58 protein-coding genes and 1 tRNA gene (2 of these 59 cut by a window edge) are annotated in these 55602 nt (G+C 61.8%); 31 read left to right on the top strand and 28 right to left on the bottom strand.

The window, feature by feature from the left end:
• The 5 genes in view from phnK to phnG are tightly spaced (at most 4 nt apart) and all read right to left on the bottom strand, a layout consistent with a single transcriptional unit that may run on beyond the window.
• Nucleotides 1-70 carry the beginning of a phosphonate C-P lyase system protein PhnK gene (gene phnK / locus HFO71_RS20190; protein ID WP_221988371.1) on the bottom strand. The gene continues 707 nt to the left of window position 1, outside the view, so only the first 70 of its 777 coding nucleotides appear in the window; the start codon lies at nt 68-70; its stop codon lies off the left edge, out of view.
• A complete protein-coding gene (locus HFO71_RS20185; protein ID WP_210066709.1) occupies nt 67-942 on the bottom strand; it encodes an alpha-D-ribose 1-methylphosphonate 5-phosphate C-P-lyase PhnJ in 876 nt (291 codons plus the stop codon). The genes phnK and HFO71_RS20185 overlap by 4 nt, the downstream gene beginning before the upstream one ends.
• Nucleotides 939-2045, bottom strand: a complete 1107-nt coding sequence (locus HFO71_RS20180) for a carbon-phosphorus lyase complex subunit (RefSeq protein ID WP_221988369.1) — start codon at nt 2043-2045, stop codon at nt 939-941. Before HFO71_RS20180 ends, HFO71_RS20185 begins: the two co-directional genes overlap by 4 nt.
• A 4-nt stretch (nt 2046-2049) precedes the next feature.
• Complete coding sequence (phnH, locus tag HFO71_RS20175; protein WP_221988367.1) at nt 2050-2658, bottom strand: phosphonate C-P lyase system protein PhnH; 609 nt, start codon at nt 2656-2658, stop codon at nt 2050-2052.
• Nucleotides 2658-3134, bottom strand: coding sequence for a phosphonate C-P lyase system protein PhnG (gene phnG / locus HFO71_RS20170; protein ID WP_221988365.1), 477 nt, complete (start codon nt 3132-3134; stop codon nt 2658-2660). Before phnG ends, phnH begins: the two co-directional genes overlap by 1 nt.
• A gap of 223 nt (nt 3135-3357) precedes the next feature.
• On the opposite strand from phnG, the gene phnF reads away from it, so the two are divergent.
• Nucleotides 3358-4095 carry a phosphonate metabolism transcriptional regulator PhnF gene (gene phnF, locus HFO71_RS20165; protein ID WP_132611028.1) on the top strand — a complete coding sequence of 246 codons (738 nt, stop codon included), beginning with the start codon at nt 3358-3360 and terminating at the stop codon, nt 4093-4095.
• A gap of 39 nt (nt 4096-4134) precedes the next feature.
• Here the strand turns inward: phnF and HFO71_RS20160 are convergent, their stop codons facing one another.
• The 6 genes from HFO71_RS20160 to mepA form a co-directional block, all read right to left on the bottom strand.
• Nucleotides 4135-4770, bottom strand: coding sequence for a 2,3-bisphosphoglycerate-dependent phosphoglycerate mutase (locus HFO71_RS20160; RefSeq protein ID WP_168330634.1), 636 nt, complete (start codon nt 4768-4770; stop codon nt 4135-4137).
• 21 nt (nt 4771-4791) lie between these two features.
• Nucleotides 4792-5616, bottom strand: a complete 825-nt coding sequence (dapB, locus tag HFO71_RS20155) for a 4-hydroxy-tetrahydrodipicolinate reductase (RefSeq protein WP_221988363.1) — start codon at nt 5614-5616, stop codon at nt 4792-4794.
• A 15-nt stretch (nt 5617-5631) separates the two neighbouring features.
• The gene (locus HFO71_RS20150) at nt 5632-7419 is read right to left on the bottom strand and encodes an ABC transporter ATP-binding protein (protein WP_017962779.1); all 1788 of its coding nucleotides are present in this window, start codon (nt 7417-7419) and stop codon (nt 5632-5634) included.
• A gap of 147 nt (nt 7420-7566) precedes the next feature.
• A complete protein-coding gene (locus tag HFO71_RS20145; protein ID WP_221988361.1) occupies nt 7567-8592 on the bottom strand; it encodes a glucokinase in 1026 nt (341 codons plus the stop codon).
• A gap of 17 nt (nt 8593-8609) precedes the next feature.
• Nucleotides 8610-8990: a methylglyoxal synthase gene (locus HFO71_RS20140; RefSeq protein WP_131640044.1), complete on the bottom strand. Its 381-nt coding sequence runs from the start codon at nt 8988-8990 to the stop codon at nt 8610-8612.
• Nucleotides 8991-9076: 86 nt separating this feature from the next.
• Entirely contained in the window at nt 9077-10150 is a 1074-nt protein-coding gene (gene mepA / locus HFO71_RS20135) for a penicillin-insensitive murein endopeptidase (protein WP_221988359.1), read from the bottom strand.
• Nucleotides 10151-10412: 262 nt separating this feature from the next.
• Here mepA and HFO71_RS20130 point away from each other — a divergent pair, with 262 nt between their 5' ends.
• From HFO71_RS20130 to pncB, 7 genes are all read left to right on the top strand, one after another.
• On the top strand, nt 10413-12245 hold the full coding sequence (locus HFO71_RS20130; RefSeq protein ID WP_221988358.1) for an extracellular solute-binding protein: 1833 nt from the start codon (nt 10413-10415) through the stop codon (nt 12243-12245).
• A gap of 150 nt (nt 12246-12395) precedes the next feature.
• Complete coding sequence (locus HFO71_RS20125) at nt 12396-13484, top strand: microcin C ABC transporter permease YejB (protein ID WP_017962784.1); 1089 nt, start codon at nt 12396-12398, stop codon at nt 13482-13484.
• On the top strand, nt 13484-14632 hold the full coding sequence (locus HFO71_RS20120) for an ABC transporter permease (protein WP_221988356.1): 1149 nt from the start codon (nt 13484-13486) through the stop codon (nt 14630-14632). The genes HFO71_RS20125 and HFO71_RS20120 overlap by 1 nt, the downstream gene beginning before the upstream one ends.
• The gene (locus HFO71_RS20115) at nt 14629-16266 is read left to right on the top strand and encodes an ABC transporter ATP-binding protein (protein ID WP_027669147.1); all 1638 of its coding nucleotides are present in this window, start codon (nt 14629-14631) and stop codon (nt 16264-16266) included. Before HFO71_RS20120 ends, HFO71_RS20115 begins: the two co-directional genes overlap by 4 nt.
• Nucleotides 16267-16275: 9 nt before the next feature.
• Nucleotides 16276-17235 carry a 2-hydroxyacid dehydrogenase gene (locus HFO71_RS20110; RefSeq protein ID WP_221988354.1) on the top strand — a complete coding sequence of 320 codons (960 nt, stop codon included), beginning with the start codon at nt 16276-16278 and terminating at the stop codon, nt 17233-17235.
• An 88-nt stretch (nt 17236-17323) separates the two neighbouring features.
• A complete protein-coding gene (locus HFO71_RS20105) occupies nt 17324-17671 on the top strand; it encodes a hypothetical protein (RefSeq protein ID WP_170269400.1) in 348 nt (115 codons plus the stop codon).
• A 187-nt stretch (nt 17672-17858) separates the two neighbouring features.
• Nucleotides 17859-19163, top strand: coding sequence for a nicotinate phosphoribosyltransferase (gene pncB, locus HFO71_RS20100; RefSeq protein ID WP_003544452.1), 1305 nt, complete (start codon nt 17859-17861; stop codon nt 19161-19163).
• Here the strand turns inward: pncB and HFO71_RS20095 are convergent.
• The 3 genes from HFO71_RS20095 to HFO71_RS20085 form a co-directional block, all read right to left on the bottom strand.
• Nucleotides 19145-19384, bottom strand: coding sequence for a CrpP-related protein (locus HFO71_RS20095; protein ID WP_131640038.1), 240 nt, complete (start codon nt 19382-19384; stop codon nt 19145-19147). The genes pncB and HFO71_RS20095 overlap by 19 nt on opposite strands.
• A gap of 431 nt (nt 19385-19815) precedes the next feature.
• On the bottom strand, nt 19816-20025 hold the full coding sequence (locus tag HFO71_RS20090; protein ID WP_221988352.1) for a KTSC domain-containing protein: 210 nt from the start codon (nt 20023-20025) through the stop codon (nt 19816-19818).
• A 243-nt stretch (nt 20026-20268) separates the two neighbouring features.
• The gene (locus tag HFO71_RS20085; RefSeq protein WP_131640036.1) at nt 20269-20820 is read right to left on the bottom strand and encodes an RBBP9/YdeN family alpha/beta hydrolase; all 552 of its coding nucleotides are present in this window, start codon (nt 20818-20820) and stop codon (nt 20269-20271) included.
• A gap of 109 nt (nt 20821-20929) precedes the next feature.
• Here HFO71_RS20085 and HFO71_RS20080 point away from each other — a divergent pair, with 109 nt between their 5' ends.
• Nucleotides 20930-21406, top strand: a complete 477-nt coding sequence (locus HFO71_RS20080) for an Lrp/AsnC family transcriptional regulator (protein ID WP_221956289.1) — start codon at nt 20930-20932, stop codon at nt 21404-21406.
• 101 nt (nt 21407-21507) lie between these two features.
• Here the strand turns inward: HFO71_RS20080 and HFO71_RS20075 are convergent.
• Nucleotides 21508-21597: transfer RNA gene (locus tag HFO71_RS20075), tRNA-Ser, on the bottom strand.
• Between the two features lie 229 nt (nt 21598-21826).
• Between HFO71_RS20075 and HFO71_RS20070 the strand changes: the two genes are divergently transcribed.
• The 9 genes from HFO71_RS20070 (at nt 21827) to deoA (ending at nt 30531) form a co-directional block, all read left to right on the top strand.
• Complete coding sequence (locus HFO71_RS20070; RefSeq protein ID WP_003544459.1) at nt 21827-22144, top strand: hypothetical protein; 318 nt, start codon at nt 21827-21829, stop codon at nt 22142-22144.
• Between the two features lie 318 nt (nt 22145-22462).
• Entirely contained in the window at nt 22463-23455 is a 993-nt protein-coding gene (locus HFO71_RS20065; RefSeq protein ID WP_017962791.1) for a BMP family lipoprotein, read from the top strand.
• Between the two features lie 88 nt (nt 23456-23543).
• Nucleotides 23544-25055, top strand: coding sequence for an ABC transporter ATP-binding protein (locus tag HFO71_RS20060; RefSeq protein ID WP_029873711.1), 1512 nt, complete (start codon nt 23544-23546; stop codon nt 25053-25055).
• A 7-nt stretch (nt 25056-25062) separates the two neighbouring features.
• On the top strand, nt 25063-26166 hold the full coding sequence (locus tag HFO71_RS20055; RefSeq protein WP_025396688.1) for an ABC transporter permease: 1104 nt from the start codon (nt 25063-25065) through the stop codon (nt 26164-26166).
• 10 nt (nt 26167-26176) lie between these two features.
• Nucleotides 26177-27148, top strand: a complete 972-nt coding sequence (locus HFO71_RS20050; RefSeq protein ID WP_077977193.1) for an ABC transporter permease — start codon at nt 26177-26179, stop codon at nt 27146-27148.
• Nucleotide 27149: 1 nt separating this feature from the next.
• Complete coding sequence (locus HFO71_RS20045; RefSeq protein WP_131662158.1) at nt 27150-27539, top strand: cytidine deaminase; 390 nt, start codon at nt 27150-27152, stop codon at nt 27537-27539.
• Entirely contained in the window at nt 27536-28336 is an 801-nt protein-coding gene (locus tag HFO71_RS20040; protein ID WP_131662159.1) for a purine-nucleoside phosphorylase, read from the top strand. Before HFO71_RS20045 ends, HFO71_RS20040 begins: the two co-directional genes overlap by 4 nt.
• A gap of 109 nt (nt 28337-28445) precedes the next feature.
• On the top strand, nt 28446-29222 hold the full coding sequence (gene deoC / locus HFO71_RS20035) for a deoxyribose-phosphate aldolase (RefSeq protein WP_025396691.1): 777 nt from the start codon (nt 28446-28448) through the stop codon (nt 29220-29222).
• 1 nt (nt 29223) lies between these two features.
• Entirely contained in the window at nt 29224-30531 is a 1308-nt protein-coding gene (gene deoA, locus HFO71_RS20030; protein WP_221988350.1) for a thymidine phosphorylase, read from the top strand.
• A 6-nt stretch (nt 30532-30537) separates the two neighbouring features.
• Here deoA and HFO71_RS20025 read toward each other — a convergent pair whose 3' ends face one another.
• The 7 genes from HFO71_RS20025 to HFO71_RS19995 form a co-directional block, all read right to left on the bottom strand.
• Entirely contained in the window at nt 30538-31107 is a 570-nt protein-coding gene (locus tag HFO71_RS20025) for a TIGR02281 family clan AA aspartic protease (protein WP_221988348.1), read from the bottom strand.
• Nucleotides 31108-31232: 125 nt separating this feature from the next.
• Nucleotides 31233-31862, bottom strand: a complete 630-nt coding sequence (gene upp / locus HFO71_RS20020) for a uracil phosphoribosyltransferase (protein WP_003544477.1) — start codon at nt 31860-31862, stop codon at nt 31233-31235.
• A 105-nt stretch (nt 31863-31967) separates the two neighbouring features.
• Entirely contained in the window at nt 31968-32936 is a 969-nt protein-coding gene (locus HFO71_RS20015) for an adenosine deaminase (RefSeq protein ID WP_221988346.1), read from the bottom strand.
• A complete protein-coding gene (locus tag HFO71_RS20010) occupies nt 32933-34153 on the bottom strand; it encodes a phosphopentomutase (protein ID WP_221988345.1) in 1221 nt (406 codons plus the stop codon). The genes HFO71_RS20015 and HFO71_RS20010 overlap by 4 nt, the downstream gene beginning before the upstream one ends.
• A gap of 209 nt (nt 34154-34362) precedes the next feature.
• On the bottom strand, nt 34363-34944 hold the full coding sequence (locus HFO71_RS20005) for a TadE/TadG family type IV pilus assembly protein (RefSeq protein ID WP_221988390.1): 582 nt from the start codon (nt 34942-34944) through the stop codon (nt 34363-34365).
• Nucleotides 34944-35579, bottom strand: a complete 636-nt coding sequence (locus HFO71_RS20000) for a TadE/TadG family type IV pilus assembly protein (protein WP_221988344.1) — start codon at nt 35577-35579, stop codon at nt 34944-34946. The genes HFO71_RS20005 and HFO71_RS20000 overlap by 1 nt, the downstream gene beginning before the upstream one ends.
• A gap of 115 nt (nt 35580-35694) precedes the next feature.
• Entirely contained in the window at nt 35695-36099 is a 405-nt protein-coding gene (locus HFO71_RS19995) for a pilus assembly protein N-terminal domain-containing protein (RefSeq protein WP_064653455.1), read from the bottom strand.
• Nucleotides 36100-36494: 395 nt separating this feature from the next.
• Between HFO71_RS19995 and HFO71_RS19990 the strand changes: the two genes are divergently transcribed.
• The 10 genes from HFO71_RS19990 (at nt 36495) to HFO71_RS19945 (ending at nt 46285) form a co-directional block, all read left to right on the top strand.
• Nucleotides 36495-36710: a Flp family type IVb pilin gene (locus HFO71_RS19990; RefSeq protein WP_221988343.1), complete on the top strand. Its 216-nt coding sequence runs from the start codon at nt 36495-36497 to the stop codon at nt 36708-36710.
• Between the two features lie 125 nt (nt 36711-36835).
• Nucleotides 36836-37348: an A24 family peptidase gene (locus HFO71_RS19985; RefSeq protein ID WP_221988342.1), complete on the top strand. Its 513-nt coding sequence runs from the start codon at nt 36836-36838 to the stop codon at nt 37346-37348.
• A gap of 110 nt (nt 37349-37458) precedes the next feature.
• Nucleotides 37459-38274, top strand: a complete 816-nt coding sequence (cpaB, locus tag HFO71_RS19980; RefSeq protein WP_221988341.1) for a Flp pilus assembly protein CpaB — start codon at nt 37459-37461, stop codon at nt 38272-38274.
• Nucleotides 38275-38285: 11 nt separating this feature from the next.
• Nucleotides 38286-39785, top strand: a complete 1500-nt coding sequence (locus HFO71_RS19975; RefSeq protein WP_221988340.1) for a type II and III secretion system protein family protein — start codon at nt 38286-38288, stop codon at nt 39783-39785.
• The gene (locus tag HFO71_RS19970) at nt 39782-40537 is read left to right on the top strand and encodes a CpaD family pilus assembly protein (RefSeq protein WP_221988339.1); all 756 of its coding nucleotides are present in this window, start codon (nt 39782-39784) and stop codon (nt 40535-40537) included. Before HFO71_RS19975 ends, HFO71_RS19970 begins: the two co-directional genes overlap by 4 nt.
• Nucleotides 40538-40551: 14 nt before the next feature.
• A complete protein-coding gene (locus HFO71_RS19965; protein WP_221988338.1) occupies nt 40552-41829 on the top strand; it encodes a CpaE/TadZ family protein in 1278 nt (425 codons plus the stop codon).
• A gap of 132 nt (nt 41830-41961) precedes the next feature.
• On the top strand, nt 41962-43437 hold the full coding sequence (locus tag HFO71_RS19960) for a TadA family conjugal transfer-associated ATPase (protein ID WP_168349433.1): 1476 nt from the start codon (nt 41962-41964) through the stop codon (nt 43435-43437).
• Between the two features lie 5 nt (nt 43438-43442).
• On the top strand, nt 43443-44450 hold the full coding sequence (locus HFO71_RS19955) for a type II secretion system F family protein (protein WP_221988337.1): 1008 nt from the start codon (nt 43443-43445) through the stop codon (nt 44448-44450).
• A 14-nt stretch (nt 44451-44464) separates the two neighbouring features.
• Entirely contained in the window at nt 44465-45451 is a 987-nt protein-coding gene (locus tag HFO71_RS19950) for a type II secretion system F family protein (RefSeq protein ID WP_221988336.1), read from the top strand.
• Between the two features lie 201 nt (nt 45452-45652).
• Complete coding sequence (locus HFO71_RS19945) at nt 45653-46285, top strand: LysE family translocator (protein ID WP_221988335.1); 633 nt, start codon at nt 45653-45655, stop codon at nt 46283-46285.
• A 47-nt stretch (nt 46286-46332) separates the two neighbouring features.
• Here the strand turns inward: HFO71_RS19945 and HFO71_RS19940 are convergent, their stop codons facing one another.
• Complete coding sequence (locus HFO71_RS19940; protein ID WP_221988334.1) at nt 46333-47169, bottom strand: tetratricopeptide repeat protein; 837 nt, start codon at nt 47167-47169, stop codon at nt 46333-46335.
• Nucleotides 47170-47313: 144 nt separating this feature from the next.
• Here HFO71_RS19940 and HFO71_RS19935 point away from each other — a divergent pair, with 144 nt between their 5' ends.
• From HFO71_RS19935 to HFO71_RS19925, 3 genes are all read left to right on the top strand, one after another.
• A complete protein-coding gene (locus tag HFO71_RS19935; RefSeq protein ID WP_221988333.1) occupies nt 47314-48705 on the top strand; it encodes a leucyl aminopeptidase family protein in 1392 nt (463 codons plus the stop codon).
• A gap of 141 nt (nt 48706-48846) precedes the next feature.
• Nucleotides 48847-49197 (top strand): MarR family transcriptional regulator, encoded by a 351-nt coding sequence (locus tag HFO71_RS19930; RefSeq protein WP_020052424.1) that lies wholly within the window; start codon nt 48847-48849, stop codon nt 49195-49197.
• 11 nt (nt 49198-49208) lie between these two features.
• Nucleotides 49209-50066 carry a C40 family peptidase gene (locus tag HFO71_RS19925; protein ID WP_170269403.1) on the top strand — a complete coding sequence of 286 codons (858 nt, stop codon included), beginning with the start codon at nt 49209-49211 and terminating at the stop codon, nt 50064-50066.
• On the opposite strand, the gene HFO71_RS19920 is transcribed toward HFO71_RS19925, so the two are convergent.
• The 5 genes from HFO71_RS19920 to HFO71_RS19900 all read right to left on the bottom strand — a co-directional run.
• Complete coding sequence (locus HFO71_RS19920) at nt 50063-51457, bottom strand: amidase (RefSeq protein WP_131662177.1); 1395 nt, start codon at nt 51455-51457, stop codon at nt 50063-50065. The two genes, HFO71_RS19925 and HFO71_RS19920, sit on opposite strands and share 4 nt — an antisense overlap.
• A 36-nt stretch (nt 51458-51493) precedes the next feature.
• The gene (locus tag HFO71_RS19915; protein WP_221988332.1) at nt 51494-52357 is read right to left on the bottom strand and encodes an ABC transporter permease; all 864 of its coding nucleotides are present in this window, start codon (nt 52355-52357) and stop codon (nt 51494-51496) included.
• Nucleotides 52358-52360: 3 nt separating this feature from the next.
• Entirely contained in the window at nt 52361-53308 is a 948-nt protein-coding gene (locus tag HFO71_RS19910) for an ABC transporter permease (protein WP_131662179.1), read from the bottom strand.
• Nucleotides 53309-53417: 109 nt separating this feature from the next.
• Entirely contained in the window at nt 53418-54947 is a 1530-nt protein-coding gene (locus HFO71_RS19905; protein ID WP_206108869.1) for an ABC transporter substrate-binding protein, read from the bottom strand.
• Between the two features lie 151 nt (nt 54948-55098).
• On the bottom strand, nt 55099-55602 hold the 3' portion of the coding sequence (locus HFO71_RS19900; protein ID WP_168337772.1) for a LysR family transcriptional regulator. 417 nt of this gene lie beyond the right edge of the window; the window shows 504 of its 921 coding nt (coding positions 418-921); its start codon lies beyond the right edge, outside the window; it ends in the stop codon at nt 55099-55101.

Genomic DNA, 55602 nt, shown 5'->3' with positions numbered 1-55602 from the left:
CGCGGCAGCCGATGCGGTTGCCGTAGAATTTCGAAACGTCATGGACTTTGAGAAGCGGGGTCTCGCTCATTCTGCAGCCTCCCGGGCCAGCATCTCGCCGGCATGTCCGTGTGCGCGGCGGTCTTCGCAATGATCGGTGTCGGAGCAGACGAACATGCGCCCGCCCTTGTCGTCGAGAACGACTTCGTCGAGATAGACATCCTCGGCGCCGCAAAGGGCGCAGGGCTTGTCGAAGCGCTGGATATCGAAGGGATAGTCCTCGAAATCCAGGCTGACGACGTCGGTATAGGGCGGAACCGCATAAATGCGCTTCTCGCGTCCGGCGCCGAAGAGCTGCAGCGCGTCCGACATATGCATCTTCGGATTGTCGAATTTCGGCGTCGGCGACGGGTCCATGACATAGCGGCCGTGGACCTTCACCGGATAGGCGTAAGTCCGCGAGATACGGCCGTTATGGGCGATGTCCTCGTAGAGCTTCACATGCATGAGGCCGTATTCTTCGAGCGCATGCATCTTGCGCGTTTCGGTCTCGCGCGGCTCGAGGAAGCGCAGCGGCTCGGGGATCGGCACCTGGTAGACGAGCACCTGTCCCACCCTAAGCTTTTCCTCGGGAATGCGGTGGCGCGTCTGGATGATCGTCGCATCCTTGGTATGCGTCGTCACCGCGACATTGGCGACCTTCTGGAAGAAGGCGCGGATGGAAACGGCGTTGGTCGTGTCGTCGGCGCCCTGGTCGATGACCTTCAGCACGTCATCCGGTCCGATGATCGAGGCCGTCACCTGCACGCCGCCGGTGCCCCAGCCATAGGGCATCGGCATTTCGCGCGAGGCGAAGGGCACCTGGTAACCCGGAATGGCGATCGCCTTCAGGATGGCGCGGCGGATCATCCGCTTGGTCTGTTCGTCGAGATAGGCGAAGTTGTAGCTGGCCAGATCGGTCATTCGGCGGCTTCCTTCATGTCTTCGCCACCGTTGCGGGCGGCTTCGAATTCGCGGCGCATGCGGCGGACGAGATCGAGTTCGGCCTGGAAGTCCACATAATGCGGAAGCTTCAGGTGCTCGACGAAGCCCGTCGCCTGGACGTTGTCGGAGTGCGAGATGACGAATTCCTCGTCCTGTGCCGGCGCGGTAATATCCTCGCCGAGCTCTTCGGCGCGAAGCGCCCGGTCGACCAGCGACATCGCCATCGCCTTGCGCTCACTCTGGCCGAAGACGAGGCCGTAGCCGCGGGTAAATTGCGGCGGCGCCTTGGCCGAACCCTTGAACTGGTTGACCATCTGGCATTCGGTGATCTGGATGGTGCCGAGCGAGACGGCAAAACCGAGTTCCGGCACGTCGAATTCCACCTCGACGTCGCCGATGCGGATTTCACCGGTGAAGGGGTGATTGCGGCCATAGCCGCGCTGGGTAGAATAACCGAGCGCCAGCAGGAAGCCCTCGTCGCCGCGGGCAAGCGCCTGCAGGCGGAGATCCCGGGTCATCGGGAATTCCATCGGCTCGCGGGTCAGGTCGCCGATCTTATGATCTTCCGGCATGTCGCCGTCAGCCTCGATCAGGCCTTCTTCGCCGAGGATTTCGGAGACGCGCATGACGCGGCCGGTCTCGGCGGCGCGCTGAGCGGGCGTCTCGACCGCCTCGTCCGAAAGCAGCGAGGGATCGAGCAGGCGGTGGGTATAGTCGAAGGTGGGCCCAAGAAGCTGGCCGCCCGGCAGATCCTTGTAGGTCGCCGAGATGCGGCGTTCGATCGTCATGTCAGCCGTGTCGAGCGGCTTTGAATAGCCGAAACGCGGCAGCGTCGTGCGGTAGGCGCGCAGCAGGAAAATCGCCTCGATCATGTCGCCGCGCGATTGGCGGATGGCAAGGGCTGCGAGCGTGCGGTCGAAAAGCGAGGCTTCGGCCATAACGCGGTCGACGGCGAGTGCCAGCTGCGCCACGATCTGTTCGATGCCGATCGCCGGCAGCGAACGGTCGCCGCGGCGGCGGTCGGCGAGCAGGCGATGGGCATTGGCGATGGCGGCCTCGCCACCCTTGACGGCAACATACATCAGCTCAGATCTCCGTTGCTGTGATCTTGGTGGTGCGCGGCAGGCAGAGGAAACGCTTGCCCGCCGTCAGCACGATGTCGACGCCGCGCGGAAAGAGTGCGCGGTTCTCGGTCCAGAGCCGCATGAAGGTCTCCGGCAGGCCGATTGGCGCGATCTCCGTCACGCTCTGGATGCCCGGACCCATCAGCGCCAGCCGGCGGCCACCCTCGAGTTCGGCGAGCTCGATGATGAGGGTCGTCGAGCGGTCGGGATATTCCTGCGTGCCGGATGCAAAGAGGCCGAAGGAGGAAAGCGCGGTGCCGGCCTCGGTGAAGGCAAAGCGCGCTTCGGCCTTTTCGGTGGTCAACGGCGCGCCGGTATGGAAGCCGAGCCACTCCGGCACGGCGGATCTCGCCAGTCCCTGGGAAAGCCAGACGGGCGTGTCGTGGTCGCAAAGCGTCAACGCGATCGTACCGGCGGCGATGCCGAGCGGGACCGGCGGAGCGACATCCGGCTGAACGGTCTGGATCGTGCCGGGGCGGGCCATGCCGTCCATCAGCATCTTGAAGCCGCTCTGGGCATGGAAGACCGGCTCGGCAAAACCGCCGGTCAGAGCTTCTGTCTTCAGGCCCATCAGTTATCTCCCCGCACCATGGTGAAGAAATCGACGCGGGTTGCCGCCGTCTCGTCCGCCTTGCGGCGTTCGGCTTCGGCGATCCGCTCAGTGATCGGTAAAAGCAGGGCCTGTTCGACGAAACCCTTCGTCGCTTCCTCCTGCCAGAGCGCGTCGAAGATCGCCGCAAGCCTGGCTTTTTCACGGTCGGTGCCGAGCGCCTGGGCATGGCCGACCACGCCCGAGTCGAGCCGCACCGTCGCCCGCGTCACGGTCACTTCTCCGAGATTGAAGGGAGCGCCGCCGCCGCCGATGCGTCCGCGCACCATCACCAGCCCGGTTTCCGGTCCGCGCACCGGATGGGCAACGGGCTTTTCCGGCAATGCATCAAAGACCGCCAAGAGTTCGCCGCGTTCCGCCAGCGCCAGCAGATCGGCGGCGCGTTTGCGCCCGGATGCCGTCTGTGACGCAGCGTCTGTCCTGTCCGCTGATATCATCGCCGCCTCCCCTAAAATGTCTATTGATATAGACAACCATACAAGATACACTTAGCTCTAAATCGATGTCGTGACAAGCGTGTGACATTCTACAGCGCCGCGCGTCTTCAGACGCGCAAAGGACGCTGTAGCACTCGGAATTCCTGCATAATTCGCTCCATAAATCGAAGTCGATTGATGGAGCGAATTATGCAGAAGGAATTAAATGGACGGCAGGGGCGGAATGGCGGGATTGAAGCAGGTGCAAAGGCAAACCGGCGTGGCGCTCTGGCGCCAGATCGCCGATCGGATTCGCGAGGCGATCAGCACCGGAGCCTATGACGAAACGGGCATGGTGCCGCCGGAAACGGTCCTGGCGCTGCAATTCGGCGTCAACCGACATACGGTGCGCAGTGCGCTGGCGGCACTGGCGCAGGAAGGGATCGTCCGTGCGGTTCAAGGTCGCGGCACGCTGATCGAGCGCAAGGAGCGGCTGAATTTCCCAATCACCAGGCGCACGCGCTTTACCGCCGGCATTGGCGATCAGGCGCGTGAGATGCGCGGCCTTCTGCTCGATGAGGCGAAGGAGGAGGCGAGTGCCGAGATCGCCGGCTGGCTGGGCCTGAAGCAGGGAGAACAGGTGATCCGGCTGGAAACATTGCGCCATGCCGACAGGCGGCCGGTTTCAAAGGCGACGAGCTGGTTTCCCGCCGAACGTTTTGCCGGGATTGGCGAAGCCTACCGCAGACACGAATCGATCACCAAGGCTTTCGCCGAACTCGGCCTACCGGATTATGTCCGCGCGACCACCGAAGTGACCGCCGCCCATGCGAGTGCGGCCGATATGGCCGACCTCGAACTCACCCCCGGCGCAATCCTGCTGATCGCCAAGGCGATGAATACCGATCTTGAGGGTGTGCCGGTGCAATATTCGATCAGCCGCTTCGCGGCCGACCGGGTACAGTTCACCATCGAGAACTGAGCGCCTTTCCCCGCCGAAGCGGGGAAAGATCAGCTGAGATCAATGTGCGCCCGACATGTCGCCGAGCACTTCCTTGGACGCGACGGTGGAATCCGCCTTCAGCGTGTAGACCATCGGCACGCCGGTCGCGAGGTTGAGGGCGAGCACACCTTCTTTGCTCAGCTTGTCGAGCACCATGACAAGCGAGCGCAGCGAATTGCCGTGCGCGGCAACCAGCACCTTCTCGCCCCTGAGCACGCGCGGCAGGATCTCCGTGAGGTAGTAGGGCCAGACCCGGGCGCCGGTGTCACGCAGGCTTTCACCGCCGGGAGGCGGCACGTCATAGGAGCGGCGCCAGATATGCACCTGTTCCTCGCCCCATTTGGCGCGCGCGTCGTCCTTGTTGAGACCGGAGAGATCGCCGTAGTCGCGCTCGTTCAGCGCCTGGTCGCGGATCGTCAGGAGATCGGGCTGGCCGACCTTGTCGAGGATGAGCTTCAGCGTGTGCTGCGCACGCACCAGCACCGAGGTATAGGCGACGTCGAATTTGATCCCGTATTCGGCGAGCGCCGCACCGCCCGTATTGGCTTCCTGGATGCCGAGTTCCGTCAGATCGGGATCCTTCCAGCCGGTGAAGAGATTCTTCAGGTTCCAGTCACTCTGGCCGTGGCGAACGAGGACGAGGGTACCGCTCATGAATATGCCTCCGTAGTATCGTTATGAGGAAGAAAGCCCGAGCACGTCGAGCATGGAATAGAGACCCGGCTTCTTGTCGCGCGCCCAAAGGGCCGCCTTGATGGCGCCGCGCGCAAAGATCGAGCGGTCGGCCGCACTGTGCGACAGGGTGACGATTTCGCCTTCTCCGGCAAAAAGCACGGAATGTTCGCCGATGACGGAGCCGCCGCGCAGCGTCGCAAAGCCGATCGTGCCCGCCTCGCGGGCGCCCGTATAGCCGTCACGCACCCGGACCGATTGCGAGGCAAGATCGATGCCGCGCCCTTTTGCTGCGGCCTCGCCGAGGAGAAGGGCTGTGCCGGAAGGCGCGTCCACCTTGTGCTTGTGGTGCATTTCCAGGATCTCGATATCCCAGTCGATAGGATCAAGCGCACGCGCTGCCTGTTCCGCGAGCACGCCGAGCAGATTGACCCCGAGGCTCATATTGCCCGACTTGACGATGCGCGCATGGCGGGCCGCCGCGGCGATCCTGGCATTGTCATCGTCCGAACAGCCGGTCGTGCCGACGACATGGACGATGCGCGCCTGTGCGGCAAGGCCTGAAAATTCCACCGTTGCGGCAGGCGAGGTGAAGTCGAGCACGCCTTCGGCATCGAGAAAAGCGTTGAGCGGATCGTCGCCGATAACGACACCGGTCGGGCCGAGACCGGCGATCTCGCCGGCATCCTTGCCGACGAAGGGCGAGCCAGCGCGCTCGACCGCGGCATGCAGCGTGACAGCTTCGATGGAATGGATGAGCCGGATCAGCGTCTGCCCCATGCGTCCGGCTGCGCCAACCACCACCAGTTTCATCGCAGCATCGCTCATCTCAGTCTCACCAGGTCAGTTTGAATCGGAGGCTGAAGGCCTCTGCAGGTTGTTGAGGCGAGCGTAAAGACCGTCGCTGACCTTCGCAAGCGTCTCGTGATTGCCTTCCTCGACGACACGGCCCTGCTGCATGACGACGATCTTGTCGGCGCGCACCACGGTCGAAAGCCGGTGGGCGATGACGACGACGGTGCGTCCGCTCATCGCTTCGTCAAGCGCTTTCTGCACGGCCGCCTCGGATTCGGTGTCGAGGGCCGAGGTCGCCTCGTCGAGAAGCAGGATCGGCGCATTGCGCACCAGGGCGCGGGCAATCGACAGCCGCTGGCGCTGGCCGCCCGAAAGCGTCACGCCGTTTTCGCCGACCGGCGTCTCGTAACCCTGCGGCTGTGCCGAGATGAAGTCATGCGCATAGGCAAGCCGGGCGGCCTCCTCCACCTCGGCATCGGTCGCTTCCGGCCGGCCATAGCGTATATTGTCGCGGATCGTGCCCTCGAACAGATAGGGCTGCTGCGAGACATAGGCGAGCTGCTGACGCAGCGACTTCTTGGTGATGTGGGCGATGTCCTGTCCGTCGATCAGGATTTCGCCCTCGCGCGGATCGTAGAAGCGCGGAATGAGGCTGATGACGGTGGACTTGCCGGCGCCGGAGGGACCGACCAGCGCTGTGGTCGCGCCGCCCTCGGCGGTGAAGCTGACGCCGCTGAGCACGCTCTCATTGCCGTAGGCGAAGGAAACATTGCGGAATTCGATCCTTGCCTGCGTCACCGTCAGCGGCCGGGCATCCGGCAGGTCCCGTTGGCGCGGTTCCATGTCGAGCAGTTCATAGATCATCCGCGCATTGACGACGGCACGCTCCATCTGAACCTGCAGGCGGGCAAGCCGGCGGGCCGGGTCATAGGCAAGCAGCAGCGCCGTGACGAAGGAGAAGAAGGCGCCCGGCGGCACATTGAAGTAGATCGAGCGGTAGGCGGCATAGGCAAGCACGCTGGCGACGGCAAAACCTGCGAAGCTTTCCGTCAGCGGAGAGGTGCGTTCGGAAAGCCGGGCAATCCGGTTCGCCCGGCTTTCGGCGCCCTTGATGAGCTTGTTGACCTTGCGTTCCAGTTCTTCTTCCATCGTGAAGGCTTTCACGATGGCGATGCCCTGGATCGTCTCCTGCATGGCGCCGAGAACATGGCTGTTCAGATGCACGGCCTCGCGGGTCGCCGAGCGCAGCCGCTTGGAAACATAGCGCAATGCATAAAGCAGCGGCGGCGCCATGATGAACACGGCAAGGCTGAGCAGCGGATCCTGGATGATCATCACGGCGAGCAGCGAAACGAAGGTCAGCAGGTCGCGCACCGTCGAGGTGATCGTCAGGTTGAGCACGTCGCGGATGCCGCTGACATTCTGACTCACCTGCGCGGCGATATGGGCCGAGCGCGCCTCGCTGAAGAAGCCGACCGAAAGCGTCATCAGATGCGCATAGAGCCGGCGCTGGTAACGGGCGACGATATCGTTGCCGACCCTGGAAAGCGCCACCGCCTGGCCATAGCTCGCAAAACCGCGCAGCACGAAGGCGATGAAGATTGAAAGACAGATGATCCAGACGACGTCGGCGCGCCGATTGGCGAAGGCCTCGTCGATGATTGCCCGCATGATCCAGGCGGTAAACGCCGTCGAAAGCGCCACCACGATGAGGCAGGCGATCGCAAAGACATAGCCCCACAGATGGTCGCGGCCGTTTTCAGCGATGATGCGCTTCAGGATGCCGGTTACGGTATCGCTGCTGACGCTCTGCGTTCTGCTTTCCGCCGCTTCCAAATAGGGTTTCCTGTCTCGGGCCAAGCGCCCCGCGAGGGCGACACGCACTTTTGCCGGGGTCTATAAAGAGTTGGGACCGGTTTGGCTAGAGCGCCGCGCGTCCGGATGGGACGCGCCAAGAACGCTCTATTGCCTTGCATGCCGAGCTTAGCGCCGCCAGCGGCGGCCTTCCGTCGAGACGCCGAAATTCGCCGGCATGCGCGCATAGGAGGAAAGCCCGGCAAGCGCCGCCAGCGGGTGCGTCACCACATAGGTCGGGATGGTGCGAAGCAGCGCCGTATGCGGCGCCTTGTCCTCGAAGGCGATGCGGAATTCCGGTCTCTTCAGTGCCGGGATGATTTTCTGCGAAATGCCGCCTGAGAGATAGACGCCGCCGCGCGCCATGAACACCATCGCCATGTCGCCCGCCACGCGGCCGAGATAGGTGGCAAACAGCGAGACGGTCTCTACCGCCGCCTTGTCGCTGCCGGCAAGCGCGTGCGAGGTAATATCGGCTGGATCCTTCATCGTCGGCTCGACGCCGTCGACCACGCAGATGGCATGATAGAGGTTGACGAGGCCGCGGCCGCAGAGAATCTGTTCGGCCGAAACGCGGCCTTCGATCGTCTCGATATGCGGGAAGATTTCATAGTCGCGCTTGCTGCGCGGCCCGAGATCGACATGGCCGCCTTCGCCGGGAACCGGGATCCAGCTGTGCTGGGCATGCACGAGCCCGCCGACGCCGAGGCCGGTGCCCGGTCCGAGCACGACGCGGGAGGCGATCATGTCGCCGGTGGCGTCGCCGATGCATTCGCGGTTTTCATCCGAAAGCGCGGCGATTGCCAGCGCCTGCGCCTCGAAATCGTTGACGACGAGCACATCCTCCATGCCGAGGCCCTCGATCATCGTCTTCGGCCGCACCACCCAGTCGCAATTGGTCAGCGGGATCTCGTCGTCGTTGATCGGGCCGGCGACGGCGAGGATCGCCGAGCGCGGCTGCACGACAGTCTTGTCGAGCACGCCTTGCTGGATCGCTTCGTCTATCGTGGCGAAATCCGCCGTGCGCACGTTCGGAAACTGCTTCGGCTCGGCATAGGCATCGGCCAGGATGGAGAAGCGGGCATTCGTGCCGCCGATATCGCCGATCAGGATCGGGAAAGGCAGCGGAGCGGTGCTGTTGTTCGGTTTTGGCATGGCCGGTTCCGTGCTGATCAGGCTTCGAGTGTGGGAAGAAGTTTTACAGCGGTCGCGTGGTTGAGCGCCATCGGAATATCATAGACGATCGCCAGCCGCATCAGCGCCTTCACGTCGACATCGTGCGGCATCGGCGTCAAAGGGTCGACGAAAAATATCAGGGCGTCGACCTCGCCGGTCGAAATCAGCGCGCCGATCTGCTGGTCGCCGCCGAGCGGGCCGCTTTTCAGCCTGACGACGTCAAGATCGGGAGCGGCGTCGAGCACCCGCCCGCCGGTCGTGCCGGTGGCGACGATCTTCCAGCGCGAGAGAAGATCCTGGTTGGCGCGGGCGAACGCCGCCATGTCGTCCTTCTTCTGGTCATGCGCGATCAGCGCAAGGCATTTTCCGCCGGCCATGAAGTGAATCTCCGCCCCAACAATTCAATCGATTTGACCGCTGTATACCAAGAATTTGCGATTTGAAAGACAGAGCATCCGCCCCTTCATTGGATCGCCGGCTTGTCGTTCGGAACAGGGCCGACATCCGGCAACGCGCCATCGGTGCCGTCAGCCGACGCGGCTGCCGGAGCGGCGGCGAGCGCGCTTGCGGCGGAGGCTCCGCCATAGGTGGCGGCCTGCATCGAAGCGACGGAAGCGGCGTTGAGCGCGGCGGCGCAAGCGTTGGGCAGATCGGTGACCATCATCTCACGCGGCGGCTTGGGCGGCTTGGCGCCGGGCTTGGGCGGTTTCGGCGCCCAAGGCGCCGGCGTGAACCAATAAGCGAGCGACTTATCGCAGCCGTCGCCGGCGGGGACAGGAGCTTGCGGCGTGCAACCGGCAGCGCCCGGCGGGCATTTGATGCGGATGTGGAAATGCGAGTCATGGCCGTATATCGGCCGGAGTTTACCAAGGTTGGTGCGGTCGCCGGCCCAGGTGTCGCACATCTTCTTCTTGATCGCCGGATTGACGAAGATACGCTCCACCTCGGGATAGCTTGCCGCCAGCATCAGCAGCCGCGCGTGCGATTGCGTCCACACCTTGGGGTCGACGGTCAGGAACTTGCCCTTCTGCAGCATGGTGGTGAAGGGCAGATCCTGGCGCTCCTCGGCCGTCATGCGGCGCGTGGGCATCGGCGTAAACCAGATGTCGGCGTCGAGGCCAATCTGGTGCGAGGAATGGCCGTTGAGCATCGGCCCGCCGCGTGGTTGCGCGATATCGCCGACAAGGATGCCCGGCCAGCCGGCATATTTGACCCCATCCTGCGAAAACCGCTCCAAGAGCGCGATCATGGCCGGATTGCCCCAGCGGCGATTGCGCGAAAGCCGCATCGCCTGCCAGGTCGGCCCGTCGGTCGGCAGCGCCACCGCACCCGTCATGCAGCCCTTTGCGTAAAAGCCGATCGGCTGTGCCGGCCCCTGCGTCGGCAGGCCGACGGCGCCGAACTGCCCCTTGGCGCTGCCCGGGCTCGGCGTCTTCTGTTCAGCGCCGACGTCGCCAACGGCAAGGCCTGCGCCGATCGCGCCGGCGAGCGCCAGTGTGCCTAATGTCCTGAAAGCCTGGGCGAAGCCGAAAGCCATGCTGTTCCCTTAATTCGATGTCGAAGTGATTTGCACTCGAATCTATCCTGAAAAGCGATTTTGGTGAATCGATGATTTGCCGGACGGGCGCAGGAGGGGGCGGTGACGGAATGCCGCAGCGCCTCAGGCATTGACAGGAGCTGATCTTTGACAGGAGCTGGCGGCTCAAAATATCGCGAGCCCGGCAAAAACCAGACTCTCTCCTGTTTTTCGCCCCTATTTCTCGTATTGTCGTATCCATCAATATTCAGGGGAAATGGGAATGGCGGCTTTGTGGTCGAAAATCGGTCTGTTTCTATCGCTTGCGGGTGCTCTGGCGCCGCGGACGGCATTGGCTGAGGGCCAGCCGTTTCAGATCGGAAGCTCGGTCATCAGCGAGATGAAGTACAAGCCGGGCTTTACTCATTTCGACTATGTGAACCCTAATGCCCCGAAGGGTGGAGACCTGCGCCTCTCCGCGAGCGGGGCCTTCGACACCTTCAACCCGGTACTTGCCAAAGGCCAGGTGGGAGTAGGCCTGACGCTCGTATACGACACCTTGATGAAGGCGGCAGATGACGAGCTGCTTGTCTCCTACGGCTTGCTCGCCGAAGGGCTGTCCTTCCCCGCAGATGTCTCGAGCACGACCTTCCGCCTGCGTAAGGAGGCAAAATGGGCAGATGGTCAGCCGGTCACGCCCGAGGATGTCATCTTCAGCCTGGATAAGACCAAGGAATTAAATCCCCTCACGGCGAACTATTACCGCCACGTGGTGAAAGCCGAAAAGACCGGCGATCGCGACGTCACCTTCACCTTCGACGAGAAGAACAACCGAGAGCTCCCGAATATTCTCGGTCAGTTGGTGGTCGTGCCGAAACATTGGTGGGAGGGGCAGGGACCAGACGGCAAGCCACGCGATATCTCAAAGACGACGCTGGAGCCCGTGATGGGTTCGGGACCTTACAAGATTGCTTCCTTCTCCCCCGGCGCGACGATCCGCTACGAATTGCGCGATGACTATTGGGGCAAGGACCTCAATGTGAATGTCGGCCAGAACAATTTCCGCAATGTCATCTACACCTATTTTGGTGATCGGGACGTCGAGTTCGAAGCCTTTCGCGCCGGCAATAGCGACTACTGGCAGGAAACCACGGCTGCCCGCTGGGCGACGGGATATGATTTCCCCGCGGTGAAGGAAGGACGTGTCAAGAAAGAGGAGGTTGCAAACCCGCTGCGCGCCACCGCCATCATGCAGGCTCTCGTGCCCAACATGCGACGTGACCTCTTCAAGGACACCAAGGTCCGCGAGGCGCTGAACTATGGACTGGATTTTGAGGAGCTGAACCGAACGGTTGCCTTTAACAGTTACAAACGCATCGACAGTTATTTCTGGAATACCGAACTCGCCTCGTCCGGCCTTCCACAAGGTAGAGAACTGGAAATTCTGCAGGGCATGAAGGATAAGGTTCCGGCAGAAATCTTCACCACGCCCTATGCCAATCCCGTCGGCGGCGACCCGCAGAAAAGCCGCGACAATCTCCGCAAGGCGATTGCGCTTCTGAAGGAAGCGGGGTGGGAGCTCAAGGACAATCGCATGGTCAATACCAAGACTGGCCAGCCAATGAGTTTCGAGATCCTGTTGTCGAGCCCCATGCTGGAGCGCTGGGCGGTGCCCTATGCCAGCAATCTCAAGAAAATCGGCATAGATGCGCGCGTGCGGACGGTTGACGCCTCGCAGGCCGTCAATCGCGAACGCAGCTTCGATTACGACATGATCTGGAATGTCTGGGCGCAGACGATGAACCCTGGCAACGAACAGTCCGACTATTGGGGCTCCGGTTCGGTCAATCAGCAGGGGTCTCAAAATTTCGCAGGCATCGCCAATCCGGCTGTCGATGAGCTCATCCGCATGATCATCTTCGCGCCGAACCGCGATGAACAGGTCGCGGCGATCAAGGCGATGGACAGGGTACTGCTTGCAAACCATTACGTCATCCCGCTGTTCTACCGCGGTACCCAGAACATCGTCTATTGGAATACGATCACTCATCCTGCCGAATTCCCGGCCTATAGCCTGGGCTTCCCGGATGCGTGGTGGTCGACCTCGGCGAAATGAGCAGGCTTGCATTGAAGGCGGCCTCGGCTCCAAATGGGGCAAGCGAATCACGACAAGCCGGTACGGCCGGCAAGGGAAGGCTGGCGGATTGAGCAGCATCGGACTGGACAGCAGGCAGACAAGAAGAAGATTTCCGGAGGCTGAAGGCTGATGGGCGCCTATGTCATTCGCCGCCTGCTTCTGATGATCCCGACCATCGTCGGCATCATGGCGATTTCCTTCATCGTCATTCAATTCGCACCGGGTGGCCCGGTCGAGCAGGTGATCGCCCAATTGACCGGCCAGGCCGATGGCGCCGATCAGCGCCTGTCCGGGGGCGGTGACCTGATGGGTGACGGAGGAGGGGACGAAGGCTCCAGATATCGCGGCGCCCAGGGGCTCGATCCGGAACTGATCGCCAAGCTCGAAAAACAGTTCGGCTTCGACAAGCCGCCGCTGACGCGTTTCGGCGAGATGATGTGGAATTACATCCGCTTCGATTTCGGCGAGAGTTTCTTCCGCAACACCTCCGTGCTCGACCTCATCAAGGAGAAGCTGCCGGTGTCGATCTCGCTCGGCATCTGGATCCTGATCTTCTCCTATGCGATCTCCATCCCGCTCGGCATTCGCAAGGCGGTCAAGGACGGATCGACCTTCGACGTCTGGACCTCGGGTGTCATCGTCGTCGGCTACGCAGTGCCGAGCTTCCTCTTTGGCATTCTGCTGATCGTGCTTTTCGCCGGCGGCTCCTTCTACGACTGGTTTCCGCTGCGCGGCCTGGTTTCCGACAATTTCGATCAGCTCGCCTGGTGGCAGAAGCCACTCGATTATTTCTGGCACCTCACCCTGCCGCTGATCTCGCTTTCGCTTGCAGCCTTCGCGACGACAACCTTGCTGACCAAGAATTCCTTCATCGAGGAAATCAAGAAGCAGTATGTCGTCACCGCCCGCGCCAAGGGTCTGAATGAGCGGCAGGTGCTTTACGGCCATATTTTCCGCAATGCCATGCTGATCATCATCGCCGGCTTCCCCGGTGCCTTCATCTCCGCCTTCTTCACCGGATCGCTGCTGATCGAAAATATCTTCTCGCTCGATGGCCTCGGCCGTCTCGGCTATCTCTCTGTGGTCAACCGGGATTATCCGATCGTCTTCGCCACACTCTACATCTTCTCGCTGCTCGGTCTGTTCGTCAGCTTGATTTCGGACCTGATCTACACCTGGATCGATCCGCGCATCGATTTCGAGCGGAGGGATGTCTGATGGACGCCGCCGCAAATCCTGTCACTGCAACCCCCGTCAAGCCGCCGCGCAAGGGGCTGCTGTCGCCGACCAACATCCGTCGCTGGAAGAATTTCCGGGCGAACGGCCGCGGCTACTGGTCGCTGTGGCTGTTCCTGCTGCTGTTCGGGCTAAGCCTGTTTGCAGAATTCCTTGCCAACGACCGCCCTGTCATCGCCTCCTACAAGGGCGAAATCCTGTTTCCCGTGCTGATCGACTATCCCGAGGAGAAGTTCGGCGGCTTCCTCGCAGAAACCGACTACCGCTCCTCCGTCATTGCCGACGAGATCAACGCCAATGGCTGGATGATCTGGCCGCCGATCCGTTATTCCTACCGCTCGGTCAATTCGAACATTCCGCATTCGGCGCCCACCGCCCCGTTCTGGCTGATGACGAAGGAGGAGCGCTGCGCCGGCTATCCGCAAGGGATGAACGATCCCGTCTGCACCCTCGGCAATCTCAACTGGCTCGGCACCGATGACCAGGCTCGAGACGTGCTCGCCCGCGTCATCTATGGTTTCCGCATATCGGTGCTCTTTGGCCTGGCGCTCACCATCTGCTCGGCGATCATCGGCGTCACGGCAGGTGCGGTGCAGGGCTATTTCGGCGGCTGGACCGACCTCCTGCTGCAGCGTCTCATCGAAATCTGGTCGTCGATGCCGGTGCTTTACATCCTGCTGATCATCGCCGCCATTCTGCCGCCAGGCTTCTTCGTGCTGCTCGGCATCATGCTGCTCTTTTCCTGGGTCGGTTTCGTCGGCATCGTGCGCGCCGAATTCCTGCGCGCCCGCAATTTCGAATATGTCCGCGCCGCCCGCGCGCTCGGCGTCAACAACCGCACCATCATGTGGCGGCACATGCTGCCGAACGCCATGGTCGCGACGCTGACCTTCCTGCCCTTCATCCTGTCCGGCTCGATCACGACGCTGACCTCGCTCGATTTCCTCGGCTTCGGCATGCCGCCAGGCTCCCCCTCGCTCGGTGAGATGATCGCTCAGGGCAAGACCAATCTGCAGGCGCCGTGGCTCGGGCTGACGGCCTTCTTCACCATGTCGATCATGCTTTCCCTGCTGATTTTCATCGGCGAAGCCGTGCGCGATGCCTTCGATCCGAGGAAGACGTTTCAATGAGTGACATGACAGAACCGTTGCTTTCCGTCCGCGATCTCTCTGTTGCCTTTCATCAGGGCGGCGAAACCTCGCTTGCCGTTGATCACATTTCTTTCGATATCGCCAAAGGCGAGGTCGTTGCGCTCGTCGGCGAATCCGGCTCCGGCAAATCGGTCTCGGCCAATTCGATCCTGCGGCTTTTGCCCTATCCCTCCGCAAGCCATCCCTCCGGCGAAATCCTCTTCAAGGGCAAGGACCTTCTGAAGGCGTCGGAGCGGGCGCTGCGGGAAGTGCGCGGCAACGACATCACCATGATCTTCCAGGAGCCGATGACCTCGCTCAATCCGCTTCATACGATCGAGAAGCAGATCGCCGAGATCCTAGCCCTGCACCAGGGCCTTACCGGCCAGCCGGCGCGTGAGCGCGTGCTGGAATTGCTGAACCAGGTCGGCATCCGCGAACCGGAAAAGCGGTTGAAGGCCTATCCGCACGAACTGTCAGGTGGCCAGCGCCAGCGCGTCATGATCGCCATGGCGCTCGCCAACCGGCCAGAATTACTGATCGCCGACGAGCCCACCACGGCGCTTGACGTCACCGTGCAGGCGCAGATCCTCGAATTGCTCCGGCAGTTGAAGGCCGTCCACGGCATGTCGCTGCTGTTCATCACCCATGATCTCGGCATCGTCCGCAAATTCGCCGATCGGGTCTGCGTCATGACCAAGGGCAAGATCGTCGAAACCGGGACGGTCGCGGAGGTCTTCGCCAATCCCAAGCACGACTATACCCGCCACCTTCTCGCTTCCGAACCGCGCGGCGAGCCGCCGCTTGCCGATCCGTCGAAACCATTGGTGATGGAAGGTTCGGATATCCGCGTCTGGTTCCCGATCAAAGCGGGGCTGATGCGCCGCGTTGTCGATCACGTGAAGGCCGTCGATGGCATCGATCTTTCGCTGCGCGCCGGCCAGACCCTCGGCGTCGTCGGCGAATCCGGTTCCGGCAAGACCACGCTCGGCCTGGCGCTCACACGGCTGATCTCCTCGCAAGGGCGAATTGCCTTTGTCGGCAAGGATATAGCCGGCTATTCATTCAGCGAGATGCGGCCGCTGCGCAACCAGCTGCAGGTCGTCTTTCAGGATCCCTATGGATCGCTCAGCCCCCGCATGTCGGTCGGCGATATCGTCGCCGAAGGGCTGAAGGTGCATGAGCGCTCGCTGACATCAGAAGAACGCGATCAGCGCGTCTGCTGGGCGCTGGAGGAGGTGGGTCTCGATCCCCTGACCCGCTGGCGTTACCCGCACGAATTCTCCGGCGGCCAGCGCCAGCGCATCGCCATTGCCCGGGCCATGGTGCTGAAGCCACGCTTCGTCATGCTTGACGAGCCGACCTCCGCGCTCGACATGAGCGTGCAGGCCCAGGTGGTCGATCTCCTGCGCGATCTGCAGAAGAAGCACGATCTCGCCTATCTCTTCATCAGCCACGACCTGAAGGTAGTGAAGGCGCTCGCCAACGACGTCATCGTCATGCGTTTCGGCAAGGTAGTGGAGCAGGGACCGTCGGCGGAAATCTTCCGCGCGCCGAAGGATGATTACACAAGGGCGCTGATGGCCGCCGCTTTCAACATCGAGGCGGTGCCGACACCCGCCGTACAGCAATAAAAGAAGATCATGCCCGCAACTCCTCCCGTTCTCGTCGATATCAAGTTCAACCCCGAAGGCGTCGCCCGCGTGCTGAAGACTGCCTTTGCCGACCGCGGCAGCATCAATCTCGCCGATCCGGCCAATCGGACACGCGATCTCCGCGCGGTCGAATACGCGCTTCTCTGGAAACCGGATGCCGACCTTTTCGCGCGGGCGCCGAACCTCAAGGCGATCTTCTCGGGAGGCGCTGGCGTCGACCATATCATCGGCTTGGACGGCCTGCCTGAGATCCCGATTGTGCGCTTCGTCGACCGCAGCCTGACGACCCGCATGAGCGAGTGGGTGGTCATGCAATGCCTGATGCATCTGCGCGGGCAATACGCCCATGACAGCCACCAGCGACAGCGTGAATGGGCCAAACTGATCGCGCCGGAGGCGGCAGAAGTGACGGTCGGCGTCATGGGTCTCGGCATTCTCGGGCAAGATGCGGTCGCCAAGCTGAGAGTGATGGGTTTCAACGTCATCGGCTGGTCGCGCAGCCGTAAGCAGATCGCCGGCGCCGAAACCTTCGATGCCAGCGAGTTGGATAATTTCCTCGCAAGGACCGACATCCTCGTCGGCCTGCTGCCGCTGACGCCTGAAACATCAGGCTTTTATGACGCCGGGCTGTTTGCGAGGCTGCGCCGCAACTGCGCGCTTGGGAAGCCGGTCTTCATCAATGCCGGCCGCGGTAAAAGCCAGGTCGAGGCCGATATCGTGTCCGCCATCCGTGACGGCACCCTCGGCGGCGCTTCCCTCGATGTCTTTGAGGCGGAGCCGCTTGCATCAGACAACCCGTTGTGGGAATTGCAGAACGTCTTCATCACGCCGCACGACGCGGCCGTCTCTGAAGAAAACGCGCTGTTCCGTCATGTCGAGACGCAGATCGCCCGCTTCGAGCGCGGCGAGCCGCTGCAATTCGTGGTCGACCGCGCCGCCGGCTATTGAGGTTTCGGAACCTTCCAGACAGCCACCCGTTTCCTTAGCGGAAATTCTTCGCGGCCGGATCGGCCCGTCAAGACAGCGGAAGGAGACGATGATGGCCCATCAGACGGAAACACGCTGGGAAAAGTCGGACGGCAAGCTTCACAAGGAAGAGCAGATCCCGCCGGTGAAGGCAAGGCAGGGACGCATGGGTTATCGCATCCTGACGGTGCTGATCGTCGCGTTGGTGCTTGCTTTCGTGGTTTGGATCCCGGTCGAAATCTGGGGTAATCGCGAGGCAGACGAAGTGGCACCGCAACAGCCGGGTCAGCAGCTTCAGTCGCAGCAGCCTGCTCCGGCTCCCGCGCCGACGCCACAGAACGGTACTGCCGTTCCAACTGAAACGCCGAACACCACGCCGGCCGCTCCGAATGTGGCGCCTGCAACTCCGGCCCAATAATCGTGAGCAAAACCATGTTCACGTCCCGTCGCGACACTGCGGCGGGACGTTCATTGTTTTGTCTGGACTTTAGTCGCCGATTTTTCGATAAGAAGGCGCACGAGCCGGTTTTGTGCGCCGGCTGGGAACTTGGCAGTACCCGGGAATTTGGCAGCACCTGACCGGAGTGGACAGGGGCGGGAGTTTGATGGCCAGGACCGATATCGCAAGACGCGTCTACAATCATGCCTGGAAACTCGATCCGATCATCCGCAGCCTGATCGATACCGACTTCTACAAGCTTTTGATGCTGCAGATGATCTGGAAGCTTTATCCAGACGTGAATGCTTCGTTCACCCTCATCAACCGCACCAAACGGGTGCGTCTGGCCGAGGAGCTCGACGAAGGCGAGCTGCGCGAACAGCTCGATCATGCCCGCACGCTGAGGCTTTCCAAGAAGGAAATGATCTGGCTTGCAGGTAACAGCTTCTATGGTCGCGCGCAGATCTTCGAACCGGAATTCCTTGCCTGGCTTTCCAATTTCCAGCTTCCCGAATACGAGCTGTCGAAGAAGGACGGCCAGTATGTGCTGGATTTCCACGGATCGTGGAAGGAAACCACCATGTGGGAAATCCCGGCGCTCGCCATCGTCAACGAGCTGCGCTCGCGCTCGGCGATGAAGGCGCTCGGTCCATTCACCCTCGATGTGCTCTATGCTCGCGCCAAGGCGAAGATGTGGTCGAAGGTCGAACGGCTGAAGGAATTGCCGGGCCTGCGTATCTCCGATTTCGGCACTCGCCGCCGCCACAGTTTCCTCTGGCAGCGCTGGTGCGTCGAGGCGCTGAAGGAAGGCATCGGCCCGGCCTTTGCCGGTACCAGCAACGTATTGCTGGCTATGGATTCCGATCTCGAGGCCGTCGGCACCAATGCGCACGAGCTGCCGATGGTGGCTGCCGCCCTGGCCGAAACCGACGAGCAGTTGCGCAACGCGCCTTACAAGATCCTGCGCGACTGGAACAAGCTCTATGGCGGCAACCTTCTGATCGTCCTGCCGGATGCCTTCGGTACCGCTGCTTTCCTGCGCGACGCACCGGAATGGGTCGCCGACTGGACCGGCTTCCGCCCGGACAGTGCCCCGCCGATCGAAGGCGGCGAGAAGATTATCGACTGGTGGAAGAAGATGGGCCGCGATCCGCGCCAGAAGCTGCTGATCTTCTCCGACGGTCTCGATGTCGACGCCATCATCGATACCTACCGGCATTTCGAAGGCCGCGTGCGCATGAGCTTCGGCTGGGGCACGAACCTGACGAACGATTTTTCCGGCTGCGCGCCGATCGAGATCTCCGGCCTCAACCCGATCTCCGTCGTCTGCAAGGTCAGCGACGCCAACGGCCGTCCGGCGGTGAAGCTCTCCGACAACCCGCAGAAGGCGACCGGCGACCCGGCCGAGGTCGAACGCTACCTGAAATTCTTCGGCGCCGAGGACAGGATCGATCAGACCGTTCTGGTGTAGGTCTGGGCCAATGTGCCGCCATCCAGGGGCATATTGATGTGCCCCGCCATCGCATCCTCGATCGACCAACCGAAGCGCCAGGCGTCGAACATCGAGTACCATTCCTGGAAATCGGCAATCGGTAGGATATCCGGCTTCGACATCGGATTGTCGGCCAGACTGCGGCCACGCGCACGGTCCCGTGCGCCACGCTCCTGCATCTCAAGCAGATTCTCGAACATCATTACTCCCGTCTTTATTCCGATTTATGCAATCATTCTAATAAAGCGTTGTCGAGTCCGGATACGACAATTCGGGTTTTTCACAGGATTAGCCCCAATTCGCTAGCCCGGGGATGATCAGGTCGCAACCGGCCCGGCGTCATCTCAATCAGACAAGCGGAGCATAGGGACGTCCGAGAGCCGCTCATGCGCTTCGCCATCACGGACACCGATCACCGGTGACGGGGAGGCTCGGCTTCCTGGCTGGGGTCCGCCGCCGAGCCTCCCGGCTGGCCGATCTTCAACAGGCGGCAGCGCCGACACGTTGCCGCTTTCCGACAGCGGCGATCCAACCCCGATGATATTAAGGGCTAACAGCCGGTTAATATCCACCGGCCTCGTCCCGATCTCGCACAGTCCCGCAATGCGAGCGGTGGTATCCGCTCGGGTTTTCAGGCTGCCAATCTGCGAAACCGGGTTCTGATCCGGTCGAGATAATAATGGCCGGGAGACGGCGCCACCGTCATCGCATGCGCTTCCGAGGAGGGAACGCCTTCGAACAGACGTTCCTCGCCATTCTTGAAACAAATCCTGAGCCGTCCGTCTTCCTGGCTGAAATAGACGGATTTGATGATCTTCGACTTGACCGAAAGTTCTACCACCTGTTTTACCTCTGTTTTTTAGTTTGGCAGACGGTAAACCCAAACGTGCAAAGACGCGGTGAAGCCGCATGGTAAAAAATTCAGGAATCTTTCGACGTTTTAAATCTCGTAGCGTCATCGGAGCGACGGGTTCGAGAGCCTCGAACGTACGCTTGCGAGCGGGGCATTTCGTTGCTCCGTCTCGCACGCGTCCGCCACAGCAAAGGCCTGTTTCCGCTATTTGGTCGGGAACTCGAAATAAGATCAAGCCCGATCAGATTTCGCCAATCCGGCAGAGAAGGCCGTCAGCAAGGCCTTTCCTGGGATCCAGTCATCAGGGCCGCTTTGCCCGTTGATATGGCCGAAAGGACCGATCGCGACAAGACCGCTGCCCCACAGATCCGCTCGCGCATGGGCATGGTCGAGCGTGCCGAAGGGATCATCGGCGCTTGCGATAATCAGAGTGGGGAAGCGTATCTTTTGCGATGGCGGATTTGCGAATCCGGCCGCCTCCTCAGGAAATGAATCGGATTGCGGATCTGGAACCGCCACAAGAAATGCTCCGGCAACGGCAAGCGAAGAAACCTGCTGCCAATGAGCAACCAGCAGACAGGCAAGGCTATGGGCGACCAGCAGGGGAGGGGTCGCCGATGCGGCGACGGTGCGTTCCAGAGTTGAAATCCAGTCCGCCAAGTCGGGCTTTTCCCAACTAGCCGGTTGGAAACGCCGCATATCCGGGTTCGACCTTTCCCAACGTGTTTGCCAATGAGTCTCGCCCGAACCGCCAATTCCCGGCAAAATGATGATGTCCTTCATGTCTTTTCCTCTGATGTTCGCGCAGGTGAAAATGATGCATTTTCATTTGCTTCGGAATGAATGATCATCGGAAAACCACGCCCCTCTCCGATGATTTCAAGGTGATCCCATGTCTTTTCAGGAAAACAATCGGGTAGTGCTCGATCCGACCGATATCGCCATTATCGAAGCGATGCAGGAAAATGGACGCATCGCGATTTCCGAACTCGGTCGACGGGTCGGGCTCTCTCAGCCGGCAGCATCGGAACGGGTCAAGCGGCTGGAAGACCGCGGCATCATTGTCGGTTACTCCGCCCGTATCGACCCTGCCGCTTTGGGAATTGGAATGACGGCTGTGCTTCGCCTGCGCACGACGCATGAGCATATCAAACCCTGTCTGAAACAGTTCGCGGAGATGCCGCAAGTCATGGAAGTGTTGCGCCTCACCGGAGAGGACTGTTTTCTCTTAAAGGTGCTGGTTCCGTCGCCTGGAGAACTGGAAACGATCGTCGACACGATTGCGCGATTTGGGGCCGTGACGACATCTCTGGTGTTGCGCAGCGAGATTCCGAAGCCGATCGGACGCGCCCTGCTGCAACGCCCTTAAGAATATGCGGACGACCGGCTTGTTCCAGCGAAGCGTGCCGCCAAAACGCTTCCGCGTCCCGCTCTCGATACGGTTTGAATCAATATTGAAAATGAGGGATATGGCGGACAGGGTGGGATTCGAACCCACGGTACGCTTTCACGTACACACGCGTTCCAGGCGTGCGCCTTAAACCACTCGGCCACCTGTCCTTTTTTGGCGTTCGCGCCCAGGGTAGGAGCAAATCGTCGGAACGGCGCGATATATACCGATGAATTTTTGCCGATCAACCGAAATCTAACAGTTTTTTGACTTCTTCCGATAAAACTCGCCTCGACCACTCCATTGTGCTTCACCTCATCGATGACTATGTAATTCTCTAAGGTGGAGAATGGCGCGGCCGGCCGGAATTGTCCGGCATATCGAGCGTCGGAGGAATTGATGCGTTTCCTGTTGCGTCTGGCGAGTCTTGTCGCGCTTGCGGCGGCCGTGATTGCCGGAACCATCGATTCGATCCAATCGGTTGCGGCGTCCTCCGTGGTGATGACGCCGATCTCCGATGCCTGGCAGGATGTCAGCCCGACAACGCTGACGTCGCTGCAATCCTCCCTTTCCTATTATATCCACCCGCGTTTCTACACGCTCATCTTCCAGTGGCTGATGCTCCAGCCGGCCTTTGCCGTTTTCCTGGTGATCGCGCTGCTTCTGTGGATGATCGGCTACAAGAAGCCGCCGGTGGCCGGGCGCTTCACCGCATAGCAAAGCTGGTTTTGCCGGCACGATCGGGCGAGAAATCCGGGTGGGCGTCGCCCGCTCTTATACCTTTGTATTTGTCGCCGGATTGGCTAGAAAATCCGCATTCCGATGCAAGGAATGTCCAAAAATCAGCCCTGAAGAGCTGATTTTCGGCAATCGCTGCAAATCTTTACCGCCTGAAAAATTTCTGGTGAATTTTTCCGTGAGCCATGCAAGGATGCGCGCAGCCAGGCCTCCGGGGGGAGGTCGGTGGTTCCGCAGACATGCCCGAAAAGGGCTTGCGGGAGGACCCCTAACGAATAGCAACAACAGGGCTGCACAATGAAAAAATCCCTTCTCACTCTCTTTGCCGTGGCTGCCATGTCGACGACGGCGCTTGCCGCCGATGTCAAGCCGGCGCTGGTTTACGGCACCGGCGGGAAGTTCGATAAGTCCTTCAACGAGGCGGCGTATAACGGCGCCGAGAAGTTCAAGACCGAGACCGGCATTGCCTATCGCGACTTCGAGCCGACGGGCGACACCCAAGGCGAACAGGCCATCCGCAACTTCGCAAGCCGCGGGTTCAATCCGGTGGTTGCCGTTTCCTTCGCCTGGACCTCGGCCATCGAGAAGGTTGCAGCCGAATTCCCGGACACCAAGTTCATCATCGTTGACTCCGTCGTCGACAAGCCGAACGTCCGCTCGGTTGTCTACAAGGAAGAAGAAGGTTCCTACCTCGTCGGCGTTCTCGCCGGCATGGCCTCCAAGACCGGCAAGGTCGGCTTCGTCGGCGGCATGGACATCCCGCTGATCCGCAAGTTCGAATGCGGCTACGAGCAGGGCGCACGCTCCGTCAAGGCCGATATCGAAGTGTTCCAGAACATGACCGGCACGACGGGCGCTGCCTGGAACGACCCGGTCCGCGGCGGCGAGTTGGCGAAGAACCAGATCGACCAGGGCGCTGACGTCGTTTATGCGGCAGCCGGCGCCACCGGTCTCGGCGTTCTGCAGACCGCCGCCGACAACAAGAAGCTGTCGATCGGCGTCGACTCCAACCAGAACCATCTGCATCCGGGCTCGGTCCTGACTTCGATGGTCAAGCGCGTCGATCTCGCCGTCTACAATGCCTACAACGACACCAAGAACGACAAGTTCACCGGCGGTGTCCAGGCGCTCGGCGTCAAGGAAGACGGTGTCGGCGCCGCGATCGACGACAACAACAAGTCGCTGATCACACCGGAAATGCAGGCTGCCGTCGACAAGGCCAAGGCCGATATCATCGCGGGAACCGTCAAGGTTCACGATTACACCTCGGACAACGCTTGCCCGAAGTGATCCGCGCCCGTATGTGATCGACGATTGAGATCGGGCGTATGGCGGAGGGGATTTTCGCCATACGCCCTTTTCTTATTTGGAGTCTGCAGTGACAGATAAGCCCGCTATCGAGCTTGTCGGCATCGATAAGAAATTCGGTGCCGTCCACGCCAACAAGGACATCAACCTCACCGTTGCCAAGGGGACGATCCACGGCATCATCGGCGAAAACGGCGCCGGCAAATCGACCTTGATGTCGATCATCTACGGTTTCTACCATGCCGACAGCGGCGAGATCCGCGTCAACGGCAATCCCGTCACCATCCGCGACAGCCAAGCAGCGATCGCCACCGGCATCGGCATGGTGCACCAGCACTTCATGCTGGTCGATAATTTCACGGTTCTCGAGAACATCATGCTTGGCGCCGAAGGTGGCATGCTGCTGGCCAGGGGCGTCGCATCGGCTCGCGCCGAGCTCAAGCGGCTGGAAACGGAATATGGCCTGGAGGTCGATCCGGACGCGCTGATCGAGGAGTTGCCGGTCGGCCTGCAGCAGCGTGTCGAGATCCTGAAAGCCATGTATCGCGGCGCCGAGATCCTGATCCTCGACGAGCCGACGGGCGTGCTGACGCCGGCGGAAGCCGATCATCTCTTCCGTATCCTCAAGGTGCTGCGCGACCAGGGCAAGACGATCATCCTCATCACCCACAAGCTGCGCGAGATCATGGCGATCACCGATACGGTCTCGGTCATGCGCCGCGGCGAGATGGTCGCGACCCGCAAGACGGCGGAGACGACGGTTGAGGAACTCGCGGAGCTGATGGTCGGCCGCCGCGTGCTGCTGCGCGTGCAGAAGGGCGAGGCCAACCCCGGATCTGCCGTGCTGTCCGTCCGCAACCTCACGGTCAAGGACAATCGCGGCGTCACCATGGTCGACAATGTCTCCTTCGACGTGCGCGCCGGTGAGATCGTCGGCATCGCCGGTGTCGCCGGCAATGGCCAGTCCGAATTGCTGGAGGCGATTGCCGGCATCCGCAAGCCGACCTCCGGCGAAATCCTGCTCGATGGCCAGACGATCGACAAGGCTGATCCCGCCCGCCTGCGTGATCTCGGCCTCGCGCATATTCCTGAGGACCGCCACCATATGGGCCTGGTGCTGAAGTTCGAGGAATATGAAAATTCCGTGCTCGGTTATCATCGCCACCCGGCCTACAGCAAAGGCCCGCTGCTCGATCTCGAAGCGATCCGCAAGGATGCGATGGAGAAGATCGAAAAATACGACATCCGCCCGCCGAACCCGCGGCTAAAGACGGCGAATTTCTCCGGCGGCAACCAGCAGAAGATCGTCGTCGCCCGCGAGATCGAACGCGATCCGAAGATGCTGATCATCGGCCAACCGACACGTGGCGTCGATATCGGCGCTATCGAATTCATCCACCGCCGGATCATCGAAATGCGCGACGCGGGCAAGGCGATTCTGCTCGTCTCCGTCGAACTCGATGAAATCCGCTCCCTTTCAGACCGTATCCTTGTCATGTTTGCCGGCCATGTCGTCGGCGAGAAGACGCCCGATGCCGGTGAACAGACCCTCGGCCTGATGATGGCCGGCATTGCCGCGTGAGGCCTTTATGAGCACTGCTTCCGTTCCACTACCAAACTGGATCAACTACGGCCTCATCCCGCTTTTGAACCTCACCGTCGCCTTCCTGATCTCCGGCTTCGTCGTCTGGCTGATCGGTGAAAGCCCGCTCGATGCGCTGTCGCTGCTGATCCAGGGCGCGCTCGGCAATGGCGAAGGCATCGGCTTTACGCTGTATTACGCGACGAGCTTCATCTTCACCGGCCTTTCCGTCGCGGTGGCGATCCATGCGGGACTTTTCAACATCGGTTCCGAAGGCCAGGCCTATCTCGGCGGCCTCGGCTGCGCGCTGGTGGCGCTGGCGCTCGACCGCTACGTGCCATGGTATGTAACGATGCCGATCGCGGTGATCGGCGCCGGCCTGTTCGGCGCAGCCTGGGCCTTCATCCCGGCTTTCCTGCAGGCAAAACGCGGCAGCCATATCGTCATCACGACGATCATGTTCAATTATATCGGCGCAGCGCTGATGGTGTACCTCCTTGTGCATGTGCTGATCGTACCGGGCAAGATGGCGCCGGAAACCCGTACCTTCCTGGAAGGCGGCCAATTGCCGAAGCTCGGCTGGGTCATGCAGCTGTTCGGCGCCAAGCTGGGGGCTGCCCCGTTCAACGTCTCCTTTATTATTGCGCTCGTCGTCAGCTACCTCGTCTGGTTGCTCGTCTGGCGCACCAAGCTCGGTTTCGAGATGCGCACGCTGGGCGTCAGCCCGACGGCGGCGGCCTATGCCGGCATCCCCTATGCCCGCACTGTGATCATCGCCATGCTGCTCTCCGGCGCGCTCGCCGGCATGATGGCGCTGAATCCAGTCATGGGCTCGTCTGCCCGTCTGCAGGTGGAATTCGTCGGCGGCGCCGGCTTCGTCGGGATCGCGGTCTCGCTGATGGGCCGCAACCATCCGCTCGGCATCATCATGGCCGCGATCCTCTTCGGTATCCTCTATCAGGGCGGCGACTGGATCTCTTTCGAAATGCCGAATATCACCCGCGAGATGATCCTGGTCATCCAGGGTCTGGTGATCCTCTTTGCCGGCGCGCTGGAATACATGTTCCGGCCTGCGATAGTGCGCCTCTACCAACAGTTCAAGCGCGGTTAAGGAGCGGGCGATGGATTATTACGACATCCTTATCAACGTTCTGAGCTCGACCATCCGCCTGTCGATCCCGCTGATCTTCACCGCCCTTGCCGGTCTGTTTTCGGAACGCGCCGGCATTTTCGATATCGGCCTGGAGGGCAAGATGCTGGGCTCGGCCTTTGCCGCAGCCTGCGTCGCCTATCTCACCGATTCGGCCTGGCTCGGTCTCGGTGCCGGCATCCTCTGCTCGGTGGCGCTGAGCTTGGTGCATGGCTTTGCCTCCATCACCAATCGCGGCAACCAGATTGTGTCAGGTGTGGCGATCAACTTCTTCATCGCCGGCATCACCATCGTGCTCGGCCAGGCCTGGTTCGGCCAGGGCGGGCGCACGCCACAGCTGTCGCCGGATTCGCGCTTCGCACGGATCATCCTGCCAGGCGCCGACGCCGCCCGCGACATTCCGATCGTCGGCCCGCTTTATGCCAATGTCATATCCGGCAACAATATCCTCACCTACCTCGCCTTCCTCGCCGTGCCGTTTTCCTGGTGGGTGCTTTACCGCACACGTTTCGGCCTGCGCCTTCGCGCCGTCGGCGAGAACCCGGGCGCGGTCGATACGGCAGGTATTTCCGTTGCCTGGCTGCGCTACCGCGCCGTCATGTGTGCCGGCATTCTCTGCGGCTTTGCCGGCACCTATCTGGCCATCGCCCAGTCCGCCGCCTTCATCAAGGACATGTCGGCCGGCAAGGGCTACATCGCGCTCGCCGCTCTCGTCTTTGCCAAGTGGAAGCCGGTGCCCGTCATGTTTGCCTGCCTGCTCTTCGGCTTCCTCGATGCGCTCGCAAATTTCATGCAGGGAAAGCAGGTGCCGCTGATCGGCGAAGTGCCGGTTCAGGTCTTCCAGGCGCTGCCCTATGTCCTCACCTGCGTCCTGCTTGCTGGCTTCATCGGCGTCGCGACCCCGCCGAAAGCCGGCGGTGTGCCCTATACGAAGGAGCGTTGATATGTCTCACGATCTGTTCGAAGCCGCCCGTGGCGCTATGGCCTTTGCCCATGCGCCCTATTCGAAATTCCCGGTTGGCGCCGCGATCCGCGCCGAGGACGGCAAGGTCTATACCGGCGCCAACATCGAAAACCTCTCCTTCCCGCAAGGATGGTGTGCCGAGCCGACGGCGATCGGCGCCATGATCATGGGCGGCGCGAAGACGATCGTCGAAATGGCGGTCATTGCCGCAAAGCTGCCGCTTTGCCCGCCCTGTGGCGGCTGCCGCCAGAAGATCTCCGAATTCGCCTCCAAGGAGACGAAGATCTACCTCTGCGATGAGGCGGGCGTGAAGAAGACCATGACGATGGAAGAGCTTCTTCCCTTCAGCTTCGAGACCGAACTCGGATGAAGGCGACGGTCGACCTGCTCGCCGCATTGCTCGGCGCCATCAAACCGCGCCACGGCATCGTGCTCGGCTCCGGCCTCGGTTCCCTTGTTAGCCAGCTGGAGGGCGCCGTCCGTATTCCCTATCGCGACCTGCCGGGCTTTCCCGTCAGCGCCGTCTCCGGCCATGCAGGCGAAGTCGTTGCCGGCCGTCTCGGCGGCGTGCCTGTCGTCATGCTCTCCGGCCGCGTGCATTATTACGAGAAGGGCGATGCCAATGCCATGCGCCTGCCGATCGAGGTGCTGAAGGCGCTCGGCGTCGAAGCGCTGATCCTGACCAATTCGGCCGGATCGCTGCGCGACGACATGCCGCCCGGTTCGGTGATGCAGATCACCGATCACATCAACTATTCCGGCATGAACCCGCTGATCGGCGAGGAAAGCGATCATCGTTTCGTCGGCATGACCAATGCCTATGATGCGGGCCTTGCCGCGGCGATGCGAAGGGCAGCGGCAAAGCTTAAAATCGAGCTGGCGCAGGGTGTCTATATGTGGTTCTCCGGCCCAAGCTTCGAAACGCCGGCCGAAATCCGCATGGCGCGCATCCTTGGCGCCGATGCCGTCGGCATGTCGACGGTGCCCGAGGTCATCATCGCAAGAATGCTGGGCCTGAGGGTTGCAGCCGCCTCCGTTATCACCAACTATGGGGCAGGCATGACCGGCAATGAGCTCAGCCATGAAGAAACCAAGGACATGGCGCCCATCGGCGGCGCCCGTCTCGCCGCGATATTGAAAGACATGATTGCGGCTGGAACAGGATGATTTTAGGCCGGGTCGGCCTAGAATCCGAATCCTGTTCTAAATTAGATAGTGAGAACATGGTGCCGAAACCGCGCACACTTTGCGGCTTCATGCTCTAGAGGAAGCGAAGATGAATAGCCATTCCAACCGGGAGACAGCGGCTGTCGCCCTTTCTCTTCTCGATCTCACCAATTTGAGGGATGATTGCACCGAGGCGCAGATCGACGCGCTCTGCGCCCGTGCGCAGACGCCCTACGGCACCAGCGCTGCGATCTGCATCTGGCCGCGGTTCGTCGCTCAGGCCCGCACTATCCTCGGCACTGGGCACGCCGTGCGTATCGCAACCGTCGTCAACCTCCCTTCCGGCGATATGGAAGTAGCCGATGTCGCTGCCGAAGCCCGTGAGGCGATTGCCGATGGCGCCGATGAGATCGATCTCGTCATCCCCTACCGCAAGCTGCTCGCCGGCAATGAGAAGGCGGTGACCGACATGGTCAAGGCCGTGCGCGCCGAATGCGCCGGCCCCGTCCTGCTGAAGGTCATCATCGAGACTGGCGAGCTGAAGGATGCCGCATTGATCCGCCGTGCCTCCGAACTCGCCATCGAAGCCGGTGCCGATTTCATCAAGACCTCCACCGGCAAGGTCGCCGTCAATGCGACGCTCGAAGCCGCCGACATCATGATCCGCGCCATTCGTGAAAGTGGACGCAAGGTCGGCTTCAAGCCATCAGGCGGCATTGGTTCGGTGACCGATGCCGCACTCTATCTGAGCCTTGCCGAAACCATCATGACACCGGACTGGGCGATGCCGTCGACGTTCCGCTTCGGCGCTTCCGACCTGCTCGACGATATCCTGGCGGTTCTGAGCGGAACACAGTCGGCCCCGGCTGCGGCGTCGGGCTACTGAAATGATTCCGCAGGAGATCATCCGGCGTAAGCGCGACGGCGACGAACTCGACGCCGCCGAGATCAGCTCCTTTATCGCTGCGCTCGCCGCCGGTCGGTTGTCGGAAGGCCAGATCGGCGCATTCGCCATGGCCGTCTGGTTCAAGGGCATGTCGCGGGCCGAAATCGTGGCCCTGACGCTGGCGATGGCCGATTCCGGTGACAGGCTGCAATGGGCCGACATCGATCGCCCGATCGCCGACAAACATTCGACCGGCGGCGTCGGCGACAATGTTTCTCTGATGCTGGCGCCGATCGCCGCCGCCTGCGGCCTCGCCGTACCGATGATCTCCGGACGCGGCCTCGGCCACACGGGTGGCACGCTGGATAAGCTCGAATCCATTCCCGGTTATATGATCACCCCGGATGCGGACCTGTTCCACAAGGTCGTTAGGGAGGCGGGATGCGCCATCATCGGTCAGACCGGCACCTTGGCTCCCGCCGACGGCAGGCTCTATGCCGTGCGCGACGTAACCGCCACCGTCGACTCCATTCCCCTCATCACTGCCTCTATCCTCTCGAAGAAACTTGCGGCGGGGCTCGAGACGCTGGTGCTCGACGTCAAGTTCGGCAACGGCGCCTTCATGGCCGATCGCGGCCAGGCGGAGATCCTGGCGCAGTCACTGGTCGAGGTGGCCAATGGCGCAGGCGTGAAGACCTCGGCCCTGATCACCGACATGAACCAACCGCTTGCCGATAGTGCCGGCAACGCCGTCGAAATGCGCAACTGCCTGGATTTTCTGGCAGGCAGAAAGGCCTACACGCGGCTTGAGACCGTCGTTCTTGCTTTCGCCGCCGAAATGCTGGTGAAATCCGGTATCGCCGCCTCGTCTGATGAAGCCGAGGGAATGGCGCGTCGGGCGCTGTCATCGGGAAAGGCGGCCGAGGTCTTCGCGCGCATGGTGTCGATGCTCGGCGGCCCGGCCGATCTCATCGAAAACCCTGACCGACACCTGGCCCGGGCGCCGGTCGCAAAGCCTGTTCCGGCCGCCCGGTCCGGCTGGCTAGCCGCCTGCGATGCGCGCGGTATCGGCGTCAGTGTCATCGATCTTGGCGGCGGAAGACGCCACCCCGCGGACCGGATCGATCATCGCGTCGGCTTTTCCGAACTCCTGCCGCTCGGCACCCGCGTCAATGCCGGCGAACCGATCGCGCTGGTTCACGCCGCCGACGAAGCCGGGGCGGAAAGGGCAGCTGCGGCACTTGCCGCGCACTATCGCATCACCGAGGACAAGCCGGAGCTGACACCGGTGATTGCGAGCCTGATCTGACGCGGTTTACTGCTTGAGGCTGAGCGAACCGTCGGCGACGGAATAGGAGGCGAGCTTCTGCAAAAAGCTCATGCCGACCAGCGTCGTCGTCAGCGCATTGTCCTTCAGGACGAAGGCTTCGACCTTACGCACGCGAATACCGCCGATCTCAACGCGGTCGAGCGTCACATGCGCGGCCTTCGTCTGGCCGTTCGCGGTGTTCACCCCATAGCGGAAATCGAGCTGGTTGGCGGTGAAGCCCAGCCGGCGGGCGAGCGTCTCGTTGAGCGCTACATAGGTGGCGCCGGTATCGATCAGGCCCTGCACCGGCTTGCCGTTGATCTTGAAGCTGCCGGTATAGTGGCCCTGCGCATCGGCCTGAAGGCGGATCGCATTGCTGCCGTAGACCGGCTCCGGTGCGACCGGCTGCTCGGTTTGGGTCGATACGTAATTGGCGGAGAGAGCGTCAGCAGGCTGCTGGCTGGTGCTTCCGAAGAAGGAAGGCACCTGTGTGGCGAGCACCGCGGCGAAGCTGGCGAATAGGACAGTACGCACGAGCATGAAACAGAAATCCTTCCTGTATAAACCCGGCTTCATGCAGGGCCTCATGCTCCAAGCTTGCTAAACCTCAAGTGCTGACAAGTTGCTAAGATCGACGCCAAAAGGCCCGGATCGAACCTCCGGGCCGTAAAGTCTTTCGATTTGGTAAAGGAAGGCTGAAATTACTTGGTGCCGTACATACGGTCGCCGGCATCGCCGAGGCCGGGCATAATGTAGCCCTTCTCGTTGAGATGACTGTCGATCGATGCGGTGAAGACGGGAACATCGGGATGCGCGGCGCGAAAGTTGCGGATGCCTTCCGGGGCGGCAAGCAGGCAGAGGAAGCGGATATTGTGGGCGCCGCGTTCCTTGAGCTTGTCGATCGCCGCGATCGAGGAATTGCCGGTCGCAAGCATCGGGTCGACGACGATGATCAGCCGCTCGGCTACGTCCTCCGGCGCCTTGAAGTAATATTCGACCGGCTGCAGCGTCTCGTGGTCGCGGTAGACGCCGATATGCGAGACGCGGGCGGACGGCACGAGATCGAGCATGCCTTCGAGCAGCCCGTTGCCGGCGCGCAGGATCGAGGCGAAGACCAGCTTCTTGCCCTCGAGGATCGGCGATTCCATCGTCTGCAGCGGCGTCTCGATCGTTTCCATCGTCAGTTCGAGATCGCGGGTCACCTCGTAGCAGAGCAGCGTCGAGATTTCGCGCAGCAAACGCCGGAAACTTCCCGTCGATGTCTCTTTGCGCCGCATGATGGTGAGCTTGTGCTGCACAAGCGGATGATCGATGACCGTGACGCCGTCCATGGGGAAGCCTTTCATTCTTTCTATCGAATGTTTCTTTCACGGAAATTGGCCCGACCGCAAGAGTGGCGGCCAATTTGCGTCGATCTTCCCCAGTCTCTGGGGTCTTTAAAGCCGGGCGAGCAAGTCCTTGCGCGTCTGCTCGTCGACGAAGGCCGCTTCGATCGCCGTGCGCGTCATCGCATCGATCTCGGCGTCGCTGAAGCCGAAAGCTCCGGCGGCAAGTTCATATTCCCGCTTCAGTGAAGTATAGAAGAATGGCGGATCGTCCGAGCTGATCGTCACCCGCACGCCTGCTTCCTTCAGTCGCCGCAGCGGGTGGGACGCGAAATCGGGAAACACCCCGAGCGCGATATTGGAGCCCGGGCAGATCTCGAGCACGGTGCCGAGGTCGGCAAGCCGCTTCACTAGGTCGAGATTCTCGATAGCGCGCACACCATGGCCAATGCGCGAGGGGCGCACCGCATCGAGCGCGTCGGCGACACTGAAGGCGCCGCAGACCTCGCCGGCATGGATGGTGAGCCCGAGGCCGGCATCGCGGGCGATATCGAAGGCGCGGGCATAGTCGGCCACACGGCCCATGCGCTCTTCGCCGGCAAGGTTGAAGCCGGTAATCAAGGGATTGTCCGCCTTCGCCGCATATTCGGCAGCAGCAATTACGCTTTCCGGACCGAAATGCCGCTCGCCGGTGACGATCAGCCGGGTTTCGATGCCGCTCTTTTCTCTGGCCCGCCGGATGCCTTCGCAGATACCGGATATATAGGCATCGGCGCCCAGCCCGATGCGCTTGCCGTGGTCGGGCGAAACGATGAGCTCGCTGTAGATCGTATCGATGCCGGCGAGTTCGTCGAGATAGGTTTCGGTCAGAAGCGCATAGTCCTCCTCGGTTTTGTAGACCTCGGAAACCTTGTCGTAACATTCGAGGAAGCTTGCGAAATCATGCCAGACATAGGCGCCGTCGCGAAGCTCAGCGCTGATGTCGACGCCATATTTCCGTGCCTGCGCCGCGGTCAGAGCTGGAGGTGCCGCACCCTCCAGATGGCAGTGCTGTTCGACCTTCTTCAAATGCGATGTCACAGAAAACTCCTTCCGTGCGGTCCGGCCGGGATGCCGAGATGCCGGGCGATGCTCTCGCCGATATCGGCATAGCTGCGGCGCACGCCGATCGAACGCGACCGGATGCCGGGGCCATAGGCGATGACAGGCACGCGCTCGCGCGTATGGTCGGTGCCGCGCCAGGTCGGATCGCAGCCATGGTCGGCGGTGAGCACGACGAGATCGCCGGGCTTCAGTTTCTTGTGGACTTCGGGCAAGAGCGCATCGAAGGCTTCGAGTGCCGCGGCATAACCCGGCACGTCGCGGCGATGACCGTAGATCATGTCGAAATCGACGAAATTGGTGAAAACGAGATCGCCGTCCTCAGCCTCGTCGATCGCCGAGAGCGACGCTTTCATCAGCGCCTCGTTGCCATTCGCCTTGATGACTCTGGAAATGCCCTGATGCGCGAAGATGTCGCCGATCTTTCCCACGGCATGCACATGCCGGCCATGTTCGATCAGCCGATCGAGCAGCGTCGGCTCCGGCGGCAGCACGGAGAAGTCGCGCCGGTTTCCGGTGCGCTGGAAAGTAGAGGCGGACTGGCCAATAAAGGGCCGGGCGATGACGCGGCCGATATTGTAAGGATCGAGCAGCCCCCGGGCCAAACCGCAGAAGGCGAGCAGACGATCGAGGCCGAAATGTACCTCATGCGCCGCGACCTGAAAGACGGAATCCGAGGAGGTGTAGCAGATCGGCTTGCCGGTGCGGATATGTTCCTCGCCGAGCCGGGCGATGATCTCCGTTCCCGAGGCATGGCAGTTGCCGAGGATGCCGGGCACGCCAGCCTCTCTGCACAGCGCCTCGATGAATTCCTGAGGAAAGGAGTCTCCCTCCGTTGGGAAATAACCCCAATCGAAACTGACAGGTGTTCCCGCGATCTCCCAATGGCCCGACGGCGTATCCTTGCCGCGGGAAATTTCGGTGGCGGCGCCATAAATGCCGTAGACCTTCTCCGGGACGGGCATGCCGGCCGGAAACCGGCCGGAGGCGGAGCGCGCGATGTGCATCAGCCCGAGTTCCGACATGTTGGGCAGGGAAAGCGGCCCTTCGCGCAATCCGGCGCGGTCTGCGGCTCCGGCCGCGCAGAACTCGGCGATATGGCCAAGCGTATCGGCGCCCTCGTCGCCATAGGCCGCCGCATCCGGCGCTCCGCCGACGCCGAAGGAATCCAGAACAAAAAGAAAGGCACGCGCCATTTTACACCCGAGAGAGCCGATCGCCGGCCTCTGCAATGTCGGAGGCGGCTGAGATCCAGCCATATAATGCTGTGGCCGGCTTGGCAAATTACGGCGCCGCGCGCTTTTTCAGACGCGCAAAGGACACTGTAACACTTCGAATCGCTGCATAACTCCCTAATCGATTTCGATTGAGGGAGTTATGCAGCAGAGAAGAGCGGGAAGGACCGTCAGCAATCGCCGCAGGGGATCGAGTCGCCTTGCCGCTGGCGGTAGAAATAATTGCGGCTGATGGTGATCGTGCGCATGCCGTCCGGCATGAAGTTCGGCGCGAACAGGAACATCGTATAGGGGATGCTGACCTCGGTACGAACAAGGAAGCTGTTCGCCGTCTTCATGTCGGTCGGCACGTCGCTCACCGTGGCGTTCTTGGCATAGGGCACCGTCCCGTCTTGGGCCCAGGACCAGAGCACTTTCGCATTGGCGCCGGCGTCGATGCTAATCCCGGTGATCTTCATGGTCAGCGACGTCGTGTTGTAGGGCAGGAAGATTGCGTTTGCGACCGACGGCATTTGCGCAAGCGCACTCTTGGTGACGGATTGCTGCTGGGTGACGAGGTCGGCCACCGTTCCTGCGGCACGTGTCACGCGCTTGCTGACGCTGAGGCCGATCGTGATCTCGAAAGCGCCGATATAGAGCATGACGAGCACAGGAAAGAGGATCGCGAATTCGATCGCGCCGGCGCCCTTGCGGTCGCGGGCCAGCCGCCGCGCCGTCAGGACCAATCTGGTGAACGGGTTGCGCAACGCCATCATGGATACTGCTCGTTCTGGAAGGCCGCGGTCCCGACGATCAGATATTGGCTCGGCATCGAGCCGCCGGAGGGACGTATCGTGGTGATATAGGGCCGGACCAGATCCGTGATGATTTCCCAGCGATAGTAGGCGCGTAGCATGTTGATCGTGCCGGCGCCGCCCGGCGTATATTTGAAGGCAGCCGGGTTGATGTCGGCATATTTGTCGGTGGAAAGCTTGGGGATCGTCGTCGGAATGGCCGAGAAGGTGCTGAACGTCTGCACATCCAGGTAGAGCTTGCTCGGCGTGGCGACTTCGGTCGCCGAGCAGCGGATCAGGATCGAGATCTCATCGCAGAAAGCCTGGCGGAATTGCGCCTGGTTCATATCGGTCGTGCGGCCGAGATTATAGGTGATCTGCCCGGTTCGCATCCGGCGGCTCATCGTATCGACGGCATTGGAGACGAGTTCCTCGGCGGCGAATGCGACGAAAGTTTCGAGGATTGCGAAAATCACCAGGAAATAGGGAATGGCGAGCAGGGCGAATTCGATCGCCGCAGCACCATCACGCGAGCGGGCGAGAGCGCGAAACCGTAAGAAACGGAATGGCGCAAAAGCGCGCCCCTTATCCGTCTTCTGATCAATTACCGTCATTGCCTGGACCCGAGCGACATTTTCCAGTCGTCAGACTAAGGCCCGTTCGTTGATTTTCCGTTTCAACCTGACACGACGATTTTAACGAATGGTCGAGGAAGTTGAAAAGAGAGCGTTAGGGTGAGCCGGCGGTCGCTTGCTGCGCGTGCTGCTCGCAGTTCGGCGTGCAGGATAGCACGGAGCGCTGGGTCTGCCGGTAGACGCGCACCGTATTGCCCTCGTCGATCGACACCAGGATGCGCTCGTCGAGGATCGCGTTGCCGTCGGCATCGAGGAGGACCAGATTGGTGGTGCCGAAGCTGCGTCCCGTGAGCACGATGGTCTTGGCGTCGGCGACCGTCGCATCGGCGACTGCGGCATTGCCGACAATCACCTTGCTGACAGGGCGATCGAGCTTCAGTACGCGCGCGTGATCCATGTAGACGCGCAGCATGTCATCGTCTGCGGCCGCGGACACCCCCGAAATACCGAAAACGGCGATCATGCCGGCAAAGAAAATGGTTTTGCCGCTCGATGACATTGGGTCCTCTTTCACGATCACAGCTTTCACGATCACAGCGCAATATCCGCATAGAATGGAAAAAATTGGTGAACGAAGCCTTAAGCCTACCACTCTGTTCCGGGATGAAGCGTAATGATCCGATTTGGTACGGCTTTAAGACGGCGCATGCCCCGGTTGGAAGCAGAATATGTGCTATTTCCGGATGAATACAGCGGTTATTCCATGAATATCGTTAAATATTGAGCGAAGTGCGTAAGAAATTACTGACTCTACAAAGGCATGTTGTCTCGTTCACGTGTCGTTAACTCTTTTCCTTAAGCCAATGGAAACGGCCATTCGCTAGGTTGCAGTCATCCGATCAACGGCAAACAGTTGGCGGACGTGCTGAACATCAACTGGAGTTAGGAGTTACCATGACCAAGCTTTTTAGCCGTTTTCTGAAGGACGAATCCGGCGCGACCGCAATCGAATACGGCCTGATCGCCGCCCTCATTTCCGTAGCGCTCATCACCGGCGCAACGACCCTCGGCGGCAAGATCGGCGACACGTTCAACGGCTTGAGCACCAAAATGCAGGGCGCTGTCGATAAGACTGCCACTCCTGCCGCTCCTCCGGCCGCCGGCGGCTAAGAATAGGTGCCGCCTAGCGACATCCGCATAATGCCGGCCGGATTCGATCCGGCCGAAATATCGAGTGGGCTCACAGGCTGAACGGCCGTGGGCCTTTTCGCATCAAGTCACGATCGGGTTTAAGCATGATCGCAGCTGCAGTCTTCGTGATATTGCCACTCTGCCTCGCCATGGCGGCCTTCTCGGATCTGTTTACCATGACGATCCCGAACCGCGTTTCCGTGATCCTCATCGCCTCTTTCCTCGTCCTCGCGCCGCTCTCCGGCCTGAGCTGGGAGATCATCGGTATGCATCTCGCCGCCGCCGCCATCGTTTTCAGCGCCTGCTTTGCTCTTTTCGCCTTCAATGTGATGGGCGGCGGGGACGCCAAGCTGTTGAGCGCCACCGCGCTCTGGTTCGGCCTGAATGAATCCCTCGCTTTCCTGATGGTCGAAGTCGCCATGATCGGCGGCCTCATCACCTTGCTCATCCTGGCGGTGAGAGCGCAATCGAACACCATCCTCGCCATCGGCCTGCCGGTGCCGAACTCGGTCCTGCTTGCCAAGAAGATCCCCTACGGCATCGCGATCGCGATCGGCGGCTTCATGGCCTTCCCTTCCTCACCGCTGTTCTTCGCCGCGCTGGAAAGCCTGAAATAGCGGCATTTTAAATGCCCGTTAACTTAAAATGTAAGCGTTCCATTAACCATAATTATACCAATTGCTGAGCATTCTACAGGGCGAACATATCGTGCCCTGAGGAATGATCGATGAAACCGGCCCGCCTTATAATCCTAGCTGTCGCCGTGGTGGCAGCCGGCCTTGCCGGCCTCCTGGCAATGCGCATGGCGGGCAGTGGCGGTGTCGTTACCCAGGTCCAGTCGGTCATCGAGAAGGAACCGACCGTCAACATCCTCGTGTCGAGCGCCAATCTGTCGGTCGGCGCAAGGCTGGACGACCAGTCGGTGCACTGGATGGCCTGGCCGCAGGGCGGCGTCGTTCCCGGCCTCATCACCGAAGCCGACAGGCCGGATGCGATCAAGGATCTGCAGGGCGCTGTCGTGCGTCTGCCGATCTTCGAAGGTGAACCGATCCGGCCGGAAAAGATCGCCGATTCCAGCAGCCGCATCCTCTCCTCCCTGTTGCCGGCCGGCAAGCGCGCCGTCGCGACCGAGATATCGGTGGCAACCGGCGCCGGCGGTTTCATCCTGCCGAATGATCGCGTCGACGTCATCATGGTCCGCAAGGGCACTGAGGCCGACAAGCTCATCACCGAAACCGTGCTGAGCAATGTCCGCGTCCTCGCGATCGACCAGCAGATCCAGGAAAAGGACGACGGCTCGAAATCGGTGGTCGGCACGACCGCGACGCTCGAGCTCACGCCCGATCAAACGAAGGTTCTTGCCGTCGCCCAGCAGATGGCGGACCGGCTGTCGCTCGCGCTCCGCTCGGTCGCCGATGCGCAGGAGCAGGATACCAGTGCCGCCGACTATCTGCTGAGCGGCGACAACGGCAGCGCGATCATCCAGGTCATCAAATCGGGCGCCATCGTCACGGACGTCGGCGCCGCGCCGAAGGCGGAGTAAGGGACGTGCAAATGGGCAATTCAACGCGGCGCGCCGGACCTCTCCTGACAGGCTGCCTTTCGTTGGCGGTCGGCGTCTCCGGTATAGTGCCGGCCTCTTTCGCCCCGCTTCTCGGCGCAGGCGAGGCGCGCGCCGATTCCGATAGCCTGGTCCGGATCTCGCAGACCGGCTCCAATGCCCATCGCCGGCTGAAGATCGGTCTCAACAAGGCCGTCGTCGTCGATCTGCCGGAGGATGCGCATGATATCCTCGTCTCCGATCCGACCATGGCCGATGCCGTGACCCGCACCTCGCGGCGCATCTACCTGTTCGGCAAGAAGGTCGGCCAGACGAATATCTTCGTCTTCGGCGCCGGCGGACAGGAGATCGTCAATCTCGACATCGAGATCGAGCGCGACGTCTCCGGCCTCGAAGTCAATCTCCGCCGCTTCATTCCCGACTCCAACATCAACGTCGAAATCGTCTCCGACAACATCGTGCTGACCGGCACGGTGCGCACGCCGCAGGATGCCACGCAGGCCGCCGATCTGGCGCAGGTGTTCCTGAAGGGCGGCGAGGCGACGACCAGAACCGAAACGGCATCTGGCACCGGCGGCGACAGCTCGGTCGCGCTCTTTGCCGAAGGTCGCCAGAGCTCGCAGGTCGTCAACCTCCTGCAGATCGAGGGCGAGGACCAGGTCACTCTCAAGGTGACGATCGCCGAGGTCCGCCGCGAGGTGCTGAAGCAGCTCGGCTTCGACAACCTGGTTTCCAATTCCTCCGGCATGACGGTCGCCCAGCTCGGCAGTCCGAACGCCGACAGCGCCGCATCGACGGTCGGCGGCGGCCTGGCGGCGCTTTTCAAGAGCTCGATCGGCAAATACGATATTTCGACCTACCTCAATGCGCTGGAACAGGCCAAGGTCGTCAAGACGCTCGCCGAACCGACGCTGACGGCGATATCGGGCCAGGCCGCGACCTTCAATTCCGGTGGCCAGCAGCTTTATTCGACGACCGACAACGACGGCAACGTCACCGTCGTCCCGTTCAACTACGGCATCAACCTCGCCTTCAAACCGGTCGTGCTGTCATCGGGACGCATCAGCCTGCAGATCAAGACCAATGTCTCCGAACCGGTGGCCGGCAGCGGCAACGCCACCTATCAGCGCCGTTCGGCGGAGACCTCGGTGGAGCTGCCCTCGGGCGGCTCGATCGCGCTCGCCGGCCTGATCCGCGACAATGTTTCCCAGACGATGGGCGGCACACCCGGCGTTTCGAAGATCCCGCTGCTCGGGACGCTCTTTCGCCAGAAGGGTTTCGAGCGCCAGGAAACCGAGCTCGTCATCATCGCAACGCCCTATCTGGTGCGCCCGGTGGCGCGCAACCAGCTCAACCGGCCGGACGACAATTTCAGCCCTGAGAACGATGGTGCGACCTTCTTCCTCAACCGTGTCAACAAGGTCTATGGCCGCCGCGAGGCGCCCGTTGCCGATGCGCAGTTCCACGGCTCGATCGGGTTCATCTACAAATGAGCGGGGCGCGAGCGGCAGCGATGGCAGAAAACAGAGATCAGGCGATGGCCCATATGAATGCGACGACACCCCGCCTCGGAATTTCGAAGGCGCTTTTTGCGATGGTCGCCATGTCGGTGGCGATACTTTCCGGATGCGCCGGCCCGCATGACCAACTGACGACCGGCGGCATTCCGGACGATTACCGCGCCCGCCACCCGATCATCGTCACGGAGGCGGAGCAGACGGTGGATATACCCGTCGCCTCCACCGATCGCCGCCTGACCATCGCCCAGCGCGACCTCATTCGTGGCTTTGCCGCAAACTACATCTCGCGCGCCTCGGGCCCGGTTTACGTGCTGTCGCCGCAAGGCTCGCCCAATTCGGTGGCCGCCTATCAGCTGCGCAATCAGGTTCGTGCCGAGCTGACATCGAGAGGGATTGCAAGCTCGAAAATCGTCAACACCTCCTATGCCGCGATCGGTCCCGGCGATGCGGCGCCGATCCGGCTGAGCTTTACCGGCACCACCGCGGTCACCACGCAATGCGGTCAATGGCCAAAGGACATATCGAACGATTTGACCAACCAGAACTACTATAATTTCGGCTGCGCTTCGCAGAACAACCTCGCCGCCCAGATCGCCAATCCGGAGGATCTGGTGGCGCCCCGCGGCATGACCCCGATCGACGCGCAGCGGCGTAACAATGCCATCCAGGAATACCGGACGACAACGACGACGATCGAAGATGTCGGCAGCGACAGTAGCTTCTGAGGCGGAACGGGACGATGAGCGCGATCGAATACGAAATCAGGAATCCCAGCGAGCTTCGCAATGCCGAGGAGGCGGTGCGCATGGCGGATCTGGAAAACATGCGGCCGCTGCCGCGCATCTCCGTGCATGCTTTCTGCGAGAGCGAGGCCTTGCAGCATGTCATGGAACGCTGCGCCAATGATCGGCGCGTCGCGAAAGTCAGCATGCGCATCACCAGCGGCGGCATCGCCGCTGCCGCCAATATGTTTTCCGGTGCCCCGACGCCGAACCTCATCATCCTCGAGACCAAGGCGAATGCTGCGAACCTGCTCGGCGAACTCGCGCCGCTCGCCGCCGTCTGCGATCCGACGACCAAGGTCGTCATTATCGGCTATTACAACGATATCGGGCTTTATCGCGAGCTCATCCGCAACGGCATTTCCGAATATATGGTCCAGCCCGTCGCCATGCCCGATATCCTTACGGCGATGGCCTCGATCTTTGTCGATCCGGACGCCGAGCCGCTCGGCCGCAGCATCGCCTTCATCGGCTCGAAGGGCGGCACCGGCGCTTCGACCATCGCGCATAATTGCGCCTTCGGCATTTCCAATCTCTTCTCCACCGAGACGATCCTCGCCGATCTCGACCTGCCCTATGGCACGGCGAACATCAATTTCGATCAGGATCCGGCCCAGGGCATCGCCGAAGCGGTCTTCGCACCCGATCGTCTCGACGAGGTCTTCCTCGATCGCCTGCTGACGAAATGCTCCGAGCATCTGTCGCTGCTGGCCGCACCCTCGCTGCTCGACCGTGCCTATGATTTCGACGGCCAGGCCTTCCAGCCGGTGCTCGACGTCCTGCAGCGCAGCGCGCCCGTCACCGTACTCGATGTTCCGCATGCATGGTCGGAATGGACGCGCTCGGTGCTGTCGAGCGTCGACGAGGTGGTCATCGCAGCGGTTCCCGATCTCGCCAACCTGCGCAACGCCAAGAACATGCTGGACGCGCTGCGCAAGATGCGCCCGAACGACAGGCCGCCGCATCTCATCCTCAATCAGGTCGGCATGCCGAAACGGCCGGAGATTTCACCGTCGGATTTCTGTGAGCCGCTGGAGATCGATCCGATCGCGATCATCCCCTTCGACATCAATCTTTTCGGCAACGCCGCCAACAGCGGCCGGATGATTTCCGAAGTCGACCCGAAGTCGCCGACGGCGGAAACCTTTTCGCAGATATCGCACATCGTCACCGGCCGGGTCGCGATCAAGAAGGCGAAGAAAGGCGGCCTGCTGGGCCTCCTGAAGCGCAAGTAGACGATGAGCAATTCCAGCAAAAGTGTGCAGCGGTTTTGCGTCCGGAATTGCGTGAAAACAAAAAGATAGTGCATTTCCTTGACTCGGAGAGATCGGGAAATGCTCTAGAACGAGCAGATTGGATCGAGTGGCATGTTTGGAAAACGCGGAAACGAAGGTTCCGGAAAGGTCGGGGGGGCGATTGCTCCGCCGCCGCCGGTTCCGGCCGCCGCCCCTGCGGCCTCTTCCCCTTCCATTCTGGTCGAACCCTCGCGCGAGTCCGCACGCCAGCAGGTGACGCCACCGCCGATGCAGACGCCGCAGCGCAAGCGCCCGGCCCGCACCGATGAATATTACGACACCAAGGCGCAGGTCTTTTCCGCGCTGATCGACACGATCGATCTCTCGCAGCTCTCCAAGCTCGACGGCGAAAGCGCCCGCGAGGAAATCCGCGACATCGTCAACGACATCATCACCATCAAGAACTTTGCGATGTCGATCTCCGAGCAGGAAGAACTGCTTGAGGATATCTGCAACGACGTCCTCGGCTACGGCCCGCTGGAGCCGTTGCTGGCGCGCGACGACATCGCCGACATCATGGTCAACGGCGCCGGCCAGACTTTCATCGAAGTCGGCGGCAAGACGATCGAATCCGAGATTCGCTTCCGCGACAATGCACAGCTTCTCTCGATCTGCCAGCGCATCGTCAGCCAGGTCGGCCGCCGCGTCGACGAATCGAGCCCGATCTGCGACGCCCGCCTGCCGGACGGTTCGCGCGTCAACGTCATCGCGCCGCCGCTGTCGATCGACGGGCCGGCGCTCACCATCCGCAAGTTCAAGAAGGATAAGCTGACGCTCGATCAGCTCGTCCGTTTCGGTGCGATCACGCCGGAAGGCGCAACCGTGCTGCAGATCATCGGGCGCGTGCGCTGTAATGTCGTCATTTCCGGCGGCACCGGCTCGGGCAAGACCACGCTTCTGAACTGCCTCACCAACTATATCGACAGGGACGAACGCGTCATCACCTGTGAGGATACCGCCGAACTGCAGCTGCAGCAGCCGCATGTCGTTCGTCTCGAAACGCGCCCGCCGAATATCGAAGGCGAGGGCGAGATCACCATGCGCGATCTGGTCAAGAACTGCCTGCGTATGCGTCCCGAGCGCATCATCGTCGGCGAAGTGCGCGGACCGGAGGTTTTCGACCTGCTGCAGGCGATGAACACCGGCCACGACGGCTCGATGGGCACCATCCACGCCAATACGCCGCGCGAATGCCTGAGCCGTATCGAATCGATGATCGCCATGGGCGGTTTTACCTTGCCGGCAAAGACGGTGCGCGAGATCATTTCCAGCTCGGTCGACGTCGTCATTCAGGCGGCGCGCCTTCGCGACGGTTCGCGCCGCATCACCCAGATCACCGAGGTGATCGGCATGGAAGGTGACGTCATCATCACCCAGGACCTGATGCGCTACGAGATCGAAGGCGAGGATGCGAACGGCCGCCTGATTGGCCGGCACATGTCGACCGGCGTCGGCAAGCCGCATTTCTGGGATCGCGCCCGCTACTTCAACGAGGAAAAGCGTCTTGCCGCCGCCCTCGACGCGATGGAAGCGAAAACGAAGGAATAGGCGAGATGTTCGGGTTCGATCCGATAGTGTTGGCAATCGTCGTCCTCGCCGCCGTCTCCGCGGCGGCGGTCGCCTATGCCTTGTTGTTTTCGAAGATCGAGGCCGACAAGAAATCGGCAAGCCGCATCAATCGCGTCAAATCGGCCGAAAGCGACCGGGTCAAGGTCAAGGCCGCCCGTGACCGGGTGCAAGAGCTGTCGAAGCGCCGTAAATCGGTACAGGACAATCTGAAGGATCTGGAAAAGCGCCAGCACGAAAAGACCAAGAAGACCGTGTCAATGAAATCGTGGCTGGTGCAGGCCGGCCTGACGATCACGGCGGCGAAATTCTATCTCGTCAGCGCCGTCTTCGCCTCCGCGCTGCTGCTTGTCGCCTTGGTCGTCGGCGCATCGTGGATGGTCATGGTTGGTATCGTCGTCGTCGCCGGTCTCGGCCTGCCGCGCTGGGTCGTCGGCTTCCTGATCAAACGCCGCCAGACCAAGTTTTTGAACGAACTCCCCAATGCGCTTGACGTCATCACGCGCTCGATCAAATCGGGCCTGCCGCTCAACGATGCGATCCGCCTTATCGCGACCGAAGGCACCGAGCCTGTCAAGAGCGAGTTCCTGCGGGTGATCGAGGCGCAGCAGGTCGGCCTCAGTATCCCCGACGCCTGCGCCCGCATGACGATCCACATGCCGCTCCAGGAAGTCAGCTTCTTCGCCATCGTCATCGCCATCCAGTCGCAGGCCGGCGGCAATCTGTCGGAAGCGATTGGCAATCTCTCCAAGGTGCTGCGCGAGCGCAGGAAGATGAAGGCCAAGGTCCAGGCGCTCTCGATGGAAGCCAAGGCGTCGGCCGTCATCATCGGGGCCCTGCCCTTCATCGTCGCGACCCTCGTCTACATGACGTCGCCGAACTACATGATGATCCTTTTCACCGATCCGCGCGGCCATTTCATCATGGGTGTCTCGGCGATCTGGATGTCGATCGGCATTTTCGTCATGCGCAACATGGTCAATTTTGACATCTAGCCGGAAGGACGCACATGTCGCAGGATCTTGCCGCAACGCTGACCAATCCGAGCATGCTGATCGCCCTTCTCGTCGCAATCGCCGTCTTCGCCACTTTTTACACGATTGCCGTTCCCTTCTTCGAGCGCGGCGATCTGAACAAGCGTATGAAGGCAGTTTCCACAGAGCGCGAGCAGATCCGTGCCCGCGAACGCGCCCGCATGAACACGGAAACCGGCGCCGGCAAGGCCTCGCTCAGGACTCAGAACAACCGCTCGGTCCGTCAGATCGTCGAGCGTTTCAACCTGCGCAAGGCGCTGGTCGACGAAAACACGGTCAACAAGCTGCGTGCCGCCGGTTTCCGTTCGGAGAATGCGCTGAATACCTTCCTGGTGGCGCGTTTCCTGCTGCCTTTCCTTTTCCTGGCGCTTGCTGCTTTCTGGGTCTTCGGTCTCGGCAATCTCGCCGAAAGGGGCATGGCCATCCGCCTCTTCGCCGTCATCGGCGTCGGTTATCTTGGCTTCTACGCACCGAACATCTATATCTCCAACCGCATGGGCAAGCGCCAGCACTCGATCAAGCGCGCCTGGCCGGATGCGTTGGACCTGATGCTGATCTGTGTCGAATCCGGTATCTCGATCGAGGCCGCGATGCGTCGTGTGTCGGAAGAACTCGGCGAGCAGTCGCCGGCGCTCGCCGAGGAGATGGTGCTGACCACGGCCGAACTCTCCTTCCTGCCGGATCGCCGCGTAGCGCTCGAAAATCTTGCCACGCGCACCCAGATCGAGCTGGTGCGCTCGGTGACTCAGGCGCTGATCCAGGCCGATCGCTACGGCACGCCGGTCGCGCAGGCGTTGCGCGTTCTCGCCCAGGAAGGACGCGACGAGCGTATGAACGAGGCGGAAAAGAAGGCATCCGCGCTGCCGCCGAAACTGACGGTGCCGATGATCTTGTTTTTCCTGCCGGTGCTGATCGCCGTCATTCTCGGTCCGGCCGGCATTCAGGTAGCAGACAGGTTCTGACGATTACGCCGCCCCCGGAAAGCGGATGCAGCTTTCGGGAGAAGACGCTGTTGCCTCAAAGGCCGTCGGCCGATCGCGGCCCTTCAAACACGCGTGACCGCCGCCGGCATAGCTGGTAAACGGGATGGACGACCATTGGCAAGCGCGCGGATGCAGCCGCAGTGCGCCTGGCGCTCGTTCAATCCAAGAGAGAGGTTTCCGATGTCTTCTGCCGGCATTTTCATCAGCATCATGGCAGCCTTGGCGGTCGGCGCGATGAGCCCCGGCCCGAGCTTCGTCGTCGTCTCCAGGATCGCCATCTCGCGTTCGAGGCTGGATGGCCTTGCCGCCGCACTCGGCATGGGCGCCGGCGGTGTCGTTTTTGCCGTGCTGGCGCTTGCCGGGCTGACGGCGCTGCTGTCTCAGTTCGAATGGCTCTATGTCCTGCTGAAGGTCGCAGGCGGCGCCTATCTCGTTTATATCGCCGTCAATATCTGGAGGAGCGCCGGTCAGCCGCTCGAAGTCTCTGACGCCGACAATGGCAACCGCGCGCTGAGATTGAGCTTCACGACTGCGCTGCTGACCCAGCTCAGCAACCCGAAGACCATCATTGTCTATGCCAGCCTCTTTGCGGCACTTCTGCCGAGAACGGTGCCGCTCGATCTCATCGTCGCGCTGCCGCTCGGCGTCTTTGCCGTGGAGGCCGGGTGGTATTCGATCGTGGCCTTCGCCTTTTCGGCCCGCCATCCGCGGCGTCTTTATCTTGCCGCCAAGGGCTGGATCGACCGGGCCGCCGGTGCGGTCATGGGTGGCCTCGGTCTTCGGCTCATTCTTTCGGGTTTGAGCGCTCGTTAAGATCAGCATTTCTCCGAAGGTATACGCCTTTCGAAAACCTGATCCGGTCAGTTGGTATTGCTGTTGTCCGCTGCGCCCGGCGTCTTGTCCTTGGCGGCGAGTTTCTGCCAGGAATTTGGCTGCGAGAGCATGCCTCTGAGATAGGCGACATTGGCATCGGCCTGCTGCGGCGAAAGTTCGCGCCGGGCGATCTGCTCGGCTTCCGGGAAGCGCCCCTGCAGACCGACGACGAGGGCAAGGTTCTGCCTGACGCGGCTGTCGGCGGTCGGCTGGCTCGCGGCGGAGCGCAGATAGGTTTCGGCCGTGCGCAGATCGCCGGTCAGCACGTAGGACATGCCGAGGTTGGAAAGGATGGAGGGCTCGTTCGGCTGGATGTCGAGCGCGTCGCGATAGCGCTGCCGGGCATCGCTTGCCCGGCCCATCTGGTCGAGGATCGCGCCTTGGGCCGAGATCAGCTTCCAGTCCGGACGGTCCGGCGTCTGGGCGCGGCCGATCGTATCGAGCGCCTGCTGGAACTGGCCGGCCGCTGCCTGTGCCTTGCCGTAGGCAGCCAGCACGTTGCGGTCGCCGGGATTGGCGATGGCCACCTGCTGCATGACGGCGAGCGCTTGCGTGTCGCGGCCGTTCATGCGCAGTAGATTGGCGTAGTTGACGCCGGTGACGGGATCGCGCGGGTTCTTTTCGTAGGCCTGGCCGAGTCGGTCCGTTGCCGAGCGCAGCTCGGTCGCGTCCATCTCTTCGACCGGCTTGGTCAGTTTCGGCACCGAGCCCGTTGTCATCCGGTCCTTGGTCGTCGAGCAACCGGCAAGTGCCAAGACGAGCAGCGATGCCGCAGCGCCCTGCAGGATACGATTGGTGAATGTGGTGGTGAGCGAGGCAGGCATGACGCGTTCCTGGATTCCGAAATCGGCGCCTGACCTCGAAGCGGAACAGGGAAAGGTTTGACGCGTAATCTTCACTCCAGCAATAGTCTGTTAACCCTAACAGACCGTTAAGGAACGATTCCTTGCGACCGCCGAAGGACAATCATGGCCCCCTATCAGTTCACCGAGAGACCAACCCCTTTCAACACGAAGGGCGGTTCGACGCTGCCGATCTTTGCCGTCACGCCTGCCCATATCGAGACCGGCACGATCGATCCGATCGCACTCGATTGGGCGCGCAAGGCAGGCTACAAGGCTGAAAGCGGGTCGCTGCTGCTGATCCCGACGGCCGAAGGCCATCTCGGCGGCGCGCTTTACGGCCTCGGCACCAATCCATCCGAACAGCCTTACATCACCGGCAGGCTCGCCCGTGCGCTGCCGGCCGGCGACTGGCACATCGAGACCGCGCCGCTGACGGCAAATCGCCTGGCCCTCGGCTTTGGCCTCGGCAGCTACCGTTTCGACCGTTACAAATCCGAAAAATCGCCGGCTGCGACGCTGATGATCCCCCGCGATGCCGACGCCGCCGACATTAAGCGCCAGCTCGCCGGCGTCTTTCTCGCCCGCGACCTCATCAATACGCCGACGAACGACATGGGTCCGAACCAGCTCGAGGCTGTTTTCCGCGGCTTGGCGGGGCATTACAAGGCGGAGATATCGGTTATTACGGGCGACGACCTGCTCAAACAGAATTTCCCGCTGGTCCATACCGTCGGCCGCGCCAGCGCCGATGCGCCGCGCCTTCTCGAGCTGCGCTGGGGCAAGAAGGGCCATCGCAAGGTGACGCTCGTCGGCAAGGGCGTCTGCTTCGATACCGGCGGTCTCGACATCAAGCCCGCCGCTTCCATGCTGCTGATGAAGAAGGACATGGGCGGCGCGGCGAATGTCATGGGGCTTGCCTTGATGATCATGGACGCCAAGCTGAAGGTCGACCTGCGCGTTATCGTTCCGGTCGTCGAAAACGCGATCTCGTCCAATGCCTTCCGGCCCGGCGACATCTACCGGAGCCGCAAGGGCCTGACCGTCCAGATCGACAATACCGACGCCGAAGGCCGTTTGATCCTTGCCGATGCGCTTGCCTATGCCGACGAGGAAGAGCCAGAACTGTTGATCGACATGGCGACGCTGACCGGCGCCGCCCGCGTTGCCCTTGGTCCGGATCTTCCGCCTTTCTTCACCGATGACGCCAATCTGGCGCATGACCTGACCGAAGCGAGCCTGGAAACCGACGATCCGCTCTGGCGCCTGCCACTCTATTCCGGCTACGAAAAGGATATCCGCACCAAATTCGCCGACCTCACCAATGCGCCGGCCGGCGGCATGGCGGGTGCGATCACTGCGGCCCTCTTCCTCAAGCGTTTCGTCAGCAAGGCGAAGAGCTGGGTGCATTTCGATATTTTCGGCTGGGCTCCGTCCGAACGGCCGCATTCGCCGGGCGGTGGCGAAGCTCAGGCGATCCGCGCGCTCTTTCACCACATCCGCGAGAGCCTGCGCTGACGCCATGTTAAGGCGCGTCGCCTCGCTGCCGATCGTTAAAATTTTATTCACCTTGCCGGGCGGCAATTTCTGCCGCCCCTTGCATGTACGTGGCAACTGCCGGAAAATGGAACGTTAGCGTAACGATCTTCCGGAGGGGCCGTGCCGATCGAACTGACCGCCTCGCAGGCGCTGGGGCTCTGGCATGGCGTGGCGCTCGATCAGGTCCGCCACGACGACCGCGATTTGACGTTGCGCCAGATGGCGATCCTGCTGCATATTTATCTGGTGCCGCCGCCGCACACCGTGCGCGGGCTTGCCGCCACGCTTGAAGTCACCAAGCCGGTCATTACCCGTGCCTTGGATACGATGGGCGAGATGGGCCTGGTTGATCGTGTGCGCGACGATGCCGACCGGCGCAATGTGATCATCAAGCGCACTGTCGGCGGTGCGCTTTATCTGGAAAAGCTCGGCGATCTCATCCGAGAGCAGGCCCGCCGGTTGCCGATCTGAAAGGAATGCGAATGACGATGCTCGACCGCCGCCTGCATGCCTATAGGTCTGATCTCGCGGAAGCGGGGCTCGAAGGCAAGGTCGAGGCGTCGCGTTTTACGGAAGGCGCCCCGGCCCGCGTCGCCGTCCCGGTCGTGGCCTTGCGTCCCGAACCGGACCTTGCCCGCGGCATCGATACCGAACTGCTTCTCGGCGAGGACGTGACGGTTTTCGATCGTGCCGGTGGCTGGTGCTGGGTGAAAGCCGCCTCGGACGGCTATGTCGGTTATGTCGCGGCGGACGCGCTCTCGGAAGGTCGGCCGGCGCCGACCCATATCGTCACCGTGCAACGCAGCTTCGTCTATCCGGAACCGGAACTGCGCAAGCCCCACCAGGCAATCCTGTCGATGGGAAGCCGCGTTCATGTCGCCGGTGAGGCGGAAGCGCGCGGTAATCGCTATGTCGTGCTCAAGGACGGAACGGCGATCTTCGCCAAGCACGTCCAGCCGATCGGCGCGCTCGATGGCGCCGATTACGTGGATATCGTCGCCCGTTTCCTGGAAACGCCCTATCTCTGGGGCGGACGTTCCGGCCTCGGCATCGATTGCTCCGGCCTCGTCCAGCTGGCGATGCTGATGACGGGCAGAGCCGCGCCACGCGATACCGACATGCAGGCGGCAGGCCTCGGCCAGCCGATCGACCGATCCGAAATCCGCCGTGGCGACCTGGTATTCTGGAAGGGTCATGTCGCCGTCTTCGAAGATCCGGAAACCATTCTGCATGCCAACGGCCATAGCATGACGGTGGCGCGCGAGAATTTCGAGGCCGCGGTCGAGCGCATCGGCTGGCTCTACGAGCAGCCGACGGGCTATCGCCGCCCGATCAGCTAATCAGCCGATCGGAGGCTCGGCCAGGATCTCACTCCGCCCGTCCTGTCCTCGAAGGTTTTCGACAGTCTCAGCACCCGCATGTCGTCGAAGCGCGGCCCGACGATCTGCAACCCGATCGGCATGCCCGAGCGGGAGAAACCGCAGTTGATCGAGGCGGCCGGCTGCTCCGACATGTTCCACGGCACCGTGAAGCCGATATGTTCGAACGGCAGGGCCGGATCATTGGTCGGAGATGCCCATTCGGCCGGATAGGAGATGATCGGATTGGTCGGCGAAAGCAGGGCGTCGACCTCGGTAAACAGCCGTCCGCAACTCTTGCGCATCTCGATCGTCTGGTTGAAGCCTCTGACCGCATCGACGCCGCGGATGTCGGCGCCGCCCTTCGCCCAATCCCTGATATAGGGCAGGATGCTGTCGCGCCTGTTGTCGTCGAGATCGGCGATATCGCCCCACAGCCGGGACCGCCAGAAATTGTCGAGCCCATCCAGCATCGCGCGTGTCAGCACCGGCTGGACCGATAGAATGGTCGCGCCGGCCCCCTCGAACTGTTTCGCCGCCGTTTCGACTGCGGCCCTGATCTCGTCGTCCACCGCAAGCCCGCAGCCGGCATCGAGCATCAGCCCGATCTTCATGCCTGACAGGTCGATATCGAGATCCATCCAGTTGAAATCGTTCGGCGGCAGGCTGGTGCCGTCGCGCCAGTCCGGGCGTGACAGCGTCGCCATCGAAAAGGCCGCGTCCTCGACGGTGCGCGCCATCGGCCCGACGCAGCGCCCGACATAATAGGGATCGGCTGGAACACGCCCATGGCTCGGTTTGAAGCCGAAGATGCCGGTCCAGCCGGCGGGAAGGCGCACCGAACCGCCGATATCGGTGCCGATATGCAGTGGTCCATAACCGGCCGCCGCCGCTGCGGAAGCCCCAGCGCTCGATCCGCCGGGATTCTGCGTGATGTCCCAGGGATTGCGGCTGAGAGGATGAAAGCTCGAAAGGCCGGAGGACAGCATGCCGTAATCGGGGCAGGTGGTCTTGGCGAAGATCACCGCGCCGTCTTCCCGAAGACGGGCGGCGGCCGGCGCATCCGCGTCCGCGGGTTTGAGTTCCACTGCCCTCGTGCCTGATGGCACCGGCTGGCCCTTTGTGGCGATGAGCTCTTTCAGCGTCACCGGGATGCCGTCGAGGGCACCCAGCGTTTCTCCCTTCGCCCAGCGCTCCGTCGACGCTTTCGCCTGGGCGCGCGCCAATTCCCGATCGTAGAGGTAGAGCGCCGCAATCGACGGTTCCCAGGCGGCGATATGGTCTTCGAGGGCGAGCCAGTATTCGAGGGGGGAGAGGCTTTTATCGGCGAAGTGCTGCCTGAGTTCGCGAATGGTAAGGTCGGTTTCGATCATGGCATGGTCTTTCGGGCGTTTCATCTTGGGAGAACATCAGCGGCTTGCCTCGCGCGGGTCGAGCAGATCGCGCAGACCGTCGCCGAGCATGTTGAAGCCGAAGACGGTGAGCGCGATGGCAAGGCCGGGCAGGATCGCCAGCCAGGGGGCGAGCGCCAGATAGGTTTGCGCATCGGCAAGCATCCGGCCCCAGGTCGGCGCCGGCGGCGCCATGCCGAGCCCGAGGAAGCTGAGACCCGCTTCGGTGAGGATCGCCAGTCCCAGCTGGATCGCGCCGTGCACGATGATCTGGCTGATGATGTTCGGCAGCACATGGCGCAGCGAAATGGTCAGGCGGGTATTGCCGATGGCGCGCGCTGCCGTCACATAGTCGCGGCTCCAGGCCTGCAGCGAGGTCGCGAGTGTGACGCGGGCAAAAACCGGGATCATGAAGACGGCGATCGCGGTGATCGCCGTGAACCGCCCGGGTCCGAGAAAAGCGCCGAGCACCATGGCGGACAGGATCGGCGGCAGCGCGAAGATGACGTCGCAGATGCGCATCAGCAACGCCTCGAAAGGACCGCGGATCGCCGCCGCCGAAATGCCGGCGATCGAGCCGAGCGTCCCGCCGATCGCAACCGCTGTGATGGCGATCGACAGTGAATTCCAGCATCCCGCCATCAGCATCGAAAGCACATCGCGGCCGAACTGATCCGTGCCGAGCAGGCCGAAGGCAAGCGGCGGCTGCAATTTGTGGATGATCTGCATTTTCGCCGGCGGCAGCGGCGTCCAGACGAGCGACAGCAGTGCCACGGCGACCAGCAGGCCGATGATGACGATCCCTGCAATCAGGTTCATTCGCCGGCTAAGTCTAAAGATCCGGCGGCGGCTGATGATGGCGGTGGACACGATCGGTGCCATGCGTCAGGCGGCCTTTCTCATTCTGGGATCGATCGCCAGGTAGGAGAGATCGACAATGAAATTCATCACTATGACCAGGCCTGCGAAGAACAGCACGACATCCTGCATGACGATGATGTCGCGCTGGGAGAGCGCCTGAAGGGCGAGCCGTCCGAGGCCGGGCAGGTTGAAGACGTTTTCCACCAGCACCGCGCCGGCGACGAGAAAGGTGAATTGGAGCCCGATCATCGTCAGGATCGGGATCAGCGCATTCGGCACGATATGGCGCCAAAGCACCGCACTGCGTGACAGCCCCTTGGCGACCGCGGTGCGGGCAAAATCCTCATGCATCGTGTCAAGCACCGCCGAGCGCGCGACCCGCGTCAACACGCCCGCCTGCGGCATCGCCAGCGCGACGGCGGGCATAATCAGCGCCTGCAATGCCGGCGTGAGGCCGGCGTTCCAGCCCGGGAAACCGCCGGCCGGCATCAGCCCGAGCATTGTCGAAAACAGGATGATCAACAGCAGCGCCACCCAGAAGGCGGGCACGGCGATGCTGATCTGCGAAAACAGCGTCGCGATGACGTCGAAGACACCGCCGCGGCGCGAGGCGGCCAGCACGCCGAGCGGCAGGGCAATTGCCACCGAAAGCACGATCGCCATCAGCGCCAGCGGTAGCGTTACCGCCAACCGCTCGACGATCAACCCCGCGACCGGTACGCCATAGGTCAGCGAATTGCCGAGATCGCCGGAGAGCACGCCGGTCAGCCATTGCCCGTAGCGCAGCAGCAGCGGCTGGTCGAGGCCGAGACTGTGGCGCAGCGCTGCAAGCGTTTCCGGTGTTGCCGAGGTGCCGAGCATGATCGAAGCGGGATCGCCGGGCAGAAGGTCCATGACGGCGAAGATCAGCAGCGAGACGACGACGAGCGTGGCGATGAGACCGGCGAAGCGGCGGGCGAGGAGTGGGATCATGCGTGCCGCGCTTTCGATGTGGCGCGGCGGCTGCGACCGGCATTGAGCGTTTCGCTATGCGGATTCCCTTCGCTCATCCCAAGCCTCTCAATCCGCCCGAACCCGCCGCCTACTCGTCCCAGGAAACACCAGACAGCACGTTGGAAGGGATTGGCTCGTTCTCCCACAGGCCCTTCAGTTGTCTGTCCCAGACGCCGAGTTTCGGCATGACGAAGAGGTAGAGCGCTGGCACGTCCTCGGCGAGGATCCTCTGCGCTTTGCCATAGATCGCATTCTGCGCGGCGGGGTCGGCGGTCTCCTGGACCTTCTTCATCAGCGCGTTGAAAGCTGGGTTCTTGTAATTGAAATAATAGGGATCACGGGCATAGATGTCGATGTCGAGCGGTTCGGCATGGGCAACGATCGTCATGTCGAAGTTGCGGTCCTTCATGACGTCCTGGACCCACTTCGCCGGAAATTCGGTCGGCTCGATATTCATCGTCACGCCGATCTCGGCAAACATCGCCTGCATCACCTGGGCGCTGCGCGGCGCATAGGCCATCTGCGGCGATTTGATCGTGAAGGTGAAACCATTGGGGTAGCCGGCTTCGGCAAGCAACGCCTTCGCTTTCTCGACGTCGTAGGGCAGCACGCCTGTCATGTCCTGATAGCCCGGATCGTTCGGCGTGTAGTGGCTGCCGATCGGTGTGCCGAGGCCGGACCATGCGCCGTCGATTACCGTCTTGCGGTCGATCGCCATCATCAGCGCCTGGCGGACGCGTTTGTCGTCGAAAGGCTTCTTGGCAGTGTTCATGCCGGCAACGACCTTGAGCTCGGTATTGCCGATCTTGGTGACGAGCCTCGCATCGCCATCGAAGGAACTCATCAGCTCAGGCGCGGCAAATTCCGGAAAGGCATCAAGATCACCGGATTTCAGCGCAGCTGCCTGCGCCTGCGGATCGGCAATGAAGCGAAAGGTCACCTTGTCGAGCTTGGCGGCCGCACCCTTGTTCCAGTAATCGGCATTCCTGGCGAGCTCGACCTTGTCGCCCTTCGCCCAGCTGGCGAATTTGAAGGGACCGGTGCCAACAGGTGTCGTCTTGCCGTCGGCAGCCGTTTTCGGTGCGACCATCACCGAGGCTGGCCAGCCGAGCCAGTAGATCAGGCTGCCGGTCGGGGCCGAGAGATGCAGCACCAGCGTTTCGGCATCAGGCGTATCGATCGAGGCGATGGAGGCGAAGAAGCGCTTCTGCGGATTGACGGAATCGGCGCCGCGGGCGCGGTCGAGCGAAAACTTGGCGCTCGCGGCATCGAAGGCCTCGCCGTCATGAAATTTAACCCCGGTCTGCAGCTTGAACGTATAGGTCAGACCATCGGGAGAGATCTCCCAGCTTTTTGCCAGCTGCGGCTGAATCTTACCGGTCTGGTCGATCGTCACCAGTCCCTCGAACACGTTCTGCCAGGTCACCTGGCCGATTGCGACGGGTGCCGCGATCGTCGGATCGAGACCGGTCGGCTCGACGCTCATGCCGAGATTGAGGGTGGTCTTCGCCGCTTCCGCCGGCGTCATCGCCATCATCACCAGGCCGGCCGAAAGCGCGGCACCGAGCGAAAGCCGCCGGGCGAAACGCGCTGAAGGCGCAAACGAAAGCTTGATCATCATGTTCCCTTGTCTGGCCGCGCGTCGATGACGAAGGCCTATTTGCGAATAGAGTGACACTATGCCAGTGCACACACAATGACGATTTTGTGTGCTCAGTGTAGCCGAAAAAGCTACACCGTAAATCCGCGGTCGATGCAAGCTCGAAGCGTCAGTCTTTCATACCGGCCCGGCGGTTCGTGCGCTCGCGCATGAACCTCTCGATGAAGTCGAGCAGTTTCGTCGCGGCGAAGGACAGCTGTCGGTCCGGCGCGACGCAGAGATCGACATGGGTGCGGATGCCGGTTTTGCCGGCCAGCGGAATGGCAAGGAGCTGACCCGCTTCGATCTCGCGGCGGACTGTCAGCGCCGGCAGCAGTGTGGCGGCAGCCCCGCTGAGCACCAGTTCCTTCAGCATTTCGAGCGAGCTGGTGACGAAGACGGGATCGAGGCTCAGCCCTTCCTTCTCGAACAGCGCGTCGAAGGCCTGGCGGAAGCCGAAGGATTGGTCCGGCAGCGCCAATGCATAGTCGGCAAGCGTCCTCGGCGAGATCTCGGAAAGTGCTGCCGCCGGATGCTGCGGCGTGGTAATAAGATCATAGGCGATCTCGGAGCGCAGCCGCACCTTGGTGCCGGACATCGGTGGCGCAAAAAGCGTCACCGCAATATCCGCCTC

Source organism: Rhizobium laguerreae, assembly GCF_019778565.1.
Lineage (GTDB): Bacteria > Pseudomonadota > Alphaproteobacteria > Rhizobiales > Rhizobiaceae > Rhizobium > Rhizobium laguerreae.
The sequence above is the reverse complement of the archived record's forward strand: the minus strand, read 5'-3'. Positions and strand labels throughout refer to the sequence as shown.

Excerpts from the sequence above, each read along its gene's own strand:
- HFO71_RS20185 (WP_210066709.1), bottom strand. The coding sequence starts at position 942 with ATGACCGATCTGGCCAGCTACAACTTCGCCTATCTCGACGAACAGACC.
- HFO71_RS20180 (WP_221988369.1), bottom strand. The coding sequence starts at position 2,045 with ATGTATGTTGCCGTCAAGGGTGGCGAGGCCGCCATCGCCAATGCCCAT.
- phnH (WP_221988367.1), bottom strand. The coding sequence starts at position 2,658 with ATGGGCCTGAAGACAGAAGCTCTGACCGGCGGTTTTGCCGAGCCGGTC.
- phnG (WP_221988365.1), bottom strand. The coding sequence starts at position 3,134 with ATGATATCAGCGGACAGGACAGACGCTGCGTCACAGACGGCATCCGGG.
- phnF (WP_132611028.1), top strand. The coding sequence starts at position 3,358 with ATGGCGGGATTGAAGCAGGTGCAAAGGCAAACCGGCGTGGCGCTCTGG.
- HFO71_RS20160 (WP_168330634.1), bottom strand. The coding sequence starts at position 4,770 with ATGAGCGGTACCCTCGTCCTCGTTCGCCACGGCCAGAGTGACTGGAAC.
- dapB (WP_221988363.1), bottom strand. The coding sequence starts at position 5,616 with ATGAGCGATGCTGCGATGAAACTGGTGGTGGTTGGCGCAGCCGGACGC.
- HFO71_RS20145 (WP_221988361.1), bottom strand. The coding sequence starts at position 8,592 with ATGCCAAAACCGAACAACAGCACCGCTCCGCTGCCTTTCCCGATCCTG.
- HFO71_RS20140 (WP_131640044.1), bottom strand. The coding sequence starts at position 8,990 with ATGGCCGGCGGAAAATGCCTTGCGCTGATCGCGCATGACCAGAAGAAG.
- mepA (WP_221988359.1), bottom strand. The coding sequence starts at position 10,150 with ATGGCTTTCGGCTTCGCCCAGGCTTTCAGGACATTAGGCACACTGGCG.
- HFO71_RS20130 (WP_221988358.1), top strand. The coding sequence starts at position 10,413 with ATGGCGGCTTTGTGGTCGAAAATCGGTCTGTTTCTATCGCTTGCGGGT.
- HFO71_RS20125 (WP_017962784.1), top strand. The coding sequence starts at position 12,396 with ATGGGCGCCTATGTCATTCGCCGCCTGCTTCTGATGATCCCGACCATC.
- HFO71_RS20120 (WP_221988356.1), top strand. The coding sequence starts at position 13,484 with ATGGACGCCGCCGCAAATCCTGTCACTGCAACCCCCGTCAAGCCGCCG.
- HFO71_RS20115 (WP_027669147.1), top strand. The coding sequence starts at position 14,629 with ATGAGTGACATGACAGAACCGTTGCTTTCCGTCCGCGATCTCTCTGTT.
- HFO71_RS20110 (WP_221988354.1), top strand. The coding sequence starts at position 16,276 with ATGCCCGCAACTCCTCCCGTTCTCGTCGATATCAAGTTCAACCCCGAA.
- HFO71_RS20105 (WP_170269400.1), top strand. The coding sequence starts at position 17,324 with ATGATGGCCCATCAGACGGAAACACGCTGGGAAAAGTCGGACGGCAAG.
- pncB (WP_003544452.1), top strand. The coding sequence starts at position 17,859 with ATGGCCAGGACCGATATCGCAAGACGCGTCTACAATCATGCCTGGAAA.
- HFO71_RS20095 (WP_131640038.1), bottom strand. The coding sequence starts at position 19,384 with ATGTTCGAGAATCTGCTTGAGATGCAGGAGCGTGGCGCACGGGACCGT.
- HFO71_RS20085 (WP_131640036.1), bottom strand. The coding sequence starts at position 20,820 with ATGAAGGACATCATCATTTTGCCGGGAATTGGCGGTTCGGGCGAGACT.
- HFO71_RS20080 (WP_221956289.1), top strand. The coding sequence starts at position 20,930 with ATGTCTTTTCAGGAAAACAATCGGGTAGTGCTCGATCCGACCGATATC.
- HFO71_RS20070 (WP_003544459.1), top strand. The coding sequence starts at position 21,827 with ATGCGTTTCCTGTTGCGTCTGGCGAGTCTTGTCGCGCTTGCGGCGGCC.
- HFO71_RS20065 (WP_017962791.1), top strand. The coding sequence starts at position 22,463 with ATGAAAAAATCCCTTCTCACTCTCTTTGCCGTGGCTGCCATGTCGACG.
- HFO71_RS20055 (WP_025396688.1), top strand. The coding sequence starts at position 25,063 with ATGAGCACTGCTTCCGTTCCACTACCAAACTGGATCAACTACGGCCTC.
- HFO71_RS20050 (WP_077977193.1), top strand. The coding sequence starts at position 26,177 with ATGGATTATTACGACATCCTTATCAACGTTCTGAGCTCGACCATCCGC.
- HFO71_RS20045 (WP_131662158.1), top strand. The coding sequence starts at position 27,150 with ATGTCTCACGATCTGTTCGAAGCCGCCCGTGGCGCTATGGCCTTTGCC.
- HFO71_RS20040 (WP_131662159.1), top strand. The coding sequence starts at position 27,536 with ATGAAGGCGACGGTCGACCTGCTCGCCGCATTGCTCGGCGCCATCAAA.
- deoC (WP_025396691.1), top strand. The coding sequence starts at position 28,446 with ATGAATAGCCATTCCAACCGGGAGACAGCGGCTGTCGCCCTTTCTCTT.
- deoA (WP_221988350.1), top strand. The coding sequence starts at position 29,224 with ATGATTCCGCAGGAGATCATCCGGCGTAAGCGCGACGGCGACGAACTC.
- HFO71_RS20025 (WP_221988348.1), bottom strand. The coding sequence starts at position 31,107 with ATGAAGCCGGGTTTATACAGGAAGGATTTCTGTTTCATGCTCGTGCGT.
- upp (WP_003544477.1), bottom strand. The coding sequence starts at position 31,862 with ATGGACGGCGTCACGGTCATCGATCATCCGCTTGTGCAGCACAAGCTC.
- HFO71_RS20010 (WP_221988345.1), bottom strand. The coding sequence starts at position 34,153 with ATGGCGCGTGCCTTTCTTTTTGTTCTGGATTCCTTCGGCGTCGGCGGA.
- HFO71_RS20005 (WP_221988390.1), bottom strand. The coding sequence starts at position 34,944 with ATGGCGTTGCGCAACCCGTTCACCAGATTGGTCCTGACGGCGCGGCGG.
- HFO71_RS20000 (WP_221988344.1), bottom strand. The coding sequence starts at position 35,579 with ATGACGGTAATTGATCAGAAGACGGATAAGGGGCGCGCTTTTGCGCCA.
- HFO71_RS19995 (WP_064653455.1), bottom strand. The coding sequence starts at position 36,099 with ATGTCATCGAGCGGCAAAACCATTTTCTTTGCCGGCATGATCGCCGTT.
- HFO71_RS19990 (WP_221988343.1), top strand. The coding sequence starts at position 36,495 with ATGACCAAGCTTTTTAGCCGTTTTCTGAAGGACGAATCCGGCGCGACC.
- HFO71_RS19985 (WP_221988342.1), top strand. The coding sequence starts at position 36,836 with ATGATCGCAGCTGCAGTCTTCGTGATATTGCCACTCTGCCTCGCCATG.
- cpaB (WP_221988341.1), top strand. The coding sequence starts at position 37,459 with ATGAAACCGGCCCGCCTTATAATCCTAGCTGTCGCCGTGGTGGCAGCC.
- HFO71_RS19975 (WP_221988340.1), top strand. The coding sequence starts at position 38,286 with ATGGGCAATTCAACGCGGCGCGCCGGACCTCTCCTGACAGGCTGCCTT.
- HFO71_RS19970 (WP_221988339.1), top strand. The coding sequence starts at position 39,782 with ATGAGCGGGGCGCGAGCGGCAGCGATGGCAGAAAACAGAGATCAGGCG.
- HFO71_RS19965 (WP_221988338.1), top strand. The coding sequence starts at position 40,552 with ATGAGCGCGATCGAATACGAAATCAGGAATCCCAGCGAGCTTCGCAAT.
- HFO71_RS19960 (WP_168349433.1), top strand. The coding sequence starts at position 41,962 with ATGTTTGGAAAACGCGGAAACGAAGGTTCCGGAAAGGTCGGGGGGGCG.
- HFO71_RS19955 (WP_221988337.1), top strand. The coding sequence starts at position 43,443 with ATGTTCGGGTTCGATCCGATAGTGTTGGCAATCGTCGTCCTCGCCGCC.
- HFO71_RS19950 (WP_221988336.1), top strand. The coding sequence starts at position 44,465 with ATGTCGCAGGATCTTGCCGCAACGCTGACCAATCCGAGCATGCTGATC.
- HFO71_RS19945 (WP_221988335.1), top strand. The coding sequence starts at position 45,653 with ATGTCTTCTGCCGGCATTTTCATCAGCATCATGGCAGCCTTGGCGGTC.
- HFO71_RS19940 (WP_221988334.1), bottom strand. The coding sequence starts at position 47,169 with ATGCCTGCCTCGCTCACCACCACATTCACCAATCGTATCCTGCAGGGC.
- HFO71_RS19935 (WP_221988333.1), top strand. The coding sequence starts at position 47,314 with ATGGCCCCCTATCAGTTCACCGAGAGACCAACCCCTTTCAACACGAAG.
- HFO71_RS19925 (WP_170269403.1), top strand. The coding sequence starts at position 49,209 with ATGACGATGCTCGACCGCCGCCTGCATGCCTATAGGTCTGATCTCGCG.
- HFO71_RS19920 (WP_131662177.1), bottom strand. The coding sequence starts at position 51,457 with ATGATCGAAACCGACCTTACCATTCGCGAACTCAGGCAGCACTTCGCC.
- HFO71_RS19915 (WP_221988332.1), bottom strand. The coding sequence starts at position 52,357 with ATGGCACCGATCGTGTCCACCGCCATCATCAGCCGCCGCCGGATCTTT.
- HFO71_RS19910 (WP_131662179.1), bottom strand. The coding sequence starts at position 53,308 with ATGATCCCACTCCTCGCCCGCCGCTTCGCCGGTCTCATCGCCACGCTC.
- HFO71_RS19905 (WP_206108869.1), bottom strand. The coding sequence starts at position 54,947 with ATGATCAAGCTTTCGTTTGCGCCTTCAGCGCGTTTCGCCCGGCGGCTT.